Below are 57,362 nucleotides of genomic sequence, written 5' to 3' on the forward strand. Positions count from 1 at the left end.
CGGCCCAGGCGACGACCTCGTCGGCGGTCGCCTCCGGGCGCGTGGCGCCCTCGACGCCGGGCGTGCCCACGCCGTGCAGCACCTCGGCGCCGCGCCGCGCGATCTCGCGCAGCTCGTCGGTCGAGCGCTTCTCCCGGCCCTGCGCGGCCTGCCGCGCACGCTCCGCGTGGTGCGCGGCCTTCGCGCCCTCGCGCTGCTCCGTCCGGGCCCGCGCCGCGGCGCGCAGCGCCGCGAGCGGGTCGGTGCCCGCGGGTGCGGCGCTCCCGCCGGTCAGGTCCGCGGTCATCGGAGCGCCTCCTCGTCCGCGCGGTGCGCCCACTCGGCGAACGTCTCGGAGCCGTCCTTGTCGCTCTCGTAGCGCCGGACGACGCGCTCGACGTAGTCGGTGAGGTCGTCCGCGGTCACCTTGAGCCCGCGGACGGTCCGGCCCAGCCCCGCGAGCTCGCGGTCGTCGGAGGCCAGCCCACCGCCCAGGTGGACCTGGAAGCCCGGGACCTGCTGGCCGTCGTCGTCCATGACGAGCTGGCCCTTGAGGCCGATGTCCGCCGTCTGGATGCGCGCGCACGAGTTGGGGCAGCCGTTGACGTGCAGGGAGAGCGGCTTCATCTGGGACAGGTCCCCGAGCCGCTGCTCGAGCTCGTCGATCGTCGCGGTCGCGGTGTCCTTCGTGTCGACGATCGCGAGCTTGCAGTACTCGATGCCGGTGCACGCGATCGTGCTGCGCCGGAACGGGCTCGGCCGGGCGTCGAGGCCGTTCTCCTTGAGCGTCGACACGACGTGCTCGACGTGCTCGTCCGGCACGTCGAGCACCAGGAGCTTCTGGTGCGGGGTGAGGCGCACGCGGTGCGACCCGACCGACTCCGCGAGGTCGGCGACGTTCGCGAGGATCGTGCCGGACACGCGCCCGACGTACGGCGCCGCCCCGACGTAGTTGAGCCCGTCCTTCTGCTTGTGCACGCCCACGTGGTCGCCGGGGACGGACGGCTTGGGCGCCGGGGGGCCGTCGGGCAGCGCGTACCCGAGGTACTCGGTCTCGAGGACCTCGCGGAACCTCTCCGGCCCCCAGTCGGCGAGCAGGAACTTCAGGCGCGCCTTGTTGCGCAGCCGGCGGTAGCCGTAGTCGCGGAAGATCTGCACGACGCCGTGCCACACGTCGGGCACCTGCTCCTCGGTGACGAACGCCCCCAGGCGCTCCCCGAGACGCGGGTTCGCGGACAGCCCGCCGCCGACCCACAGGTCGAACCCGACACCCAGCTCGGGGTGGCGGTGCGCGACGAACGCGACGTCGTTGATCTCGTGGACGACGTCCTGGCTCGGGTGGCCGGTGAGCGCCGTCTTGAACTTGCGGGGCAGGTTCGCGAGCTCGGGGACGCCGATGTACTTCTCGGTGATCCCCGCGACCGCCGGGCCGATGTCGATGAGCTCGTCGGCGGCGATGCCCGCGACGGGGCTGCCGAGCACGACGCGCGGCACGTCGCCGCACGCCTCGGTCGTCTGCAGCCCGACGGACTCCAGGCGGCGCCAGATCTCGGGGACGTCCTCGACCTCGACCCAGTGGAGCTGGATGTTCTGGCGGTCGGTGATGTCCGCGCTGTCGCGGGCGAACTCCGTCGAGATGCCCGCGACGACGCGCAGCTGCTCGGTCGTGAGCGCCCCGCCGTCGATGCGGACCCGGAGCATGAAGTACCGGTCCTCGAGCTCGTGCGGCTCGAGCGTCGCGGTCCGGCCGCCGTCGATCCCGGGCTTGCGCTGCGTGTACAGGCCCCACCAGCGGAAGCGTCCGTGCAGGTCGTCGCCGGGGATGGAGTCGAAGCCGTCGCGCGCGTAGATCGTCTCGATGCGCTCGCGGACGGACAGGCCGCCGTCCTCCTGCTTCCACTTCTCGTTCGCGTTGAGCGGCTCGGTGCCGTCGACCTTCCACTGCCCGTTCGGTCGAGCGGCGCGCGCGGGGCGCTCGGCGGTCCGCGGCGGACGGGCGGGAGGAGTGCTGCCGTCCGTGGCCTCGGGCGCAGTCGGTGCCTGCGTCATCGGGGTTCCTCGTGTCCTCGTTGGGGGGCGGGGACGCGCGACGGCGAGCGCTCAGCGAGGATGCTGCGAGTGGCTGAGGACCGACGGCGCGCGCCGGTTCTCAGGGGTTCTCGGGAAGAGAGGCGAGCGACGGCTCGCGCTGAGTCGGGCGCGGTTCAGCGACAACAGCTCAGACACGTGTGCGCGCACGCCGGCGTCCCGTGACCGGAGGTCACGAGGAGGGTGCGGGCAGCCGTGGTCATGCCGAGAACAGTAGCCGCGGTCCGGGCGCGTGGACAGCCCCGGTCCGCATGGTGGGAAACCGGAAATAGTAGACCGTTTCGGTCTGCTTTGTCGAGCGCCGTAGATCACCGGGCGTATCTCACCTTGTGCAAAGTTTCACGACACGGTCGTCAGCAAATACCATGGGGTCATGGAGTTCCTCTACAACGTCTTCGTCGCGCTGCACTTCATCGGGTGGGCCATCGTGCTCGGTGGCTACCTCGCGTCCCTGCGCTCGCCGGGCCTGTACAAGGGCGTCTTCCACGGGGCGCTCACCGCGCTCGTCGCGGGGATCGCCATGGTCGGGATCGGCGAGGCCTCGGTCTGGGGCGATGGCGGCCCGGACATGGCCAAGATCGGCGTCAAGCTGGTCGTCGCCCTCGTCATCGCCGTCCTCGCGTTCGTCGCCAAGCGCCAGGGGGCCAAGTCCTCCGACGGCGCCGTGGCGCCGGGCCTCAAGCACGCCATCGGCGGCCTGACCCTCGTCAACATCCTCGTCGCCGTGTTCTGGAACTGACCGCACCACCGACCCCGGCCCGTCGACGCCCCGCGTCGGCGGGCCGTCGTCGTCTCCGAGGCGTTGACCCGCTGCTAGGTGCATGGTCCACTAGTCGCATGGTCCTTCGGTTCCTCGTGCTCGGGCTCCTCACGGTCCGGCCCATGACCGGCTACGACCTCAAGCGCGCGTTCGACACCTCCGTGCACCACTTCTGGGCCGCGGACCGCTCGCAGCTCTACCGCACGCTCGCGGCCCTCGTCGACGCGGGCCTCGCGGAGGTGGAGGTCGTGCCGCAGGAGAGCTACCCCGACCGCAAGGTCCACACGATCACCGCCGCGGGCCGCGCGGCGCTCCGCGACTGGCTCGCCGCGCCGCTCGAGCCGGAGGACGCGCGTGAGCCCTTCCTCGGGCGGCTGTTCTTCGCCGACCAGCTCGACGACACAGGCGTCGCGGAGCTCCTCGCGTCCCGCCGCGCGCAGGCGGAGGAGGCGGTCGCGGCGCTCACCGCCGAGCAGGAGCGCATCGCCGCCGTCCTCGCCGACGGCGGTCCTGACGCCGACCGCGTCCGCGGCACCCGCGGGCTCGCCCTGCGCCTCGCGACGCTCCGCCACGGCCTCGCGCACGCCCGGACCGAGCTCGCGTGGCTCGACGAGACCGAGCGGCAGGTGCTCCCGTGACCACGCCGGACGCCGTCGGGCGCCACCCTGCGACGCCGCCCGACGGGACGGGGCCGGGCGCCGCCACCGTCGTCCTCCTGCACGGCGGCAACGTCGCGTCGTGGATGTGGGAGCCGCAGGTCGAGCACCTCGCCGACCTCGACGTCCGGACGCCGGACCTGCCCGGCTTCGGGTCCCGGGCGGCCGAGGACGTCGTGTCGCTGGACGCCACCGCCGACGACGTGGCCGCCCTCGTCGCGGCTCTGCCCGCGGGCCGGGCCGTGCACCTCGTCGGGCTGTCGTACGGCGGGATCGTCGCCCTCCGGGTCGCGGCACGGCACCCCGGGCTCGTGCGCTCCGTCCTCGCGTCCGGCGCGGCGGTCGACGGCGTGCCCGGGCTCGCCGTCGCCGTCGGGCGCGCGCAGCTCCGGGTGTGGGACCGGCGCTGGTACTGGGAGGCGCAGGCGCGAGCCTTCCGCCTCCCCGCCGACGCGCGCGACCTCTTCGTCCGGTCCGGCCTCGCGATCCGCCGCGACAACATGGCCCGCACCCTGCGCGACGTCTACGGCGGCTGCTGGCCGACCGGCCTCGAGGCGTCGGGTACGCGCATCCTCGCCGTCGCGGGCTCGCGCGACCTGCGCGCCGCGCGCTCCGCGCTCGGGACGATCGCCCGCCGGGTGCCGGACGCCGCCGTCCGCCTGGCGCCCGGCATGCACCACCAGTGGAGCGCGGAGGACCCCGACCTGTTCAGCGCGATGATCCGCTCGTGGGTGGTCGACGGCGTCGCGCACCCCCGGCTGGTCCCGCCCGCGGGGCGTGCGTAGCGCGCCGGACGTGCGAGGGTTTCCCCCGTGAGCGTCGGTGGAGAGGTCCTCGTCGGGCTGGCGATCCTGGTCGGGCTGATCGGGATCGTCGTGCAGATCCTGCCCGGGAACGTGCTCGTGCTCGGGGCGATCCTCGTGTGGGCGATCGTCACGGGCGGCACGGCCGCCTGGGTCGTCTTCGCGGTCGCGGCCGTGCTCGTCGTCGCCGCCGAGGTGTCGCAGTACGTCCTCGCGGGCCGGCACATGCGCCGGGCGGACGTCCCGTGGTCGACCCTCGTGTGGGGCGGGATTGCTGGCGTCGTCGGGTTCTTCGTCATCCCGGTGGTCGGGCTCTTCATCGGGTTCGTGCTCGCCGTGTTCCTCGCCGAGCTCGTGCGCCGCCGCGACCGGCGCGCCGCCTGGCGCGCGACGGTCGCCGCGATGCAGGCGACCGGCATCACGATCCTCGTCCAGCTCCTCGGCGGGCTCCTCGCCGCCGCGACGTGGGGCGTCGGGCTCGCGATCACGTGACCCGGGGGTGTCCCCGGTCAGCCGGGGAGCCCCATCACGTAGAGGGTGTTGCCGTCGGCGTCGCGCAGCGCGAACATCGGCGGGACCCCCTCCCAGCGCAGGAGCTCGCCTGTGTCCGCGCCCGCCGCGGTGAGCGTCGCGTGGTCGCCCGCGGCGTCCGTCGTCGTGAGGCGGATGCCGGTGTCGACGCCCGCGCCGCGGCTGTCGTCGGCCGGGACGAGCGCGACGGACGTCCCGGCGCCCGGGGGCGCGACCTCGATCCAGCGGAAGCCCTCCTGGAGCTCGCCGTCCATGCGGAGCTCGAAGCCGAGCGTCCCGGTGTAGTAGGCGAGCGCGCGGTCCTGGTCGGTGACCGGGATCGCGACGGTGTGCACGCCCGTGAGGTGCGTCGTCGTCATGGGGACTCCTTCGTGGTGCGGGCCGTGCTGCGCGCACGTGCGGCGGACGAAGGAGAGACCGGGCCGGGCGGCAGGACTCATCGGCACGACCCGCCGGTGAGGACCGTCGGCGGACGCGTCGGTCGGGCGGTGCCGGGTGTGGGCGCGGGCGCCTAGGCTGGAGGGGCTATGGCTTCGCTCTTCGAGAACCTCCCGCTGCCCGGCCTCGACACGCTGTTCGACGGCCCGCGCGTCGACCACGGCGGCGAGTCCCGCCTCCCGCGGACCGCCCCGCGCTGGACCGACGACCCGGCCGTGCCCGACGGCGCGGGGTCGCCCGCCGGGGACGGCGCGCCGGGCACGACCGGCGGTGCGCCGTCGGGCGAGCGCCGCGGGCGGTACGCGCACCTCGACCCCGACGCTCTGCTCGACGGGCTCAACCCGCAGCAGCGCGAGGCCGTCGTCCACGCGGGCGGGCCGCTGCTCATCGTCGCGGGCGCCGGGTCGGGCAAGACGCGCGTGCTGACGCACCGCATCGCGCACCTGCTCGCCACGGGCCGGGCGCGCGCGGGCCAGATCCTCGCGATCACGTTCACCAACAAGGCCGCGGCCGAGATGCGCGAGCGCGTCGAGGCGCTCGTCGGGCCGTCGGCGCGGAACATGTGGGTCTCCACGTTCCACTCGGCGTGCGTGCGCATCCTGCGGCGCGAGGCGAAGACGCTCGGCCTGCGGTCGAGCTTCTCGATCTACGACGCCGCGGACTCCCAGCGGCTCATCACCCTCGTCACGCGCGAGCTCGACCTGGACCCGAAGAAGTACCCGGCCCGGTCGCTCGCCAACAAGATCTCGGACCTCAAGAACGAGCTCATCGACCCCGAGACTTACGCGCGCGACTCCGGCGCCCACGCGACGGACGACGGCCTCGCGGCGCGAGCCGGCCAGCACGGCGCGAACGTGCCCGAGTTCGACCAGGTGCTCGCCGACGTCTACACGCGCTACCAGGCCCGTCTCGTCGCGGCCAGCGCGCTCGACTTCGACGACATCATCATGACCACGGTGAACCTGCTGCAGGCGTTCCCCGCGGTCGCCGAGCACTACCGCCGCCGGTTCCGCCACGTGCTCGTCGACGAGTACCAGGACACCAACCACGCGCAGTACGTGCTCGTGCGCGAGCTCGCGGGCGTGGGGGAGGACTCCGCGGCGACCGACGCGGCGACGAGCGGCACGGGCGAGGCGCAGGTCCCGGCGCTCGACCCGGCCGAGCTCACGGTCGTCGGCGACGCCGACCAGTCGATCTACGCGTTCCGCGGCGCGACGATCCGCAACATCCTCGAGTTCGAGGCCGACTACCCGGACGCCCGGACCATCCTGCTCGAGCAGAACTACCGCTCGACCCAGAACATCCTCTCGGCCGCCAACGCCGTCATCTCGCGCAACCCCGACCGCAAGCCCAAGCGCCTGTGGACGGACTCGGGCGCGGGCGCGAAGGTCATCGGCTACGTCGCCGACAACGAGCACGAGGAGGCGCGGTTCGTCGCGGAGGAGATCGACCGCCTCGGCGACACCGAGGGCGTGCGCCCCGGCGACGTCGCGGTCTTCTACCGCACGAACGCGCAGTCCCGGGCGCTGGAGGAGGTGCTCATCCGCGTCGGCCTGCCGTACAAGGTCGTCGGCGGCACGCGCTTCTACGAGCGGCGCGAGGTCAAGGACGCCGTGGCGTACCTGCGCGCGATCGACAACCTCGACGACGACGTCAACCTGCGCCGCGTCCTCAACGTGCCCAAGCGCGGTCTCGGCGACCGCGCCGAGGGTGCCGTCGCGGCGCTCGCGGACCGCGAGCGCATCTCGTTCGGCGCGGCGCTCGCCCGCATCGACGAGATCCCCGGCCTGACGAACCGCACGCTCAACCCGCTGCGCGCCTTCGCGGAGCTCATGACGGGGCTGCGCGAGCTCGCGGACTCCGGCGCGAGCCCGTCCGAGATCCTCGGCGCCGTCCTCGACCGCACGGGCTACCTCGCCGAGCTGCGCGCGAGCGACGACCCGCAGGACGCGACGCGCGTCGAGAACCTCGCCGAGCTGCACGCCGTCGCGACGGAGTTCAGCGAGCTCGACCCCGAGGGCACGCTGTCCGACTTCCTCGAGCGCGTCTCGCTCGTCGCCGACGCGGACCAGATCCCCGGGGACGACGGCGACGACGAGGACGCCGAGGGGGAGGAAAAGGAGGACCCGGGCGTCGTCACGCTCATGACGCTGCACACCGCGAAGGGCCTCGAGTTCCCCGTCGTCTTCCTCACCGGCATGGAGGACGGCACGTTCCCGCACATGCGGTCCCTGCACGACGACGCCGAGCTCGCCGAGGAGCGCCGCCTCGCCTACGTGGGCATCACCCGCGCGCGCGAGCGGCTCTACGTGTCGCGGTCCGCGGTGCGCTCCGCGTGGGGCATGGCGAACGAGTTCCCGCCGAGCCGGTTCCTCGAGGAGATCCCCGAGGAGCTGTGGGACTGGCGGCGGCGCGAGTCGTCGATGGCGACGCTGCGCGCGGGCGGGTCCGTCTGGGGCCGCGGCTCGGGCTCGGGCTCGTGGTCCGGTTCGCGTTCCGGATTCGGGTCGGGGGCGCGGACAGGCGCCGACGACGACGGGTCTACCATCCGCGGCCCTCGTTCCTCGGGCCGCTCCCGCCAGACCCGCCACGACCCGTCGTCGTCGGCCCCTGCCCGCGCCGCGTTCGGCTCGCCGTCCGGCGGGGCGAAGTTCGGGTCGGCGACGCCGCGGGCCGACGGGGACGTGCCGAACCTCGCCGTCGGCGACAAGGTCACGCACGACGCGTACGGGCTCGGGACGGTCGTCTCGCTCGAGGGCGCGGGGCCGAACGCCGTCGCGAAGATCGACTTCGGCGCGGACGGGACCAAGCGGCTGCTGCTGCGGTACTCGCCCGTCACGAAGCTCTGACGCTCCACGCCCCGACGCGCCGCGCGCCGACACACAGGGCGCGCGACCGGCCGGTCGCGCGCCCTGTGCGCGTGGGACGTCTGCCGCGTCAGCCGATGGTGCCGAGCGCGCGGTAGGCGAGGACGAACGCCGTGGCGACGACGGCGGTGCCTCCCGCGGCGACGGCCACCGGGACGGGGCCGCGCAGGCGCCGGGCCAGCATCGCGGCGAGCAGGACGAGCGACGCGAGCCCGATCACGACCCAGTACGTGGCGCCCGTCGTCTCGACGACCGTGGTGAGCCCGTACACCGACTCGCCGAGGCCGATGCCCGCGAGCACCGCCGTGCCGAGAGCCGCGCGCACCCCTGCGCGCCACAGCCACGCCGCCGCGACCCCGACGAACGGGCCGACGACCAGACCGACCACCCCGAACAGCGTCGGGTCGTAGAAGAACCCACGCAGGTCGGCGGCGACCGTGTACCCGAGGGTGAGCAGCACGAAGCTCGCCGCGCCCAGCACGGCGGCGTGCCAGGTCCGGGTCCGCGCGTCGCGCGCGGCCCAGGCGACGAGGATCGCGGTGAGCAGGGTCCAGCCGCTCGCCGAGTTCGCGAAGGGGGCCGCCGCGTCGGGCAGGAAGCCCTGGGCGTAGGACGTGAGGCCGCCGAGCAGGAAGCTCGCGGCGAGCACGACGGCGCCCCGCACCCATGGCTGTCCACCGGGCGCCGGGGCGCCGGCGTGGCGGCTCGGCGCGGAGCGCGTGCGGAGGGCGGGGGCGTCGGAGCGGGCGTCCGAGCGGCGGGGGAGCGCAGTCTGGTCGGGCACACCCCGACGGTAGGTGCGCCGGGCGCCGCGGGGCGTCAGCCCGTCGTCGGGCACGAGCGCGCGCCCGGTCCTCCCGTGGCAGGACGACCGAGCCCGAGGAGCCTGCCGTGACGCTGCCGTCGGCCGCCCGTCCCGTCCCTGGCCCGACCGCGACGTGCGGCGCTGCGTGCCGGTCAGGACGCCGCGCGGTGGCGGGTCGCGAGCGCCGCGCGCAGCCCGGCGTCGTCGGACCCGGCGGCCTTGAGCGCGCCGGTGAGCGCCCGGTGCGCCGTCGAGCCCGTGCTGCGCGCGACGGCCGCGAGGACGTGGCCCGAGTCGATCACGCGCGACGCGTCGTGCACCGCCTCGCGGAGCGAGAGCTCGAGCACCTTCTTCGCCTCGGGAGTGAACGGGACGTGCGAGCGGCTTCGACGGCGCCCGCGGCCCCTCGCCTCGTTCCCTGCCCGGTCGAGCGCGCCGGGGCCGAACGCGGCGTCCGTGCGGGCCCGGACCTGGTCCAGGTCGATCCCGAGCGCCGCGAGCGCGGGGCCGTCGAGCGGGTCGAGCCCGCCGGCCGCGTCGACCTCGCGCTCGAGGTCGGCCGGACTCACGCCGACCGCACCGAGCGCGGCCGCCCCGGCGCCGCCCTCCTGCCGGGCGAGCGACAGGAGCAGGTGCACCCCGTCGATGGTGTCGTCGCCGCGCTCCCGCGCGACCTCCTGGGCGCCGACCACGGTCTCCCGGGCGTCTGCGGCGAAGCGTTCGAACATGTCACGACCTCCTCGTGGTGCGGGACGCGCCGTACTTCTTGTGCACGGCCTGACGTGTGACGCCGAGCCGGTCGGCGATCTCCTGCCAGGACCAGCCGAGCGACCGGGCGTGCTCGACCTGGAGCGCCTCGAGGCGCTCGGCCAGCACGCGCAGCGACCGCACGGCCCGCAGCCCGACGTCCGGGTCGGTGCTGCTCGCGGCGTCCATGTCGACGGGTTCCATGCGTGTCAATCTAGGTTGACGCTCGGCGTGATGTCAACGGTGGTTGACGCTCGTCGTGCGGGGTGACGAAAGGAACACCGGTCCGCGAGCCACCGCAGCGGCCCCGGATAGGCGCGCCCCGGAGCGGGGGCTACCCTGTACGGGGATGTCTTGATGTCGAGACATCGGTCATGCCGCACACGGCGCATCAGACGGAAGGACGCAGCAGGGTGGACCTGTTCGAATACCAGGCGCGTGACATCTTCGAGAAGCACGGCGTGCCCGTGCTGGGCGGGGTCGTCGCGACGACGCCCGAGGAGGCCCGCGCGGGAGCCGAGAAGCTCGGCGGGGGCACCGTGGTCGTCAAGGCCCAGGTGAAGACCGGCGGCCGCGGCAAGGCCGGCGGCGTCAAGCTCGCCCACTCGCCCGAGGAGGCCGCCGAGAAGGCGTCCGAGATCCTCGGCATGGACATCAAGGGCCACACCGTCCACCGCGTGATGGTGGCGCAGGGTGCCAAGATCGCCGAGGAGTTCTATTTCTCGGTGCTGCTGGACCGCTCGAACCGCAACTACCTCGCCATGTGCTCCGTCGAGGGCGGCATGGAGATCGAGCAGCTCGCCGTCGAGCGCCCCGAGGCGCTCGCCAAGGTCGCCGTCGACCCGATCGTGGGCATCGACGAGGCGAAGGCGCGCGAGATCGTCGACGCCGCGGGCTTCGCCGAGGAGCTCAAGGCGCCGGTCGCCGACGTCATCCGCTCGCTGTGGACCGTGTTCACGGCCGAGGACGCGACGCTCGTCGAGGTGAACCCGCTCGTCCGCACCGAGGACGGCTCGATCATCGCGCTCGACGGCAAGGTCACGCTGGACGACAACGCGTCGGAGGTCCGTCACCCGGACCACGAGGCGCTGGAGGACAAGGAGTCGACCGACCCGCTCGAGGCCAAGGCCAAGGAGAACGGCCTCAACTACGTCAAGCTCGACGGCGAGGTCGGCATCATCGGTAACGGCGCCGGGCTCGTCATGAGCACGCTCGACGTCGTCGCGTACGCGGGCGAGGAGCACGGCGGCGTCAAGCCGGCGAACTTCCTCGACATCGGCGGCGGCGCGAACGCGCAGGTCATGGCGAACGGTCTCGACGTCATCCTCAACGACCCGCAGGTCAAGTCGGTCTTCGTCAACGTCTTCGGTGGCATCACCGCGTGCGACGAGGTCGCGAAGGGCATCGTGGGCGCGCTCGAGATCCTCGGCGACGAGGCGACCAAGCCGCTCGTCGTGCGCCTCGACGGCAACAACGTGGAGCTCGGCCGCGCGATCCTGCGCGAGGCGAACCACCCGCTCGTGACCCTCGCCGAGACCATGGACGGCGGTGCCGCCAAGGCGGCCGAGCTGGCCAACGCCTGATCGCCCGTAGACGCGGAAAGCTGAGACAGAGAACACCATGTCGATCTACCTGAACTCCGACTCCAAGATCATCGTCCAGGGCATCACCGGCGGGATGGGTGCCAAGCACACCGCCCTCATGCTCGACTCGGGCGCGCAGATCGTCGGCGGCGTCAACGCCCGCAAGGCCGGCACGACCGTCACGCACAAGGACCACGAGGGCAACGACGTCACGCTGCCGGTGTTCGGCACCGTCGCCGAGGCGATGGCCGAGACGGGCGCGAACGTGTCCGTCCTGTTCGTCCCGCCGGCGTTCACCAAGGACGCCGCGATCGAGGCGATCGACGCCGAGATGCCGCTCATCGTCGTCATCACCGAGGGCGTGCCCGTCCAGGACACGGCCGAGGTCTGGGCCTACCTGCAGGGCAAGGGCACGCGCATGATCGGCCCGAACTGCCCCGGCATCATCACGCCGGGCGAGTCGCTCGCCGGCATCACCCCGCACACCATCACGGGCAAGGGCCCGGTCGGTCTCGTGTCGAAGTCGGGCACGCTGACCTACCAGATGATGTACGAGCTCAAGGACCTCGGCTTCTCGACCGCCATCGGCATCGGCGGCGACCCGATCGTCGGCACCACGCACATCGACGCGCTCGAGGCGTTCGAGAACGACCCCGAGACCAAGGCGATCGTCATGATCGGCGAGATCGGCGGGGACGCCGAGGAGCGCGCCGCGGCGTACATCAAGGAGCATGTCACGAAGCCGGTCGTCGGCTACGTCGCGGGCTTCACGGCTCCCGAGGGCAAGACGATGGGCCACGCCGGCGCCATCGTCTCCGGCTCCGCGGGCACCGCCCAGGCGAAGAAGGAGGCCCTGGAGGCCGTCGGCGTCAAGGTCGGCAAGACGCCGTCCGAGACCGCCGCGCTCCTGCGCGAGGTCCTCGCCTGACCCCTGGCTCCGTCGGGCCGCACGGCCCGCTGCCACGCCGTACGACGCCCCGCGACCGGTCCGCCGGTCGCGGGGCGTCGTCGTCCCCGGAGCCGGGGGCGCCGGTAGTCTGGCGCGCCGGGGCGAATGCCCTGAACCGACCTCTCGATCGACGACGATGGGCACCATGAGCACCACCAGCACGACTCGCGGTGCGCGCACGCGCACCGTGGAAGGCAGCCCGGCACCTGCACCCGTCGGGGTGCGTCGTGCACCGTCCGGCGTGCTCGCCGCGCTCCAGGCGCTCACCCTGTCGCTCGCCGTCGTCGTGCTCCCGGGCGTCGTCGCCTTCCTGGCGTCCTCGACCGGGGCGTCCGAGGGGACGGGCTGGGGGCAGTCGGTCACCGTCGCGGCGGGCTTCTGGCTCCTCGGCCACGGCGTCCCGCTCGTCGCGAGCGGCACGACGGTCACGCTCGTCCCGCTCGGTCTCACCGCCCTCGCGCTCTTCTGCTGCTTCGCGTCGGCACGCCGCTCGGCGCACACCGCGGTCTCCGCCTGGGTGGCCGGCACCGCCACGTACGCGCTCGCGACGCTCGGCGTCGCGCTGCTCGCCGGCTCGACGCCGCCCTGGGGGCTGGGCATCGCCGTCGTCGGGGGAGCGGTCGTCGGAGGGCTCGGGCTCGGCGGCGGGATCCTCGCGCGCCCGGACGCGCCGTTCGTCGCCGACCTCGCCGGGCGTCTCGACCGGGTCGTGCCACCGACGGTGCGCCTCGGGCTGCGGGGCGGTCTGCTCGGCACGAGCCTGCTCGCCGGGGCGTCCGCCGTGGTCGTCGGCGCGTGGCTCGTCGCGGGCCGCGCGACGTCGGGCGACATCGTCGCCGGGCTCGTGCCCGGGACCGTCGGGGGGATCGTCCTCGCACTCGGCCAGCTCGCCGTGCTGCCCAACCTCGTGGCGTGGGCCGGGGCGTGGCTCGTCGGCCCCGGGTTCGCCGTGGGCGAGGGGAGCACGTTCGCGCCCGGCGGGTCGGAGCCGGGCGCGCTGCCCGCGATCCCGCTCCTCGGGGCGCTGCCCGGCGACGACTGGACCAACGCCCTCACGCCCTGGGTGCCGGCCGGCGTCGTCGCGCTCGGCGTCGTCGCGGGCGTGTTCGTCTGGCGGCGCCTGCGCGACGTGACGGGCACCCACCCGGACGACGTCGTCCCCTGGTCCGCCGTCGTCCTCGCGCTCGCCGGCGTCGCGCTCGCGTCCGGCCTGCTCGTCGGGCTCGTGAGCTGGCTCGCCGGGGGAGCGGTGGGCCCCGGCCGGCTCGAGGTCGTGGGCGCGGACGCGCTCCTCGTCGGCGCGCTCGCCGCGGCCGAGATCGGCGGCGGCGCCGCGCTCGCCGTCCTGTGGTCCCGGCTCGAGGTCCTGGGCCGGCGCCACGGCGACGCCGGCTGACCCTCGCGCAGGCGGGTCGCCGGGGCGGACCGGGCAGGAGCTGCCGCGCGGCGTCGTCCGCGGCGGTCGGCCCCCCGGGGTCGCCGGCACCGTCACGCGCTCACCGTCGACGAGCTGCGTCGCGAACGGGTGAGGAGCCTCGACGCGTCAGGAGGACGCGGGGGCGGGGGTCGGGAACCAGCGGGCGAACTTCTCCTCGAGCGCGTGCGTGCGCTCGACGTCGCAGCGCTTCTCGGCCGAGACGGTGATCGCGCCGTCGAGGCACTGCTGGTGCGCGAGCGCGACGTCCCACGTGACGAGCGTCGAGACCATCTGGAGCGCGAGCATGGCCGAGAGCCCGACGCCGATCCCGAGGGCCGGGACGAGCGCGCCGCGCACGCGGGCGCGCCAGACGGCCAGCAGCGCCCGGATGCCCACGACGATCGCGCCGAGCGCGAGCGCGAGGCTCACGGCCTGCCACGGGAACGGCATGGTGCTCACGACGATGACGGCGAGCAGGAGCAGGCCGAAGTGCAGGGTGCGCCGCGTCGCCTGCCGGGCGAGCTCCGGGTCGGGCTCCGCGGGCTCGGGCGGCGCGGGGCGCCGGTGGCCCGGCCCGGCCTGCTGGTCCGGGCGCGCGGGGGCCGGGGGGATCGGCGCGGGGGCGGGGCCCGGTGCAGGCGCCGGCGCGTCCGGACGCGCTCCGTCCTCCGGCTGCGCGGGCTCGGGTCGAGGCTGCTGCGGCGCGTCGGGACGGGGCGGTGCGTACGGGTTGCCCACGGGCAGCTCCTCGGTCGGTCGGGCGGCTCGCGGTACATTCTCCCATCGGAGGCTGCGTGCCCCGACGGTCGTCCCACCGGCCCGCCGCCGCGGTCGCGCTCCGTGACCCGCGACCCCTCGAAACCCCGCAGGAGCACCGTGCAGACGCCGTCCGGCCACCCCGTCGAGTCCACCTCCGCCGCCCGCGTCGTCGTGCTGGTGTCGGGGGCGGGCAGCAACCTCGCGGCGCTCCTCGCCGCGCACGACGACGCTGCGTACGGCGCGCGCGTCGTGGGCGTCGTCTCCGACAAGGCGGACGCCGGCGGCCTGGACCTCGCCCGCGAGGCGGGCGTCGCCGCCGTGGTCGTGGCCCCCGGGGACTTCGCGGACCGGGCCGCGTGGAACGAGGCCGTCGCGCAGGCGGTGGACGTGTTCCGGCCCGACCTCGTGGTCCTCGCCGGGTTCATGCGCATCCTCGGCCCCGCGTTCGTGGGCCGCTTCGCGGGCCGCACGCTCAACACCCACCCCGCGCTCCTGCCGTCCTTCCCCGGCGCGCACGGCGTGCGCGACGCGCTCGCCTACGGCGTGCGCGTCACGGGCTGCACGGTCCACGTGGTCGACGACGGCGTGGACACCGGCCCGATCGTCGCCCAGGTCGCGGTGCCGGTCGAGGACGGCGACGACGAGTCGTCGCTGCACGAGCGCATCAAGGTGGCCGAGCGCGCGCTGCTCGTCGAGACCGTGGGGCGCGTGGCGCGCGAGGGCCTGCGCGTCGACGGACGCCGGGTCGTGCTGGGCTAGTCGGCGGGCGTCTCGGCCCGTCGGCCGGAGGCGTCCTCTCCCGGCGGGGGCGCGGGGTCGTCGTCGTCCGCCGGGGGCAGGTCGCGCGGGGCGAGCACCGCGAGCACCTGGTAGGTCTCGCGGCGCGCCTCGGGGTCCGCGCGCCCCTCCTCGAGCGCGCGCGTGTTCCAGCGCCCGACGAGCTCCTGGAGCTCGCGCGACATCGTCGTCGCCTGCTCGGGGCTGAGCACGAGCGTGCTCAGCGCGAGGATCCGGTCCTCGCGCGCACCCATCGCGCTCCCGCGGCGGAACGTCTCCTCGGCCCAGGCGAGCGCCGGGCGGACGACGTGGCGCACCGCGTCCGGCGTCCCGGGCTCCACCGCGTAGGTCTCCGCGACGTTCTTCCAGACGCGGTCCCGCCGGTCCCGGGCGTGCTCGGGCGCCTCGACGATCATGCCCGCCCGGGCGAGGACCCGGAGGTGGAAGCTCACGGAGTTGGCGGGCTCCCCGGTGGCCCGGGCGAGGTCGGCCGCGCGCGCGTGCCCGAGGACGGCGAGCTCCATGAGGATCCGCTGGCGCAGCGGGTGCGCGATCGCGCGCAGCGCCGCGGGGTCCTGGACGTGGAAGGTCTCGAGCACAGGCCGAGGCTAGCAACGCCCGAGTGTTCCGCACGGGGGAGTGCTCACCACAAAGTGCGCAACGACTATTGCGCAACTCTCGTTGCGCACGTAGGTTCTCCTCCATGTCGAACCCACCCCCCGCGCCCCCGGGACCCCGCACCGCTCCGTCGTCCGACCCCGGTGCCACGGTCGGCCTCGCGCCGGACGCGCCGCCGTCGCTCCTGCGCAACCGGTCCTACCTGCTGCTCATGACCGGGCTGACCGCGGAGTCGCTCGGTGCCGGGGTGGCGCTCTTCGCGGTGCCGCTCGTGGCGTACGGGCTCACCGGGTCCGTCGTGCAGGCGGGGGTGGTGGCCGCCGTCGGGCAGGTGGGGGCGCTCCTGGCGACGCTGCCCGCGGGCGTCGTCGCCGACCGCGTGGACCGCCGCCGCCTCGTCGTGGCCGCGGCGACCGTCGGGGCGCTGCTCTGGACGACCGTCGCGGTGGCCGCCGGCACCGGGTCGCTCTCCGCGTGGCACCTCGCCGCCGTCCTGTTCGGGGCCTCCGTCGTCGGTGCGCTCGTGGACCCGGCGACGAGCGGCGCCTTCCGCTCGGTCGTGCCGGTGCCGCAGCTCCCGACGGCGCTCGCGGCCGCCCAGGGCCGGGACGCCGTGGCGAGCCTGCTCGCCGGCCCGCTCGGCGGGGCGCTCTACGCCGTCGCGCACGCCGTGCCGCTCGCCGGGGCCGCGATCGGGCACGCGGCGACCGCGGTGTGCACGTGGCTCGTGCGCGAGCCGCTCAACGGCGACGTCGCGGCCGCGCGCGCCACCCGGCCCCTCGCGGCGCTGCGCGAGGGCCTGCGCTTCGTGTGGTCCGTGCCGCTGTTCCGCGCGCTGCTCGGCCTGTTCGTCGTCATCAACGTCGCGTTCGGCAGCCTCATGGTCGGCATCAACCTCGAGCTCGTGCGGACGGGCACCGCGCCGCTCCTCATCGGCCTGGTCGACCTCGCGGTCGGCGTGGGCGTGCTCGTCGGGGCAGTGCTCGCACCCCGGCTCGTCGCGCGGGTCCGCGCGGGGGCGCTCGTCGTCGCGGCGCTCGGGGTGCTCGCCGCGGGGTCCGTCGTCATGGCCGTGCTGGAGTCGTACGCGGCCTACCTCGCGGTGCTGCCGTTCGCCCTCCTGCTCGTCCCGGCCGTGAACGCGGGCCTGTCGGGGTACGCGGCGGCCGTCACCCCGCCGCAGCTCCAGGGCCGGCTCGCGTCCGTGCTCGGGCTCACCGGCCTCGCGGCGGGCCCGCTCGTCCCGCTCGTCGGCAGCGGGCTCCTCGACCGGTTCGGGCTCGGGACCGCGCTCGCGGTGCTCGCGGGGCTCCTCGTCGTCACGGTCGCGGTCCTCAGCGCGGTCCGCCCGCTCTGGCGGGTCGGCACGCCCGACACCTGGGCCGACGACGCGGCCGCCCTCGCGGCGTCGGGGGTCGTGCCGGGTGCGGTCCCGGCCGAGCCGGGGGCGCCGCCGTCGGGCCGCTAGACTGGACGACGGCCGCGACTGGCGAGGGTGGGAACGACCACCGGGGAGCGGCCGGATCTACCTGCTGGAGCGTCGACCGCCTGGGCGCCTGGGTTCTGCCACTCGCGTCGGCTCCGTCGGCGCGGCGACCGCGACCCAGAGGAGCCCCTCGTCATGTCCCACCCGGCCCCGCACGTGCCCTCCGCCCCCGACGTCCAGCTCACCGACGACTCGCGGCGCCCCGTGCGCCGCGCGCTCCTGAGCGTCTACGACAAGACGGGCCTCGTCGAGCTCGCGACGGCGCTGCACGCCGCGGGTGTCGAGCTCGTCTCCACCGGCTCGACGGCGTCGACCGTCGCGGCCGCGGGCGTCCCGGTGACGAAGGTCGAGGACCTCACCGGGTTCCCCGAGTGCCTCGAGGGGCGGGTCAAGACGCTCCACCCGCGCGTGCACGCCGGCATCCTCGCGGACTCGCGCAAGGCCGACCACCTCGCGCAGCTCGACGAGCTCGGCATCGCGCCGTTCGAGCTCGTCGTCGTCAACCTCTACCCGTTCGCCGCGACCGTGGCGTCGGGCGCGGGGCCGGACGAGGTCGTCGAGCAGATCGACATCGGTGGTCCGTCGATGGTCCGGGCGGCGGCGAAGAACCACCCGAGCGTCGCGGTCGTCGTGGACCCGGCCCGGTACGACGACGTCGTCGCGGCCGTGCAGGCGGGCGGCTTCACCTACGCGCAGCGCAAGGCGCTCGCCGCCGCGGCGTTCGTGCACACCGCGACCTACGACGTCGCCGTCGCGTCCTGGATGGGCAACGTCGTCGCGCCGACGGACGCGGTCCCGGTCGAGGGCGGCGCCGAGGGCGAGACGGTGAGCACGGGCTTCCCGGCGTGGATCGGCGCCACGTGGGACCGCGCCGACGTGCTGCGGTACGGCGAGAACCCGCACCAGCGCGCCGCGCTCTACACGGTCGGCCACGGCGCGACGGGGCTCGCCCAGGCGACGCAGCTCCACGGCAAGGCGATGAGCTACAACAACTACGTCGACGCCGACGCCGCGTGGCGCGCCGCGCACGACCACGACGAGCCGGCCGTGGCGATCATCAAGCACGCGAACCCGTGCGGCATCGCGGTCGGCACGGACGTCGCCGAGGCGCACGCGCGCGCCCACGCGACCGACCCCGTGTCGGCCTACGGCGGCGTCATCGCCGCGAACCGCGTGGTGACGAAGGCAGCCGCCGAGCAGATCGCGCCCGTCTTCACCGAGGTGGTCGTGGCGCCCGGGTTCGAGCCGGACGCGCTCGAGGTGCTGCGGGCGAAGAAGAACCTGCGTCTCCTCGTCGTCGACGCCCCGCCGACGACGACCGTCGAGACCCGCCCGGTCAGCGGCGGGCTGCTCGTGCAGAGCACGGACCGGGTCGACGCGGTCGTGACCGACGCCGAGGGGAACGTCACCGGCGGCGACGCGCCCGAGCACTGGACGCTCGTCACGGGCGAGGCCGCCGACGACGCGACGCTCGCCGACCTCGCGTTCGCGTGGCGCGCGATCCGCGCGGCGAAGTCGAACGCGATCCTCCTCGCGCGCGACGGGGCCGCCGTCGGGGTCGGGATGGGGCAGGTCAACCGCGTCGACTCGTGCCGCCTCGCGGTCGAGCGCGCCAACACGCTCGCGGACGGCGAGGAGCGGGCCCGGGGCGCCGTCGCGGCGTCCGACGCGTTCTTCCCGTTCGCGGACGGCCTGCAGATCCTGCTCGACGCCGGCGTGCGCGCCGTCGTCGCGCCGGGTGGGTCCATCCGCGACGCCGAGGTGATCGAGGCCGCCCGGGCCGCGGGCGTGACGATGTACTTCACGGGGACGCGTCACTTCGCGCACTGACCCGTCCCGCTCGACGGCCCGCCGGTCCTCGGACCGGCGGGCCGTCGCGCTCGCGGTCGCGGGCGAGGGGGCGAGGCGAGGGCGTCAGGCGAGGGCGTCGCGCAGGCGCCGGGCCGGGTCGAGCGCGACGTCGAGGTCGACGCGCAGGCGGCCCGTCCGGTTCATCGCCTTGCGCACGGGGCCGACGTCGCGCGGCGAGTCGACCAGGAGCACGGCCCGGACGTCGGTGCCCCGGGCGGTCGGGTCGTCGGCGGCGGGGCCGCCGGGCTCGGAGCGTGCCGCGGGCGCGAGGTAGAACGCGGCCCAGCCCTCGTGGCCGGTGGCGCCGCCCGCGGGGTCGCCGCGCAGCACGACCTCGTCGCCCTCGGCGGGCACGCCGAACAGCGCGAGGTCGTGCCCGAGCTGCTGGGAGAACACGTACGGCGCGTGCGCGGCCCGGTCGCCGCCGTCGCCGAGCAGCGCCGCGACGGTCGCGTCCGGGTCGTGGAGCGCCGCCGACCAGTGCCCGCCCGGGACAGGACCGAGCACGGGGTGGTCGCGGTTCGCGCAGTCGCCGACCGCCCAGAGGCCGGGCAGCCCCGGCACGGCGCCGTCCGCGTCCACGGTGACGCCGCCGCGCGCGTCGCGGGGCACGACGCCGTCGAGCCAGTCGGTGGCGGGGCGGGCGCCCACGGCGGCGAGCACGACGTCGGCCGGCAGCTCGCGGCCGTCGGCGAGCCGGACGCCGTCGGGCCGGACCTCCGCGACGGTGGCGCCGGTGACGAGCTCGGCACCCGCGGCCGCGTACCAGGGCGCGAGGTGCACCCCGACGTCCGGGCCGAGCTGGCGGTGCAGCGGCGCACCCGCGGCCTCGACGACGGTGACGTGCGCACCGGCGCCCGCCGCGACGCCGGCGAGCTCCGCGCCGATCCACCCGGCCCCGACGAGGACGAGGCGCAGGCCCGGCCGGAGCGCGGCGCGCAGGGCGTCGGCGTCGGCCGTGGTGTGGAGCACGCGCGCGTGCTCCCAGCCGCGCGGCCGCACGGGCACGGAGCCGACCGCGAGCACGACGGCGTCGGCGACGAGGCGGTCGCCCGACCGCGTCTCGACGGACCAGCCGGAAGCGTCGGCGGTCCCGACCCGCTCGAGGCGCACGGCCGGGTCGGCGAGGCGGACGTCGTCGGCGAGCGCGTCGACGTCCACCCCGAGGTCGTCGGCGAGCCACGCGGGGGAGGGCCGGCTGAGGAGCTCCTTCGACAGGGGCGGGCGGTCGTACGGCGGCACGCCCTCCGCGCCGAGCAGCGTGACGCGCCCGGTGTAGCCGCGGCGGCGGAGCGCGGCGAGGGTCTGGGCGCCCGCGAGCCCGGCGCCGACGACGACCACGGACGACGGCGGCCCGCCGTCGTGCCGGGTGGTCGCCGGGCCGGCCGCAGGGCCGGTCGCGGGATCGGTCGAGGTGGCGGGGGGAGCGGACGGGACCGGCGGCACGACGGACGGCATGCACGTCACGCTAGGGCACGACGGTAGGCTTCCGGGCGTGGAAGGTGCAGCAGCGTGAGCGACGTCACCGCGGACGGGGGGACGCGGCACCGGCCACGCGCGACGCTCGTGCCGGTGTGGCACCACGTCGACGACGAGACCGGCGACGGGACGGCTCCCGAGGGCGCCCCGGTGCCCGACGACGCGACCCCGCCCCCGGTGCCCGAGCCGCCCGCGAGCCTCGCGCCGTCCCGCCAGCCCGCGATGTGGCTGGTCCTCGCGGGCGTCGCCGTCGCCACGGTCGTGGCCGTCCTCGCCGGTGCGCGGGCGGGCTGCTTCGCGCTCTCCGGGCTGCTCGCCGTCGCGGGCGTGTGCCGCGCGGCGATCCCGGGCCCCGGCCCGGTCGGCATCACCGTCCGGTCGCGCGGGCTCGACGTCTTCTTCTTCCTCGCCCCCGCCGCGGTCATGGCGTTCCTCGCGCTGAGCCTGGACCAGGGCGAGCTCTGACCTCCCCGCGCGGAGCACGGCCGACGTGCGATCCGCGCGACGAGCGCCCCGCACGCCGAGCGACCGGCACGAGGTGCGACCTGCACGACGACGGGCCCGGACCGCGTGCGCGGTCCGGGCCCGTCGGGCGTGCGAGAAAGGGTCAGGCCCGCGGGGCCGTGCCCTCACCGGGGGCCGGGGCGTCGGGGTCGTCCGTCTCGACGACCTCCTCGACCGCGACCACGTCACCGTTCTCGTCCGTGACGACGACCGCCTCCTCGACGACGGTGCCCGCACCGGCGCCGACGACGGCCGCGCCCGCACCGGCGGCGGCGCCACCGGCGACCTCGGCCTCGGTCAGCGTGACGACGTGGTCCTCGCCGAGCAGGTCGTCCTGCTTCGGGGCGAACGCGAACGCCCGGTAGAAGAGGCCCGCGATCGCGGCGCCGAGGAGCGGCGCGACCCAGAAGACCCACTGCTGCTTCCACAGGTCCCCGTCGCCCGCGAAGACGGCCGACGCCATGGAGCGGGCCGGGTTGAGCGAGGCGTTCGTGACGGGCACCGCGACGAGGATCAGGGCGGTGAGGGTGAGGCCGATGACGACCGGCGCGTACTGCACGGTCGCGCGCTTGTCGGTCACGCCGAGGATCACGCCGACGAACACCGCGGTCGCGATGGTCTCGATGAGCAGCGCGGCGAGCAGCCCGAACTCGGTGCCGCCCTGCGACGCCGTGGAGAGGGACGAGAAGTCGCCGTAGCCGTTCGCGGTCGAGACGAACAGGCCGCCGCGGTCCTCCTGCCCGACGAGCGCGGGCAGAGAGTTCGGGACGGTGGCGAGCAGGACGAGGCCCGCGAGGAGCGCGCCGACGAGCTGCGCGACCCAGTAGGGCAGCACGTCGCGCCACGCGGTGCGGCCGCCGATGGCGGCGCCGAGCGTCACCGCCGGGTTGAAGTGGCCGCCGGAGACGTTGCCGACGGCGGCGGCGCCGGCGAGCAGCGCGAGGCCGCCCGCGAGAGCGACCGCGAGGGCGTTCTGCTGGCTGACGAAGGTGTACAGCGCCACACCGATGATCGCGAGGACGAGGAAGAACGTGCCGAAGACCTCGGCGCCGAGGCGCGCGAGGAGGCTGGGCTGGACGACAGCGACGGCCTCGGTCTGCGCGGGGCGCGCGTCGTCGACGTAGCCCTCCGGTGCGCCGGGAGCGGTGGTGTCCTGGGACATGATGATCCTGTCTGGTTCGGTGGGAACTTCGGGCAGTCCCGGCCCGGTGTGCCGCGGTGCGGCACCGGCGGGCCGTCGGGACGACGGCACGATGCCTGACCGAGTGCCCGGCCATTCCGGCATCTGGGGGCATCTTGCCACCACCACCCGGGAGATGCGTGGAAATCTGCGGTGCTGCACCTGAGAACGGACGCCGGGTCTCACGATCCGAACGGTCCGCCGGGCGTCGCCAAAGTATCTTGACGTCGAGAAGTCGAGTACCCTGGACCGCGGTCAGCAACGCCCTCGTGTGCGACGGACCGGGCCCACGGGCCGCACGGTCGCCGTCCGACACCCGGGGGCTCCAGTCCCCGACAGTTGGAGCGATCTGCGCATGGGCAAGATCAAGGTCGTCAACCCGGTCGTCGAGCTCGACGGCGACGAGATGACGCGCATCATCTGGCAGTTCATCAAGGACCGCCTCATCCACCCGTACCTCGACGTGGACCTCAAGTACTACGACCTGTCGATCCAGAACCGCGACGCGACCGACGACCAGGTCACGATCGACGCCGCGCACGCGATCAAGCAGTACAACGTCGGCGTCAAGTGCGCGACGATCACGCCCGACGAGGCGCGCGTCGAGGAGTTCGGCCTGAAGAAGATGTGGGTCTCGCCGAACGGCACGATCCGCAACATCCTCGGTGGCGTCGTCTTCCGCGAGCCGATCATCATCTCCAACATCCCGCGCCTCGTGCCGGGCTGGAACAAGCCGATCATCATCGGCCGCCACGCCCACGGCGACCAGTACAAGTCGACGAACTTCAAGGTCCCTGGTCCGGGCAAGATCACGATGACGTTCGAGCCGGCCGACGGCTCCGAGGCGCAGAAGTTCGAGGTCGTGACCATGCCCGAGGAGGGCGGCGTCGCGATGGGCATGTACAACTTCAACGAGTCGATCCGCGACTTCGCGCGCGCCTCGTTCGCGTACGGCCTCCAGCGCGAGTACCCCGTGTACCTCTCGACGAAGAACACGATCCTCAAGGCCTACGACGGCGCCTTCAAGGACATCTTCCAGGAGGTGTTCGACGCCGAGTTCGCCGAGGCGTTCGCCGCCAAGGGCCTCACCTACGAGCACCGCCTCATCGACGACATGGTCGCCTCGGCCATGAAGTGGGAGGGCGGCTACGTCTGGGCCTGCAAGAACTACGACGGCGACGTCCAGTCCGACACCGTCGCGCAGGGCTTCGGCTCGCTCGGCCTCATGACGTCGGTCCTCATGACCCCGGACGGCCAGACCGTCGAGGCCGAGGCCGCGCACGGCACGGTGACGCGCCACTACCGCCAGCACCAGCAGGGCAAGCCGACGTCGACGAACCCGATCGCGTCGATCTTCGCCTGGACGCGTGGCCTCATGCACCGCGGCAAGCTCGACGGCACGCCGGAGGTCACCGAGTTCGCGCAGACGCTCGAGGACGTCGTCATCAAGACGGTCGAGTCCGGCAAGATGACGAAGGACCTCGCGCTCCTCATCGGCCCGGACCAGGAGTGGCTGACGACGGAGGAGTTCCTCGCCGCGCTCGACGAGAACCTCAAGGCGCGCCTGGGCTGACCGGCCCGCACCGCACGACCGACGGCGGCGTCCCCTGCGCAGGGGGCGCCGCCGTCGTCGTGCCCGGGTGTGCTCGGGGAGCGAGAGTCGGCACCGGCGGGCGCGCCGCCCCGCGCGTCCGGGCGGGTCGCGTTGTGGGAGAGTGAGCGCATGACTTCCCCCGTGAACGTGACGGTGACCGGCGCGGCCGGTCAGATCGGTTACGCGCTGCTGTTCCGCATCGCGTCGGGCCAGATGCTCGGCCCCGACACCCCCGTGCGCCTGCGCCTCCTCGAGATCCCGCAGGGTGTGAAGGCCGCCGAGGGCACGGCCATGGAGCTGGACGACTGCGCGTTCCCGCTGCTCGCCGGCATCGACATCTTCGACGACCCGACGCCCGCGTTCGAGGGCACGAACGTCGCGCTGCTCGTCGGCGCCCGTCCGCGCGGCCCGGGCATGGAGCGCGGCGACCTGCTCGAGGCGAACGGCGGCATCTTCAAGCCGCAGGGCCAGGCGATCAACGCGGGTGCGGCGGACGACGTCCGCGTCCTCGTCGTCGGCAACCCCGCGAACACGAACGCGCTCATCGCGGCGTCGAACGCGCCCGACGTCCCGAAGGACCGGTTCACCGCGATGACGCGCCTGGACCACAACCGCGCGCTCACGCAGGTCGCGAAGCGTGCGGGCGTCCCGGTGTCCGAGGTGCGCAAGGTGACCATCTGGGGCAACCACTCGGCCACGCAGTACCCCGACCTCTTCCACGCGGACGTCGCGGGCACGCCGGGCGCGCGGCTCGCCGAGGACCGCGAGTGGCTGGAGAGCACGTTCATCCCGACCGTCGCGAAGCGCGGCGCGGCGATCATCGACGCGCGCGGCGCCTCGTCGGCGGCGTCGGCGGCGAACGCGGCGATCGACCACGTGCACGACTGGGTCCTCGGCACGCCCGAGGGCGACTGGACGAGCGCGGGCGTCGTGTCGGACGGGTCGTACGGCGTCCCGACCGGCCTCATCTCGTCGTTCCCGGTGGTCTCGCGCGGCGGGTCGTGGGAGATCGTCCAGGGCCTGGAGCTCTCGGAGTTCTCGCGCGGGCGCGTCGACGCGTCGGTCGCGGAGCTCCAGGAGGAGCGTCAGGCCGTCGAGGAGCTCGGCCTGGTCTGAGCCGTACCGCCGCGGCCCGGGTCCTTCGGGACCCGGGCCGCGCTGCGTCCGGGGCCGACCCGAGCCGACGCTGGCCGGCCCGGGTCGTCCCCGCGCCGACCGGGCCGGGCAGGGGCTGCGGGCGGCGAAAATCCCTGCGTCGGCGGGGGTGGGTCGCCGTAGGGTCGTGGGGCCATGATCGACGCCTCCCTGCCGACCGAGCAGCCCACGAACCCCCCGTCCGACCCGCACGCCGCGCCGTCGGCCGCCGCCCCGCGCTCGACCGACCCCGCCCGGCGCCTGGACTGGCGCCGCCTGCGCGGGCCGCAGGCCGTCCTCGCGCTGCTCGCGCTCACCGTCGGCGCGGTCGGCGCCGCGCTGGGCACCGTCATCGCCGGGTGGCTCGCCGAGGACCCGACGACGGCGACGCTCCAGCTCCTCGCCGCGTGCGTCGTCGGGGCGGCGCTGCTCGACACCGTCGGCCAGGTCGTGTGGGCGGGCGTCGTCGACCGCGCCGAGGGCCGCCTGCGCGGCGACCTCCTCACCGCGGCGCTGCACCAGCCGCTCGCCACGCTCACGGAGCAGGCGGTCGGCGAGGTGCTCGACCGCGTCGACGACGACACGCACGCCGTCGGCACGCTCGTGCGCCGTCAGCTCTGGGGCGCGGGCCGCACCGTCGTCGGCGTGCTGCCGATGTGGGTCGTCGCCGGCCTCACCTGGTGGCCGGCGTGGGTCCTCTTCCCGGTGCTGGGGGCGGTCGCGTGGTTCATCGTGCGCCCGATGCTGGGCGAGATCGCGCGCCGCAAGGTCATCGAGGAGATGGCGTGGACGGACCACGCCGCGGCGTTCGAGGAGTCCGTCGCCGCGCGGGACGACCTGCGCACGAGCCTCGGGCAGTCGTTCGCGATCCGGCGCCTCGCCGAGCGCTCTGCCCGGGTGCACCGGAAGTTCGAGGCCGTGCTCGTCGTCGAGGCGCGCATGCTCCGCCGTGCCGGCCTCGTGCTCGCCTCGCTGCTCGCGGGCGTTGCCGTGGCGGGCGCCGCGCTCGCCGCGGACGGCGACCTGGGCGTCGACCGGCTCGTCACCCTGTTCCTCGTGACCGCGCTCTTCGTCGGGCAGGTGGACAACCTGGTCCACCACCTCCCGGACATCCAGGAGGGCCTGGGCGCGCTCACGCGCATCCGGCAGATGCTCGCCGTCGAGCCCGAGCCGACGGGCGGGCGCACGCTGCCCGCCGGGCCGGTCGGGATCGAGGTGCGCGACCTGCACTTCTCCTACGCCGAGGGCACGTTCGCGCTCGACGGGGTGGACCTGCACGTGCCCGCGGGGGAGACGGTCGCGCTCGTCGGGCGCACCGGCTCGGGCAAGTCGACCCTCGCGTCGCTGCTCTCGCGCGCGGTCGAGCCGCCGCGCGGCGCCGTGCTCGTCGGCGGCGTGGACGTGCGCGACCTCGACCTCCAGGCGCTGCGCGCGGCGGTCGGCGTCGTCACGCAGCGCACCGAGATCCTCGCGGGCACGCTCGCGGAGAACGTCGCGCTGTTCGCGGACGTCCCGCGCTCCGACGTCGAGGCCGCCGTGCGCGAGCTGCGGCTCGACGACTGGGTCGCGGGCCTGCCCGACGGCCTGGACACCCTGCTCGGTCCCGGCGGGACGTCGCTCTCGGCGGGGGAGGAGCAGCTCGTCGCGTTCGCGCGCCTGCTGGTCCGCGACGTGCAGGTCGTCGTGCTCGACGAGGCGACGGCGCGCATGGACCCGCTCACGGAGGCGCGCGTCGTCGCCGCGTCGGAGCGGCTGCTCGCGGGGCGCACGGGCGTGCTCGTGGCGCACCGGCTCACGACGATCGAGCGGGCCGGGCTGCTGGCCGTCCTCGACCACGGCCGGGTCGTGCAGCAGGGCGAGCGCGCCGCGCTCGCCCACGCCCCCGGTCCCTACCGCGACCTGCTCGTCGCGAGCGTCGCGCAGGACGGCGGACCGCGCGGCGACGACGTCGACGACCTCGCGCCCGGCGACCCGGCGCCCGCCGCCGCGCCCGCGGCCGCGCAGGACCATGCGGGCGCCGAGGGCGACACGCCCGCGGCCCCCGCCTCCGACGCGGTCGGCGGACGCCGACGGCGCGGCGAGCCACCGGTCCTCGACGACCCGGGCGACGGGCCGAGCCTCGCGCGCGGCGTCGCGCACGCCCTGTTCGTCCGCCCCGCGTGGGGCGTGGTGGGCGCGGTCCTGTTCCTCGTCACGAGCCTCGTCTCGGCCCAGGGTGCCGTCACCGGCTTCCTCTGGGGCCAGGCGGTCCAGGACCTCGACTCCGGCTTCCCGGCGCGCCAGCTCGTGCCGCTCGCCGTGCTGCTCGTGGTCGCGCCGCTGTGCCTCGCGTGGGCGCTGTACGTCTACCCGCGCTGGTGGGTCGAGGTGCTGCTGCGCGTGCGCATGGCGGTCATGGCGGGCCAGACCCGCCAGCACCGGCTCACGGCCACGCCGCCCGGCGAGGTCGTCGCCCGCGCCATGGACGCCGACCGGTTCGTCCGGTACGCCGACCGCTGGGTCGACTTCGTCAACGGCCTCGTCATCGCGGGCGTCACCGCGCTGCTCAGCCGGTCGTGGCTCGCCGGCGCGGTGCTCCTCGCCGTCATGGTGGTGTCCGCGGCGGCGTCGGCGCTCGGGCGGCCGATCGCCGGGCGGTCGGCGACCCGCTCGTCGGCCGCGCGCGCCCGGTTCGGCCGCGCGCTCGTCTCGGCGCTCGACTCCGCGCGGACGGTGAAGCTCGCCGCCCGCACGCCGCAGGTGCACGCGCACCTGCGCGAGGTGGACGCCGGGCGCGTGCGCGCCGCCGTCTTCGAGCACCGCGTGCAGGCCGCGCTCGACGGTGTCCCCCTCGTCATGATCCAGCTCGGCGTCGTCGCGGCGTGGGCCGGGCTGCTCACCGGGACGTGGGACCTCGCGACGGCGCTCCTCGTCGCCAACGCCGTGACCGGCTTCGGCTGGTTCGGGGTCGTCGCGGGCGCCGTCGTGACCGAGGCGCCCGGCACGCGCTCGTGGCAGCGCGCGACGAGCCGGTTCGCCGCCGGGACGGACCTCATGGACCTGCCGCCCGGCGTCGACCTGCTCACGGGCGCCGCCCCCACGCCCGACCCGGGCCCCCGGCGGCCGCTCGAGCGGATCGACCTGGACGGCGTGACCGCGCTGCACGACGACGGCACGATCGGCGTCCAGGACGTGGACCTGTCCGTCGGCCGCGGCGAGCTCGTCCTGCTGCTCGGGCAGGTCGGCGCGGGCAAGTCGAGCCTGCTCTCGGCGCTCGCGGGCCTCATGGAGCACACGGGCCGCATCCGCTGGAACGGCACGGACGTCGTCGACGCCCAGACGTTCCTGCGGCCGGGCCAGGTCGCGCACGTCGCGCAGGTGCCGCGCGTGCTCTCCGGGACGTTCGCGGACAACGTGCGGCTCGGCCACGAGCGCGACGTCCACGGGCCCGTCGCGGCCGCGCGTCTCGAGCGGGACGTCGTCGAGGCGGGCGGGCACGAGGCGCTCGTCGGGCACCGCGGCGTCCGGCTCTCGGGCGGCCAGGTCCAGCGGCTCGCCCTGGCGCGGGCGCTCGCGACCGACGCCGAGCTGCTGCTGGCCGACGACGTCTCCAGCGCGCTCGACGCGGCGACGGAGATCGAGCTGTGGGAGTCGCTGCGCGAGCGGGGGACCACGGTCGTGGGCGCGACGTCCAAGCGCGCGGCGCTCGCCCGGGCGGACCGCGTGGTCGTGCTCGACGAGGGCCGGGTCGCCGCCGTCGGGCCGTGGTCCGAGCTCGCCCCGCGCTGGGGCCATCTCGCGGGCTGACCACCGCGACCTCCCGGACCCGGGGCCGCCCCCGTCAGGACCTCCTGAGCGGGGCGACCCCGGGTTCGTCGTGTCCGGGCAACGGCGTTGCACGGCGCGGGCGCGTCGTTTGCCGAACCTTGCTGCAACTTTCTGCAACCAGTACAGTTCGGCTCAGCCGTACGCTGAGAAAGCCGCGGTCGACGTCGCCCGCTGCTGGTCCCGTCGTCCGCGTCCTTGCCGGCACCTGCCTGCTCACGCCTGCGGTCCCGCACCAGCCACCGGACGAGGGAGTCCTCATGACCTCCACGCCGCGACGTCGCCGCGTCCCGCGCACACCGTCGCCCCACCCATCCGACACCACGCCCCGCCGCACGCGCGGGGCCCGCACGACGGCGTCGGTCACCGCCGTCGCGCTCGCCACCTCGGGCCTCGCGGGCGTCACGCTCGCCGCGTTCGCCGCCCCCGCCGCGGGGGCCGACGAGCGCACGCTCGCCCTCGTGGGCGACCTCCAGTCCGAGCTCGGCTGCCCCGCCGACTGGGACCCCGCGTGCGCGGCGACCGAGCTCGCGCCCACCGACGCCGCCGGCATCTGGTCCGCCGACTTCGAGGTGCCCGCGGGCACCTACGAGTACAAGGTCGCCTACGACGACGCGTGGGACGAGGCGTACGGGCGCGAGGGCGGCCAGGACAACGCGCCCCTCGTGCTCGGCGGCGACGCGACCGTGCGCGTCACGTTCGACGAGTCGACCCACCGCATCGCGCTCACGCCGCTCGGGCTCGCGGGCGGCTACGACGAGGCGCAGGACGCCGACCTCGTGGTGCCCCCCGTGCGCCAGCCCGGGTCGGACGAGCGCTTCTACTTCGTCATGACCGACCGGTTCGCGAACGGCGACCCGTCGAACGACACGGCGGGGCTCGGCGACGACCCGCTCGTCTCCGGGTTCGACCCGACGAACAAGGGCTTCTACCAGGGCGGCGACATCGCGGGCCTGCGGCAGAACCTCGACTACGTCGAGGGCCTCGGCACGACGGCGATCTGGCTCACGCCGTCGTTCAAGAACCAGCCGGTCCAGGGCACGGGCGCCGACGCGTCGGCGGGCTACCACGGCTACTGGATCACCGACTTCACGCAGATCGACCCGCACCTCGGCACCAACGCCGAGCTCGAGGCGCTCATCGACGAGGCGCACGACCGCGGGATCAAGGTCTACTTCGACATCATCACGAACCACACGGCCGACGTGATCGACTACGAGGAGAAGCAGTACTCGTACGTCGACCAGGCCACGTCGCCGTACCGCGACGCCGAGGGCACCGTGTTCGACCCGGCGGACCACGCGGGCACCGGCGACTTCCCGGCGCTGGACGCCGCGACGTCGTTCCCGTACACGCCGGTCGTCCCCGCGGGCAAGGAGGACCTCAAGGTCCCGGCCTGGCTCAACGACCCGACGCTGTACCACAACCGCGGCAACTCGACGTGGACCGGGGAGTCCGTGACGTACGGGGACTTCGACGGCCTCGACGACCTCATGACCGAGCACCCGACGGTCGTCGACGGGTTCGTCGACGTCTACCAGGACTGGATCGACCTCGGCATCGACGGCTTCCGCATCGACACCGTCAAGCACGTGAACTTCGAGTTCTGGGAGACGTGGACCACCGAGGTCCTCGACTACGCGCACGCGCAGGGCAAGGACGACTTCTTCATGTTCGGCGAGGTGTACGACGCCGACGCGGCGAAGCTCTCGCCCTACGTGCGCAAGACGGACATGAGCTCGACGCTGGACTTCACGTTCCAGTCCGCCGCGACGAGCTTCGCGAGCGGGAACAGCGCCAAGGGCCTCGCGTCGCTCTTCGCGAGCGACGACATGTACACGACGCCGACGACGAACGCGCAGGCGCTGCCGACGTTCCTCGGCAACCACGACATGGGCCGCGTCGGGTACATGCTCGCGAGCACCGACGACCCGCTCGCGCGCGACGAGCTCGCGCACGACCTCATGTACCTGACCCGCGGGCAGCCGGTCGTGTACTACGGCGACGAGCAGGGCTTCGCGGGGAAGGGCGGCGACAAGGACGCGCGCCAGACCCTGTTCGCGACCCAGGTCGACGAGTACGCCGACCAGCCGCTCGTCACCGGCGAGCAGGCGGGCAGCGTGGACCGCTTCGGCACCGACGCGCCGCTCTACGCGCACATCGCCGAGCTCGCCGCGCTGCGCGAGGCGCACCCGGCGCTGGGCGACGGCGCCCAGGTGGAGCGCTACGTCGAGAACGGCGCGGGCGTGTACGCGTTCAGCCGCGTCGACCGAGAGGAGAAGGTCGAGCACCTGGTCGCACTGAACAACGCGGCGCAGGAGCGGACGGCGACGTTCACGACCCTCACGCCCGGCGCCTCGTACGAGGTGCTCTACGGCGAGCAGGCCGCCCCCGTCACCGCCGACGCCGACGGCGTCGTCACGCTGACCGTCCCGGCGACGGGCACGGTCGTGCTGCGGGCCGACCGCGAGGTCGGCGCGGACTCGTCGGGCGACATCGCCCTCACCGTGCCGCAGGCCGGGGGAGCGGTCACGGGCGTCGCGCCGGTGACCGCCACCGTCGACCCGGACGCGTGGGCCGAGACGTCGTTCGCGTGGCGCGAGGTCGGGAGCGCCGAGTGGCACCCGCTCGGCACCGCGGAGGACACGGCACCGCGCGTCTTCCACGACGTCGCGGGGCTCGCCGACGGCACGCTCGTCGAGTACCGCGCGGTGACGACCGACGCCGACGGCGACCGCGCCGCCGCGTCCACGTTCGCGAGCGTCGGGGTCGACGTGAGCGGGGTCGTGGGCGAGGAGCCCGAGCCCGAGATCGACCTCGTGACCGTGCCCGGCAGCCACAACGCGGCCATGGGCTGCGCGGGCGACTGGGCACCCGGCTGCGAGGCCGCGAAGCTCACGAAGCGCGCGGACGGCGTCTACGCGGGCACGTTCGACGTCCCCGCCGGGACGTACGAGTACAAGGTCGCGATCAACGGTTCGTGGACCGTGAACTACGGCGTCGGCGGTGTGCAGGACGGCACCAACGCGACGTACACGACGGCCGGCGGCCCGGTGACGTTCTACTGGGACCCGGTGAGCAAGGACTTCTCGAGCACCGCGCAGGGGCCGATCGTCACGCTCGCGGGCTCGTTCCAGGACCAGGTCGGCTGCCCCGGCTCGTGGGCGCCCGACTGCCTGGCGTCCTGGCTCAAGGACCCGGACGGCGACGGTGTCTACACCTGGTCGACCGACCGCCTCGCGGCCGGCGCGTACGAGGGCAAGGTCGCGCACGGCCTGAGCTGGGCCGAGAACTACGGCGTCGGCGGCGCGCGCGACGGGGCGAACTACCAGTTCTCCGTCGGCGACGGCGAGCTGGTCACGTTCTCCTACGACCTCGCGTCCCACGTCCTGACGATCGACGTCGCGAACCCGCCGCTCCCGGGCACCGGCCAGCAGGCCGCGCACTGGGTGCGCGAGGGCGTCGTCGCCTGGCCGGGCGACCTCGGCACGGGCGACGAGTGGACCCTGTGGTCCGCCCCGGAGGGCGGGCTCTCGGTCACCCCGGGCGGCGCCGACGGCGAGGTGCAGGCCCCGGAGGGCACGGCGTCGTACACGCTCCAGGTCGACCCGTCGGGCCTGCCCGACGACGTCGCGGCCGAGTTCCCCGCGCTCGCCGGGCACACCGCGCTGCGCGTGCTCGACGACGGCGAGCCGCTCGACCGCGCGGAGGTCGAGGCGGCGCTCATGGGCCAGCTGCTCGTCACCCGGGCCGACGACGGCGCGCTCACGGCCGCGACCGGGGTCCAGGTGCCGGGCGTCGTCGACGACCTGTTCGCCGAGGACGCCGCCGAGCGCGAGCTCGGCGTCTCGTGGCACGCCAACGGCAAGTGGGCGTCGTTCGCGCTGTGGGCGCCGACGGCGAAGGCCGTCTCGGTGCTCGCGTGGCCCGCGGGGGCGTCGCTCGACGACGACCCGCGCCGGTTCGAGGCAGCCCGCCAGGCCGACGGCACGTGGACCCTCGACGGCAAGGCGGCCGACAAGAAGCTCGGCGGCGCGGCCGTCGGCTGGAAGGGCGCGCGCTACCTCTACGAGGTGCAGGTCTACGTCCCGAGCACGGGGAAGGTCGAGACGAACGTCGTCACCGACCCGTACTCGGTGGGCCTGACGCTCGACTCCACGCACTCGGTGGCCGTCGACCTCGACGACCCCGCGTTCCGCCCGAGCGCCTGGGAGGGCACGCCCGCCCCGGTCGTCGAGCGGTCGGTCGACCAGACGATCTACGAGCTCCACGTCCGGGACTTCTCGATCGCCGACGAGACGGTCCCGGCGGAGCGGCGCGGCACGTACCTCGCGTTCGCGGAGAAGGACTCGGCCGGCATGACGCACCTGCGCGAGCTCGCGGACGCGGGCGTCACCACGGTGCACCTGCTCCCGACGTTCGACATCGCGTCGATCCCCGAGGACCGCGCGGCCCAGGCCACGACCGGCGACCTCACCGGGTTCGCGCCCGACTCGCCCGAGCAGCAGGCCGCGGTCGCGGCGGTGCAGGCGCAGGACGGGTTCAACTGGGGCTACGACCCGTGGCACTTCAGCACGCCGGAGGGGTCGTACGCGGTCGACGCGGACGGCGGCGCGCGCGTGGCCGAGTTCCGCACCATGGTCGGCTCGCTCCACGGTGCCGGGCTGCAGGTCGTGCTCGACCAGGTGTTCAACCACACCGCCGCGAGCGGGCAGGACGCGAAGTCCGTCCTCGACAAGGTCGTGCCGGGCTACTACCACCGGCAGAACCCGACCACCGGCTCCGTCGAGACGAGCACGTGCTGCCAGAACGTCGCGACCGAGCACGCGATGGCGGGCAAGCTCATGGTCGACTCGGTCGTCACGTGGGCGAAGGACTACCGCGTCGACGGGTTCCGCTTCGACCTCATGGGCCACCACTCGAAGCAGAACATGCTCGACGTCCGGGCCGCGCTCGACGAGCTCACGCTCGCCGAGGACGGCGTCGACGGGAAGTCCGTCTACCTGTACGGCGAGGGCTGGGACTTCGGCGAGGTCGCGGGCAACGCGCTGTTCGAGCAGGCCACGCAGGGCCAGCTCGGCGGCACGGGCATCGGGACCTTCTCCGACCGGCTGCGCGACGCGGTGCACGGCGGCTCGCCCGTCGACGGCGCCACGACGTTCACGCAGGGCTTCGGCACGGGCCTGGCGACCGACCCGAACGGGCAGCCCGCCCGGGCGGGGGAGCCGGGGACCGTGAACGACGGGTCCGCAGACGAGCTCGCCGACCTCGGTCACCAGACCGACCTCGTGCGTCTCGGCCTCGCGGGCAACCTGCGCGACTACACGCTCGTCACGTCGACGGGCGAGGAGAAGCGCGGCGACGAGATCGACTACCGCGGGGCGCCGGCCGGCTACGCCGACTCGCCCGAGGAGGTCGTGACCTACGTCGACGCGCACGACAACGAGACGCTGTTCGACCTGCTCGCGCTCAAGCTCCCGGCCGACACGCCGATGGACGAGCGCGTGCGCATGAACACGGTCTCGCTCGCGACCGCGGCGCTCTCCCAGACGCCGTCGTTCTGGCACGCGGGCACCGACCTGTTGCGGTCGAAGTCGCTCGACCGCAACAGCTACGACTCGGGCGACTGGTTCAACGCGATCGACTGGACCGGTCAGGACAACGGGTTCGGCAAGGGCCTGCCGATGGCGGCCGACAACGAGGACAAGTGGCCGCTCATGGCCCCGCTCCTCGCGGACCCGGCGCTCAAGCCGTCGCCCGACGACATCGCCACCGCGTCTGCGCAGGCGCAGGACCTCCTGCGGCTGCGGCACTCGACCGAGCTGTTCCGGCTCGGCGACCCGGAGCTCATCCGGGAGAAGGTCACCTTCCCGGGTGCCGGGCCGGACCAGGTTCCGGGCGTCGTGGCGATGGCGGTGGACGACACCGTCGGCACCGACGTCGACCCCGCGCTCGACGGTCTGCTCGCCGTCTTCAACGCCTCCCCGGACGAGGTCACCGTCCCGCTGTCCGCGCTCGCGGGCCGCGAGTACGTGCTCTCGCCCGTGCAGCAGGAGGGGAGCGACGACGTCGTGCGCGGCACCGCCTGGGACGTGGCCACCGGCACGGTGACCGTCCCCGGGCGGTCCGTCGCCGTCCTCGTGGAGCCGCAGGCCGGGGCGGAGCTGCCCGTGTCCGTCGACGTGCAGACGCGCTGCCTCGCGGGCAAGGCGTACGTCGCGGTCCGGGCGACGAACGACGGCGCCGTGCCGGTCGACGTCCGGCTCGCCACGCCGTTCGGGCAGAAGGCGGTCGCGGACGTCGCGCCCGGCAAGAACGCCTACCAGTCGTTCGCGACGCGCCAGAAGGCGGTCGCGGCCGGCGAGGCCACGGTGACCGCCACCGCGGTGGTCGACGGCGAGGAGGTCACCTCGACCTTCACCGTCGAGCACGAGGCGGTCACCTGCTCCTGAGCCGAACGCCGAGGTAGAGCCCTGGTCCTCACCAGGGCTCTACCTCGGCGGACCGTGGCTCTCCCTCGGGGGACCTCGGCTCTCCCTCGGGAGCTCCCTGTGCTCTGTTCGCGGGGCGGGTGCTACGGTCGCGAGCCGTGACCACCTCGCCCCGGCCCGCCGTCCGCCCGACGGCGGGACTCGCCTTCCGCCCGGCCGTCGCCGCCGACCTGCCCCGCGTGGTCGGGCTCATCGCCGACGACGCGATCGCCCGCGACCGCACCGGCGACGTCGGCCCGGAGCACGAGGCGGCGTTCGCCGCGATCGACGCGGACCCGAACAACGCCCTGGTCGTCGTGGAGCGTGACGGCGAGGTCGTGGGCACCATGCAGCTCACCGTGGTCCCGGGCATCTCCCGCCGCGGAGCCTCCCGGCTGCTGGTCGAGGCGGTCCGCGTGGACCGCCGGCTGCGGGGCCGGGGCGTCGGCCGGGCCATGATGGCGTGGGCCCACGCGTGGGGGCGGGACCGCGGCTGCACCCTCGCGCAGCTCACGTCCGACAAGCGGCGCGACGACGCCCACCGCTTCTACCGGTCGCTCGGCTACGAGCAGTCCCACGAGGGGTTCAAGCTGCCGCTCTGACGGCGGCCGCGCGCGGCCGCCGTCCGGGCCTCAGCGGAAGACGACCGTGCGATGCCCGTCGAGCAGCACCCGGTGCTCGGCGTGCCACCGCACGGCGCGCGCGAGCGTCTGGCGCTCGACGTCCTCGCCGATCGCGACCAGGTCCTCGACGCGGCGGGAGTGGTCCACGCGCTCGACGTCCTGCTCGATGATCGGGCCCTCGTCGAGGTCGCCGGTCACGTAGTGCGACGTCGCGCCGATGAGCTTGACGCCGCGGTCGTGCGCCTGGGCGTAGGGCCGCGCGCCCTTGAAGCTCGGCAGGAACGAGTGGTGGATGTTGATGATGCGGCCGGGCATCTCGCGGCACAGGTCGTCGGAGAGGATCTGCATGTAGCGCGCGAGGACGACCAGCTCGACGTCGAGCTCGTCGACGAGCGTGCGCAGCCGGGCCTCCGCCTCGGCCTTGGTGTCGCGGGTCACGGGCACGTGGTGGAACGGCTTGCCGTAGAAGGTCGCGATGTCCTCGAGGTCCCGGTGGTTGCCGACGACGCCGACGACGTCGATCGGCATGCCCTGCGAGCGCTCGCGGTAGAGCAGGTCGACGAGGCAGTGCGGCGCCTTCGAGACCATGAGCAGGGTGCGCACCCGGCGCCCCACGACGTCGAGCTGCCACGTCATCGCGAAGCGCGCCGCGACCTCGCCGACGGCGTGCTCGATCGCGTCGCGCGACGCGGCCGCCGTGACCTGGACGCGCATGAAGAACAGGCCCGAGAGCGGGTCGCCGAACTGCTGCGACTCGGTGATGTTGCCGCCGAGGCGCGCGAGGGCCCCCGCGACCGCGTGCACGATCCCCGGACCGTCGGGGCACGAGAGCGTGAGGACCCAGTGCGTGGGGTCGTCGGTCGGGGGCTGCGCGGCGGGGGCGTCGGTCGCGCGGGGCGCGACGCCGGGGTCAGTCGTGGACACCCCTCAGAGGGTAGTCGCGCACCCCGGCGGGTGCGGCCGTCGTCCCGCCCGCGGACGGGGGCGCCCGACATCACCCGGGACGCCGCGGTACCGCGCGCGGATGTCTGACACCATGAGCCCATGAGCGACGCGCAGATCACGACCCGCCTCGTCACCGACGCCGAGGCAGGTGAGCTCCTGACCCTGCGCCGGGCGGCGTTCGTCACCGAGGCGCAGCTGTACCAGGACCCGAACATCCCCCCGCTGACCCAGACCCTCCACGAGCTGCGCGAGGACCTCGCGCGCGAGGACGTCGTGACGATCGGCGCCTGGCTCGGCCCGCGCCTCGTCGGCTCCGTGCGCGTCGAGATCGAGGAGACCAAGGCGACGCTCGGACGGCTCGCCGTGGCACCCGACATGCAGGGACGCGGCATCGGCACGCAGATGCTCTTCGAGGTGCTGCCGTACCTGCCGGAGCAGACCACCGAGATCTGGGTCTTCACGGGCAAGGACTCCAAGCAGAACCTCGCCATGTACACCAAGCACGGCTACGAGGAGCAGTACGACAAGGCGGCCGGCGACCTCACCTACACCTACCTGCGCCGCATCCTCGGCGCCGCCGAGGTGGGCGACGAGCCCCGCGCCTGACGGGCGTCGCGGGGGCCCTCAGCCCCGCGGGCCGAAGGGTCCGGCGTTCACCCGGTCGCGCGAGCCGCCGACGCCGGTCGTCGCCCCGGTGATCGCGGCGATGATCTCCTCGTAGCTCGCGCCGGGACCGGAGAAGCTGCCGTTGTTGCGTCCGTGGCGCAGCACCTCGACGCGGTCGGCGACGGCGCGCACGTCGGTCATGTTGTGGCTGATGAGGATGACCGCGTGCCCCATGTCGCGCAGCCGCTGGATGTGCGTGAGGACCTCCGCGGACTGCGCGACAGAGAGCGCCGCGGTCGGCTCGTCGAGCACGACGATCCGGGGCTCGCCGAGCAGCGTGCGCGCGATCGCGACGCTCTGGCGCTGCCCGCCGGAGAGCGTCGAGACCGGCACCCGCACCGACGGCACGCGGGCGTTGAGGTCGGCGAGCACGCGGCGCGCGGTCTCCTCCATGGTGACCTCGTCGAGCCCGCGACCGCGGCGCAGCTCGCGCCCCAGGTAGAGGTTCGAGACGACGTCGAGGTTGTCGCACAGCGCGAGGTCCTGGAAGACGGTGGCGATCCCGAGGGCGTGCGCGGCCACGGGGCTCGGGATGGTGACGGGCACGCCGTCGGACTCGATCATGCCGGCGTCCGGGGTGAGCACGCCCGCGACGATCTTCGCGAGGGTCGACTTCCCGGCGCCGTTGTCGCCGACGAGCGCCACGACCTCGTGGCGGTGGATCTCGAGCTCGACGCCGGTGAGCGCCTGGACGGCGCCGAAGGACTTGTCGATGCCGTGCAGCGCGAGCGCCGGCGGGGCGGGGGTGGAGGTCACGACGGGTCACCTTCGGTGGAGGGGGAGGGCGCGACCGCGAGGCCGTCGTTGGCCAGGTCGGTCGCGGCGAGCGCGAGGGCGAGCGCGCCGAGGATCTCGGCGCGGGCGCCCAGGTCGGAGGCGAGGACCTCGACCGGGGCGATGGTGTTGGGCACGAGGTGGCGGCGCATCGACTCGCGCAGCGGGCCGAGGAGCACGTCACCGGTCGCGGCGAGCTCGCCGCCCACGACGACGGCCCGGGGGTTGAGCGCGGTCGCGAGAGCGGCGACCACGGCGCCGATGCGGTCGCCGGCGTCGGCGACGACGCGCCGGCAGCCGGGGTCGCCGTCGAGCGCCTCCTGGACGAGGTCGTTCAGGGTGAGCTCCCCGTGGCTCGTGCGGACGAGCGCGAGCAGGGCGTCGGAGCCGACGACGGTCTCCAGGCACCCGCGGTTGCCGCACCGGCAGATGGGCCCGGACGGGTCCACCTGGACGTGGCCGATCTCGCCCGCGGTGCCGGCGTAGCCGCGGTGGAGCCGACCCCCGAGCACGATGCCGGCGCCCGTGCCGTACGACGCGCGCACGAAGATCGAGTCGCGGTACCCCCGGGTCGCGCCGAGCTGGTGCTCGGCGAGCGCCGCGAGGTTGGCGTCGTTGTCGACCAGCACGGGCCGGGCCAGGCGCTTGGCGAGCACCTGGCCCACGTGGACGTCGTCCCAGCCCCGCAGGACGCCGCGCACCGAGATCATCCCGGTGTCCTCGTCGACGGGGGCGGGCAGGGCGACGCCGACGGTCAGCAGCTCGTCCATGGAGGCCCCGACGCGCTCGAGCAGCTCGACGACGAGCAGCGCCGCACGGTCGAGGCCCGTGTCGAGGCGGTGGTCGACGGGCAGCGGCATGTGCTGCTCGGCGAGGATCTCGCGGTTCGGGTCCCCGAGGGCCACGGTGAGGCGACGCCGCCCGAACTGGACGGCGGCCACCACGCCGAGCCGCCGGGCCAGCGTGACCATCTGCGCGCGGCGCCCGGAGCGAGACGTGGGGCGTGTGTCGACGACCCCGGCGCCCGTGAGCTCCTTGACGATCGTCGACACGGTCGCCGTCGAGAGCCCCGTCGCCTCCGCGAGCTCGACCTGGGTCAGCCCTCCGTAGCGACGGATCGCGTCGACGATCCGGAGTCGGTTCGCTTCTCGGAGGGAGGTCTGCGATCCGGGGGTGGACCGGTCGCTGTTCACAGGCCGCAGATTACACGTTCGGCCCGTTCTCGGACGGGTCGGAGCGCGGCTCACCCGATGAGTTAGAGCCTCGAACACAATTCGGTAAAGGTGGCCACCTAGCGCTTGACTGTCGAACTCAACCCTGGCTACGTTCCCTGCCGTGCCCGTGGAAGCGGTCCCGTCCGACGTCGGACGCCCGCACGAGAGCCACGGCCCGTCGTGCCGCCCGGGAACGGGGGCACGGCCTTCGACGACGAGAGGGAACGACGATGACGTCCTTGCGCAGAAGGGTCGCCGCGCTCGCGGGGACCGCACTCCTGGTCGGTTCGCTCGCCGCGTGCAGCGCGGAGCGGGCGAGCGAGTCGGGTGACGGCGAGACGACCGCCGACGCGGGGGAGACCCTCGTCGGCATCGCGATGCCGACCCGTAGCCTCGAGCGCTGGAACAACGACGGCGAGCACCTCGAGGGCCTGCTCCAGGAGGCCGGGTTCGAGACGACGCTGCAGTACGCCGACAACAAGGTCGACCAGCAGATCACGCAGCTCCAGAACATGATCAACCAGGGCGCCGACGTGCTCGTCATCGCCTCGATCGACGGCACCGCGCTCGGCCCGGTGCTCGACCAGGCGGCCGAGAACGACGTCCCGGTCATCGCGTACGACCGCCTCATCAACGGCTCCGAGCACGTCGACTACTACGCGACGTTCGACAACGAGCTCGTCGGGACGCTCCAGGGCCAGTTCATCGTCGACCAGCTGGGCCTCGAGGGCGGCGCCGGGCCGTTCAACCTCGAGCCGTTCTCCGGCTCGCCCGACGACAACAACGCGAAGTTCTTCTTCAAGGGCGCGTGGGACGTGCTGAGCCCCTACATCGAGTCGGGGCAGCTCGTCGTGCCGTCCGGCAAGGCGCCCGCGACGGCCGACGACTGGGCGTCGATCGGCATCCAGGGCTGGGAGTCCGCGAAGGCCCAGTCGGAGATGGAGAACCGGCTCAACTCCTTCTACACGGACAAGAAGGTCGACGTCGTCCTGTCGCCGAACGACTCGCTCGCGCTCGGCATCGAGCAGGCGCTCGAGGGCGCGGCCTACACGCCGGAGGACTGGCCGATCGTCACGGGGCAGGACGCCGACGAGGCGAACGTGAAGAACATGCTCGCGGGCAAGCAGTCCATGACGGTGTGGAAGGACACGCGCACGCTCGGCGACCAGGTCGCCACGATGGTCCAGCAGATCGTCGAGGGCGGCGAGGTCGAGGTCAACGACACCGAGACGTACGACAACGGCGCCAAGGTCGTGCCCTCGTACCTGCTCCCGCCGGAGGTCGTCACGGCCGACACGGTCGAGGACCGGCTCGTCGGGTCGGGCTTCTACACCGCCGAGCAGCTCGGTCTGTGACCGGGGCGGGGCTGCCGCGCGCCGCCCCGCCCGCCCGCCCGGCCCCACGACCACTCGTGGGGCCGGGCGGGACCACCCGAACGCCGGGCGGCGTCGTCGACCCGCCCGTGGACCAGACAGGAGCTGGGATGGTTCTCGAGAACGTGCTCGAGACGGGGAACATCCTCGAGATGCACGCCATCAGCAAGGAGTTCCCCGGCGTCAAGGCGCTGCAGGACGTGACGCTCGAGGTGCGTCGCGGCGAGGTGCACGCGATCTGCGGGGAGAACGGGGCCGGCAAGTCGACCCTCATGAAGATCCTGTCCGGGGTGTACCCGCACGGCTCGTACACGGGCGACGTCCTCCTGGACGGCCGGCCCTGCGAGTTCCGGGGGATCCGCGACAGCGAGGCGCGCGGCGTCGTCATCATCCACCAGGAGCTCGCGCTCGTCCCGTTCCTCTCGATCGCCGAGAACATCTTCCTCGGCAACGAGAAGGCGAGCGGCGGCGTCGTCGACTGGAACCGGACGGCCGCTGAGGCGGCCCTCCTGCTCGAGCGGGTGGGGCTCGCCGAGAGCCCCGCGACGCTCGCGGCGGACATCGGGGTCGGCAAGCAGCAGCTCGTCGAGATCGCCAAGGCGCTGTCCAAGCGCGTCGACCTGCTCATCCTCGACGAGCCGACGGCGGCGCTCAACGACGAGGACAGCGCGCACCTGCTCGGCCTCATCGACCAGTTCCGCGAGGCCGGCATCACCTCGATCATCATCTCCCACAAGCTCAACGAGATCGCCGCGATCGCGGACCGCGTGACGATCCTGCGCGACGGGCGCACGATCGAGACGCTCGACCTGCACGGCGACGAGCCCGTGAGCGAGGACCGGATCATCCGCGGGATGGTCGGGCGCGCGCTCGAGAGCCGGTTCCCGGCGCGCGAGCCGTCGGTCGGGGCCGAGGTCCTGCGGATCGAGGACTGGACGGCGCACCACCCCGTCGACACCGAGCGCGTCGTCGTGGACCACGCGAACCTCACGGTGCACGCGGGCGAGATCGTCGGGCTCGCCGGCCTCATGGGCGCGGGCCGCACCGAGCTCGCCATGAGCGTGTTCGGGCACGCGTACGGCACGCGCATCTCGGGGACCGTCTACAAGGACGGCGTCCCCGTGCGCACCCGCACGGTCGCGGAGGCGATCTCGCACGGGCTCGCGTACGCGACCGAGGACCGCAAGCGCTACGGCCTCAACCTCATCCAGACGATCCGCGAGAACATCTCCGCGTCCGCGCTCGGCAAGGTCGCGCGCTGGGGCGTCGTGCAGCGCGAGGAGGAGGTCACGGTCGCGGAGCGCTACCGCCGCGACTTCGGCATCAAGTCGCCCACGGTGGAGTCCCTCGTGGGCAAGCTCTCCGGCGGGAACCAGCAGAAGGTCGTGCTCGGCAAGTGGGTCTTCTCCGACCCCGACGTCCTCATCCTCGACGAGCCCACGCGCGGGATCGACGTCGGCGCCAAGTACGAGATCTACTCGATCGTCAACGCGCTCGCCGACGCGGGCAAGGCCGTCCTCGTGATCTCCTCCGAGCTGCCCGAGCTCCTCGGCATCTGCGACCGCATCTACGCGATGAGCCAGGGGCGGATCACGGGCGAGGTCGCCCGCGCCGAGGCGACGCAGGAGACCCTCATGCACTACATGACCATGGACAAGGGAGTCACCGTCCGATGAACGCCGTCAGGGAGTACCTCGGCCGCAACGTCCGCCAGTACGGCATCGTCGCGGCTCTGCTCGTCATCGTCCTGCTCTTCCAGGTGCTCACCGACGGGCGCCTGCTCTACCCCAACAACGTCGCGAGCCTCGTGCAGCAGAACGCCTACGTCATGGTGCTCGCGATCGGCATGGTCATGGTGATCGTGGCCGGGCACATCGACCTGTCCGTCGGGTCCGTCGTGGCCTTCGTCGGCGGGCTGTGCGCCATCATGATGACGCAGTGGGAGCTGCCCTGGCTCGTCGCCGTGCTGCTCTCGCTCGTCGTGGGGGCGCTCGTCGGCGTCTGGCAGGGCTTCTGGGTCGCCTACGTCGGCATCCCCGCGTTCATCGTGACGCTCGCCGGGATGCTCGTCTTCCGCGGGCTCGCGATCGTCCTCGTCGGCACGACCGTCGCGGGGCTGCCCGGCGGCTTCAAGGCGATCAGCAACGGTTCCCTGCCCAACTGGTTCGGGTTCGTCGGGGACCTCGACGTCGTCACGCTGTGCGTCGGGGCGATCGGGATCGTCGCGTTCGCCGTCGCGCAGTGGCGCTCGCGGACCGCGCTGCGCAAGCACGGGCTCTCGGTCGAGCCGATGTCGGCCTACGTCGTCAAGGTCGTCGTCGCGGCCCTGCTCATCGGGGTCGTCACGTACTGGCTCGCGCTGAGCGCAGGCGGCACGCCGATCGTGCTCCTCATCGTCGGCGCGCTGATCATCGCGTACTCGTTCGTCCTCAACCGCAGCGTGTTCGGCCGTCACGTCTACGCGATCGGCGGCAACCGGCACGCCGCCGTCCTGTCGGGGGTCAGCGCCAAGCGCGTCGACTTCGGCATCTTCGTCAACATGGGCGTGCTCGCCGCGGTCGCCGCGGTCATCACGACGTCGCGCGCCGGAGCCGGCGTCGCGGGCGCGGGCGTCAACTACGAGCTCGACGCGATCGCCGCGTGCTTCATCGGCGGGACCGCGGTCACGGGCGGCGTCGGTCGCATCTCGGGCGCCATGATCGGTGCGCTCATCATGGGCGTGCTCAACATGGGCCTGTCGATCATGGCCGTCGACGCCGCGTGGCAGCAGGCGATCAAGGGCCTGGTCCTGCTCGCCGCGGTCGCGTTCGACATCGTCAGCAAGCGCCGCGCGGCCCTGCGCTGACCGCCCGCGCGGGCGGCGCGCCGTCGGGCACCTCCGCACGGGGGTGCCCGACGGCGCGCGTCCGGGAGGGCTCCCGCGGCCCGGGGGCGTGGGTTAGGATCGATCGCGTCGCGACTGGCGCAACCCGCCCCGACGCCTCGTGCCCCGCACGAGCCGTGGGCCGGGGGATGGTGGATCACCACCGGGGAGCGGCACGCTGTGCAGACGACGGGTCGTTCGCCTGGGCCCCGGGTCACCCCCTGGTGGGGCGTACCCGGCGAGCCGGGAACGTGACCACCGACGACGACTGCCAGACACCCGCGGAGGAGACGCCATGAGCGCCCAGCCAGCCGACAACGTCCTCGACACCCCGCTCGCCGAGCTCGACCCCGAGATCGCGGCCGTCCTCGACGGGGAGCTCGCGCGCCAGCGCGACACCCTCGAGATGATCGCGTCCGAGAACTTCGTCCCGCGCGCCGTCCTGCAGGCGCAGGGCTCCGTGCTCACCAACAAGTACGCCGAGGGCTACCCGGGCCGCCGCTACTACGGCGGCTGCGAGCAGGTCGACATCGCGGAGAACCTCGCGATCGCCCGTGCCAAGTCGCTGTTCGGCGCGGAGCACGTCAACGTCCAGCCGCACTCGGGCGCCCAGGCGAACGCCGCCGTCCTGCACGCGCTCATCAACAAGGGCGACCGGATCCTCGGCCTCGAGCTGGCGCACGGCGGCCACCTCACGCACGGCATGAAGATCAACTTCTCCGGCAAGCTCTACGACGTCTCCGCCTACGGGGTGGACCCGCAGTCGTACCGCGTCGAGATGGACGAGGTCCGCAAGCAGGCCCTCGAGACCCGCCCCGACGTCATCATCGCCGGCTGGTCCGCGTACCCGCGCCACCTCGACTTCGCGGCGTTCCGCGAGATCGCGGACGAGGCCGGCGCGAAGCTGTGGGTGGACATGGCGCACTTCGCGGGCCTCGTGGCCGCGGGCCTGCACCCGTCCCCGGTGCCGTACGCGGACGTCGTGTCCTCCACGGTCCACAAGACGATCGGCGGCCCCCGCTCCGGCTTCATCCTCAGCAAGGAGGAGTACGCCAAGAAGATCGACTCGGCCGTGTTCCCGGGCCAGCAGGGCGGCCCGCTCATGCATGTCGTCGCGGCCAAAGCCGTGTCGTTCAAGGTCGCGGCCACGGACGGCTTCCGCGACCGCCAGGAGCGCACCCTGCGCGGCGCGAGCATCATCGCGGACCGCCTGACCCAGGCCGACGTCGCCGAGGCCGGCGTCTCGGTCCTCACGGGCGGCACCGACGTGCACCTCGTCCTCGTCGACCTGCGCCACTCGGCGCTCGACGGCCAGCAGGCCGAGGACCTCCTGCACGAGGTCGGCATCACCGTGAACCGCAACGCCGTGCCGTTCGACCCGCGCCCGCCGCGCGTCACGTCCGGCCTGCGCATCGGCACGCCGGCGCTCGCGACCCGCGGCTTCGGCGACGCCGAGTTCACCGAGGTCGCCGAGATCATCGCGACCGCGCTGCGCGAGGGTGCCGCGACCGACACCGACGCGCTGCGCGCCCGCGTGCAGAAGCTCACGGCCGACTTCCCGCTGTACCCGGGCCTCCAGCAGTGACCGCGCGGATCCTCGACGGCAAGGCCACCGCCGCCGCGATCAAGGCGGAGCTCAAGGACCGCCTCGCGGTCCTCGCGGAGAAGGGCGTCGTGCCCGGCCTGGGGACGCTCCTCGTCGGCGACGACCCGGGGTCGCAGTGGTACGTCGCGGGCAAGCACCGCGACTGCGCGGAGGTCGGGCTCGCGTCGATCCGGGAGGACCTGCCGGGCGACGCGACGCAGGAGGACATCGAGGCCGCCGTCCGACGCCTCAACGAGGACCCGGCCTGCACGGGGTACATCGTGCAGCTCCCGCTCCCGCGGGGCATCGACACGAACCGCGTGCTCGAGCTCATCGACCCGGCCAAGGACGCGGACGGGCTGCACCCGACCAACCTCGGCCGGCTCGTGCTGCGCGTCAACGAGGAGGTCACGTCGCCGCTCCCGTGCACGCCGCGCGGGATCATCGAGCTCGTCGAGCGGCACGGCATCTCCCTCGCGGGCAAGGAGGTCGTGGTCGTGGGGCGCGGCGTCACCGTCGGCCGCTCGATCGGCCTGCTGCTCACGCGGCGCGCGGTCAACGCGACCGTGACGCTGACGCACACCGGCACGACGGACCTCCCCGCGCTCGTGCGCCGCGCCGACGTCGTCGTCGCGGCCGCGGGCGTCCGTGGGATCGTCACGCGCGACATGGTGAAGCCCGGCGCCGTCGTCATCGACGTCGGCGTCTCGCGCGAGGTCGACCCCGAGACGGGCAAGAGCCGCGTCGTGGGGGACGCCGCGCCCGACGTCGCCGAGGTCGCCGGCTGGATCTCGCCGAACCCCGGCGGGGTCGGCCCGATGACGCGCGCGATGCTCCTCGCGAACGTCGTCGACGCGGCGGAGCGCGCCTCCGCCTGACGTCCCGAGCGGTCCGGCCCGGCGCCCCGTGCGCCGGGCCGGGCTCCGGACGCGGTGCGGCGAGGACCGTCGGACGTGGCGGCGACCGTCCGGCCTCAGGTCCCCCCACGGGCCAGGACGAGCATGCGCTCCTCGATCGTCGCGGGCACGGGCTCGACGCGCGCTTCGGTCCCCGTGCCCGCGAGAGCGGTGCGGACGCTCTCGACGCTCGAGTCCGCGACACGCACTGACCGGCCGTCGAGGGTCACCGGGAGCCCCGCGCGGTCGAGCGCGGAGAACGCGGTCGCCCAGTCGTCGGTCCGCACGGCGAGCGCGCGCGTGTCACCGATGATGTCGCGCTCGCTGCCCTGCGCGACGAGCCGTCCCTGCGACATCAGCAGGAGCCGGTCGCACTGCTGCGCCTCCTGCATGTAGTGCGTGGTGACGAGCACACCCACGCCGTGGTCGGACTGCTCCCGGATCGTGTCCCACAGGCGGGCGCGGGCGAGCGCGTCGACCCCGGACGTCGGCTCGTCGAGCAGGACGGCCTCCGGGCCGTGGGACAGGGCCGCCACGAACGCCGCCCGGCGTTGCGTGCCGAGGGGCAGAGCGCCGACGAGGACGTCGGAGTCGCCCGCGAGATCGTCCGGGATCCGCGCGGCACCGGTGCCGTACGTGGCGCCGACGAAGTCGAGGTTCTCCCGCAGCGTCATGTCCGTGTACAGGCCGAGGTTCTGCGGCAGGTAGCCGATGCGACGACGACGGCCGCGGTTCGGCGGACCGCCGAGCATCTGCACGCTCCCCGCCGTCACCGGCAGGAGCCCGAGCAGCATCCGCATGAGGGTCGTCTTGCCGGCACCGTTCGCCCCGAGCAGTCCCACGACCTCGCCCGCCCCGACCCGCATCGAGACGTCGTCGACGGCGGGGAACGACCCGAACCGGCGCGTCACGCGCCGGGCCACGAGGACGGGGTCGGTCATCCGAGGACCTCCTGGGGTGAGCGCCGCGCGAGGGAGAGCGCGATGACGATGTCCTCCAGGTCGGGCTCCACGACCGGCAGGTCCGGCGGGGCGGCCGCGCCGGGCCAGTACTCGTGCCGCTCCCTGCCGCGACGCCACGACCAGGCCGGGCGCCGCGCGACGCGCCCCCGGGTGACGGTGCCGCGGAAGCCGGCACGGACGTCGTCGTACGAGCCCTGGACGAGCACCCGGCCCTCGTCGAGGACGACGAGGTGCCCCGCCCGCTCCGCCTCGTCGAGGTACGTCGTGGACAGGACGACGGCCGCCCCTGAGGCCGCGGCCTGCGAGACGAGCCGCCACAGGTCGACGCGGCTGACGGGGTCGACGCCCGTGCTCGGCTCGTCGAGGACGACGAGCCTCGGCTCGTGCACGACGGCCAGGCAGAACCCGAGCTTGCGGCGCATCCCTCCCGAGAGCCGGGAGGCGAGCCGGTCGGACGCCCCGGTCAGGCCGGCGCCGGCCAGCAGGGTGGCGCGCCGGGACTCCAGCGCCGCCCCGGTGAGCCCGTAGACCCCGCCCACGAAGTCGATGTTCTGCGCCACTGTGAGGGCCGCCCAGCTCCCGGACGAGGCAGGGAGGAACCCCAGCTGCGCCTTCTCCGGGGAGCTGACCTGCCCGGAGTCGGGGACGACCTGCCGCACGAGGGTCCGCAGCAGCGTCGTCTTGCCGGCGCCGTCGCCGCCGACGACCGCGACGACCTGGCCGGCGGGCACCTCCACCGTGACGTCCTGGAGCGCGCGCCGCTCGCCGAAGGACACGCTGACGGACGTGACGCCGTAGCTCATGCCGCGCCCCGCGCGGGCTCGGCTGCCCTGCCGGGGGCGTCCCGGACGCGCCGCTCGGGGGCGAGGTCCCGACGGAACCGCAGGGTCGCTGCCGAGAAGATGACGACAGCCATGACGGCGAGCACGGCGAACGCCCACCACAGGGACCCGAACGTGGCGCCGCGCAGCATGACCCCCTGGGAGATGATCGTGAAGTAGGTGAGGGGCAGGAGATAGCCGATCCACCGCACGCCGGCGGCCATCGCGTCCAGGGGGAAGATCATGCCCGACAGCAGGATCTGCGGCATGAGGACGAAGAACGCGCTCTGGATCGCCTGCCCGGCGGTCTGCGAGATCGTGGAGATGAACACCCCGATGCCCAGGACGACGAAGAGGAAGATCGCGGCCCCGAGGGCGAACGTGAGGACGTTGCCGTTGAACGGCACGTCGAACAACAGCACCCCGAGCACGGTCACGACGATCATGTCCGCGGCGGCGAGGAGGAAGTACGGCGCGATCTTGCCGAGGATCACGGTGCTCGGCGCGATGGGCATCACGGCGAGCTGTTCCAAGGTGCCCGCCTCGCGCTCGCGCACCAGGCCGATGCTCGTGATGATCGTGCCGATGAAGGTGAGGATCAAGCCGATGATCGCGGGCACCATGACCCACGACGTCTCCAGGTCGGGGTTGTAGAGGACCTCGGTCGGGACGGGCGTCCCGGAGCCGGCGCCCACGCGCGCGAGCTCCGCGAGCGCGGACTGCGCGGCGAACAGGTTGGAGCCGTCCACCAGCGCCTTCGGCGTGCCGGCGCCGGTGACGATCGCGACGTCCACGGCGTTGTCCCGGAGCATGTCGCGCGCGTCGGCCTCGTCGTCGGCCGGCGCGGTCGTCGTGACGTCGAAGAAGTCCGGGAGGGTGCCGGCCACCTGCTCGGCCTGCGGGCCGACCACCGCGGTCTCGACCGTCGAGACGTAGAAGTTCGCGGCGTACCCGAAGATCACGAGCAGGAGCAGGGGCAGCGCGATCAGCAGACCCAGGGTGCGCCGGTCACGGACGAGCTCCCGGAGCTCCTTGACGATCATCGCCCTCATACCGCCGACGGTACGGCGCGAGCGGTGCACGCTCCAGCGCGCCGTCGAGACGCTACTCTGCGCGGGTGACGGAGCGCATCGCGACGACGGCGGCGTACGCCGTGCAGGGCTTCGGGTTCGCGGTGGTGCTCACGAGCATCCCCGGATACAAGGACCGGCTCGGCATGGGCGACGACGTCGTCACGCTCGTCGTGCTGGGCGTGTGCGTCCTCGCCGGCCTGGGCAGCGCGCTGTCGGGCGTCGTGGCGGCCGTCCGCGGCGCGCGTGCCGCGGTCGTCGGCGGCCTGCTGCTCGCCGCGGCGGCGGTGGCGGGGATCGGTCTCGCGCCGTCGTGGCCCCTCTTCTTCGGGTCGATCGGCCTCTACGGGCTCGCGCTCGGCGCCGTCGACGCCGCGATGAACATGCTCGGGATCGACGTCGAGCGCGCGCACGGCCGCAGCCTGCTCGCGTCGTTCTACGCCGCGAACGCGGCCGGGGGAGTGCTCGGCGCGCTCGCGGTCTCGGGCGGCGCGCTGGCCGGTCTCGGCCAGCCGCTCGCGCTCCCGCTCGCGGCGCTGCTCGTCGCCGCGGGCGCGGCCTGGCTCGCGCTGCACCTGCCCGACGGCGGCCGTGCCGTCCCAGGTGCCGTCGCCCCGGACGCCGTGGTCCGGGATGCCGTGGTCAGCGATGCCGTGGTCCGAGACGCCGTCGTGCGGGACGCCTCGGCCGGCCCGGGCGCCGTGGCGACGTCCGGACCGGTGACGTGGGTCGCGGCGGGCACGATCGCGCTGCTCGGCGCGGGGATGCTCGCGTTCCCCGTCGCCGACTCCGCGGTGTCGAGCTGGAGCGCGACGTTCCTGCGCGACGTCCTCGCGGCGAGCGCGGCCGCCGCCCCGCTGGGGTACGCGGCGTACCAGGCGGCGCTCATCGTGTCGCGGCTCGTCGGGGACGGTCTCGTCGAGCGCCTCGGCCGGGTCCGGGTCGTGCGGCTGGGCGGCACGCTCGGCGCCCTGGGGTTCGTCGCGGTGGCGGCCGCCCCGGCCTGGCCCGTCGCCGTGCTCGGCCTCGCGGTGACCGGCCTCGGGCTCGGCGTCGTCGCGCCGCTCGCGTTCTCGGCGGTCGGGGACCGGGCCCGGGAGGCGGTCGCGTCGGGCCGGGCGGGAGCGGCGGGGGAGCCCGCCGCCGGGGTCGTGGCGACGGTCACCGACCGTGCGGTCGCGCGGCTCAACGTCTTCACCTACGCGGGCGCCGTGCTCGGCGGCGTGCTCACCGGCGTCTTCGCGACCGCCCACCACCTCCGTGTCGGCTTCGTCGTGCTGGCCGTCCTCGCCGCCGTCTCGGCGGTCCTCGCGAGCGCGTTCCGGCCCGCCCGCGTCGTCGCGGCGCCCGTGAGCGAGGCCACGCCGCCCGCGTGACGCCGGGGCCCGTCGTTGTCGGTGGCGTGTGATGGGATGGCCCGCGTGCTGACCCTCGCCACCGCCAACGTCAACGGAATCCGCGCCGCCTACCGCCGGGGGATGGACGCCTGGATCGCGTCCCGGACGCCCGACGTCCTGCTGCTCCAGGAGGTGCGCGCGCCCGACTCGGTCGTCAACGACCTGCTGGAGGGCTGGCACGTCGCCCACCAGGCGTGCGACATCAAGGGCCGCGCCGGGGTCGCGGTCGCGTCGCGCCTGCCGGTGTCCGCGGTCCGCGTCGGCCTCGGGGCCGGCGAGCCCGAGCCGCCGGTCGACACCGGCCGCTGGGTCGAGGCCGACCTGGAGCTGCCCGACGGCGGCCGTCTCACCGTGGTCTCGGCGTACATCCACTCGGGCACCGTGAGCCAGCCGGAGACGATGGTCGCGAAGTACGCCTACCTGGAGAAGGTCACGGCACGCCTGCGGGAGCTCGCGGCCACGGGCGAGAAGGTCGTCCTGGCGGGCGACCTCAACATCGCGCACCGCAACGTCGACATCAAGAACTGGAAGGGCAACCTCAAGAGCGCGGGGTTCCTCCCCGAGGAGCGCGCCTACGTCGACGTGTGGCTGGACCAGGTCGGGCTCGTGGACCTGGGCCGCGTCCACGGCGGCGAGGGCCCGGGCCCGTTCACCTGGTGGTCCTGGCGCGGGCGCGCGTTCGACAACGACTCGGGCTGGCGCATCGACTACCAGCTCGCGACGCCCTCCCTCGCGGAGCGCGCGGTCAAGGTCGAGGTCGACCGCGCGCCGTCGCACGAGGAGCGCTGGAGCGACCACGCGCCCCTCGTCGTCACCTACGACGTCTGAGCGGGACCGCTCAGGCGACCCGCTCGGCGGGCGCGGACGGCGTCGCGAGCAGGAAGCCCGGGGCGCCGAGCCCTTCGCGCTCGAACGCGGCGCGCACGGCGTCGGCGACGGCCTCGACCCGGTCCCCGCGCACGAGCGCGATCGCTGAGCCGCCGAACCCGCCGCCGGTCATCCGCGCACCGAGAGCGCCCGCGACGCGCGCCGCGTCGACCGCGACGTCGAGCTCGACGCTCGACACCTCGTAGTCGTCGCGCAACGACGCGTGCGACGCGTTCATCAGCGGCCCGACGGCGTCCGGCCGGCCCTCGCGCAGGAGCGCCACGAACGCGCGGACGCGGCCGATCTCGGTGACGACGTGGCGCACGCGGCGCCGCGCGACGTCGTCGGGCAGCGCGTCGAGCGCCCGGGCGAGCGCGGCCGCCGGGTCGTCGCTCGCGTCCACCGCGTCGGCGAGCTCGCGCAGCGAGCCGATCCCGAGCGTGCGGGCGGCGTCCTCGCACGTGGCGCGGCGCTGCGCGTACTGGCCGTCGACGAGCCGGTGCTCCGCCCGGGTGTCCACGACGAGCAGGGCGAGACCCGCGGCGTCGAGGTCGAACGGCACCTGCGTGGCGGACTCGACCGGGTCGAGCCCGGGACGGCAGTCGAGGAGGAGCGCGTGACCGGCCTGCGCGCGCAGCGCCGCCGACTGGTCCATGCCGCCCGTGGGCGCGCCCGCGATCTCGTTCTCGGCGCGGACGCTCGCCGTGGCGAGGACGGCGCGGCCCGCGTCGGTCGCCGCGAGGCCGAGCCCGGCGACGTCGTCGAGCGCGACGGCGACCGCGCACTCGAGGGCCGCGGACGACGAGAGCCCGGCGCCGAACGGGACGCTCGAGTCGACGGCCGCGTCGAACCCGGGGACGGCGGCGGGGTCTGCGCCCTGGGCGACGAGGTGTTCGCGCAGCGCCCAGGCCACGCCCGCGACGTACGAGCCCCAGCCGGCGACCTCGCCCGGGCCGACGTCCTCGAGGCGGGCCGTCCACGTCTCGCCGGGCGCCTGCGCGGACGCGAGGCGGACGAGCGAGTCGGTGCGCGGCCGCAGCGCGACGTAGGTGCGGTGGGGCAGCGCGACCGGCAGGCACAGGCCCGCGTTGTAGTCGGTGTGCTCCCCGATGAGGTTGACGCGCCCGGGCGCGGCCCACACGCGGACCTCCTCGCCGGGCTCGTCCGCGCCGAACGCCTCGGCGAGCACGGCACGGGCGCGCGCGGCGCCGTCGTCGTCCGACAGCGCGGGCACCCAGCCCCGGGCGGCGCTCGTCGGGGCGAGCTCCTGGAGCCGTGCGGCGATGCGCTCGGGCGTCGTGTCGCTGATCCACGCGCCCATGCCGGACTCCGAGCCCGCGAGGTACTTGAGCTTGCCGGGCGCGCGGAGCACGGAGAACACCTGCAGGTGCAGCCGCGCGAGGGTGACGTCGTCGGTGCCGCCGTCGGCGACCGAGCGGCCCTCGCGGGCCGGGGCCTGGTGCCACGCGGCGATGTACGGCAGGGCGATGGGCTCGCCGTCGGCCGTCTCGAAGAACCGGTCCAGGCGGCGCAGCAGCTCGAGGTAGGCGGTGGCCAGGTCGTCGCGCTCGGCGTCCGTGAGCGCGGGCAGGTCGGGGACGTCGCGCCGCGGCGCGAGGTGGACCTCGACGGGCCAGCGCGCCGCGTAGGGCACGTACGCGACCCAGTGCTCCGTCTCGAGGACCACGCGGCGGCCGTCCGCGAGCTCGGACTCGAGCACGTCGCGCAGCAGGCTGCGGCCGGTGCGGCGGTGGTGCTCGCGCGCCTGGTCGAGCAGCGTGCGCGTGCGCGGCGTCACGTACGGGTAGCCGTAGATCTGGCCGTGCGGGTGGTGCAGGGTGACGCCGATCTCCTGGCCGCGGTTCTCGAAGCAGAAGACCTGCTCGACCCCGGGCTGGGCGCCGAGAGCGGCGGTGCGGTCCGCCCACGCGTCGATGATCGTGCGCACCCGCTGCGGCGGGAGCGCGCCGAAGGAGGTGCGGTGGTCGCTCGAGAAGCACACGACCTCGCACCGGCCCGCCGCCGGGGCGTGGTGCTGGAGCGGCGCGTCCTCGACCACGGCGTCCGGGGCGCCCGGCACGCGCTGGAGCGACGGGAAGCGGTTCTCGAAGACGACGACGTCGTAGTCCGTGTCGGGCACCTCGCCGTCCGAGTACGCGCTGCCGGGCCGCGCGGGGCACAGCGGGCACGAGTCCGCGGCGGGCAGGAACGTGCGGTTCATCCGGTGCGCGGCGAGCGGGACCCAGTCGCCGGTGAGCGGGTCCCGGCGCATCTCCGGGCCGACGTACGGGTGCGGGGTCCCGTCCGGGCCCGGCACCGGGGCGAAGCGGTCCGGCAGCGGGCGCGGGTCGTCGAGCCGTCGCGTGCGCTCGCCCGAGACGTACGCGGGGGAGTCGTCGAAGTAGACGAGCTCGCGGCCGTCGGCGAGCCGGGTCGAGGTGCGGCGCAGGTGCGGGTTCATGCGTGGGGTGTTCCGATCGCGGTGCGTGGGGAGTGCGGGGAGCGGGGGACGAGGTCGCCGGTCAGGCGACGACGAGCTGCTCGACGAGGTCCTGGACGCGGGCGCGCTCGTCCTCGGCGAGCCCGGCGTCGGTGACGAGGACGTCCACGTCGGCGAACGTCGCGAAGACGCGCAGCCCCGTGGTGTGCCACTTCGTGTGGTCGGCGAGGACGACGGTGCGCCCGGCGGACTCGATGAGCGCGCGGTTCGTGGCGGCCTCGTCGAGGTTCGGCGTCGTGAGCCCGATCTCCGGGTCGACGCCGTGCGCCCCGACGAACGCGAGGTCGACGCGCAGCCCGGACAGCGCAGCCTCGGCGAGCGGACCGACGAGCGCGTCGGACGGCGTGCGGCTGCCGCCGGTGAGGATCGTCTCCAGGCGCGGGTCGTTCGCCCGGTGCAAGATCTCGGCGACCGGAAGGGAGTTCGTCACGACCGTCAGGGGGCGCAGCGCGGGATCCGCGGCGATGCGGGCGGCGAGCAGGTGGGTCGTCGTGCCGGCGCTCAGCGCGACCGACGCGTTCGCGGTGATGAGGCGGGCGGCGGCCGTCGCGATGGCCTCCTTCTCCGCGGCCTCGCGCGAGCTCTTCGCGGCGAACCCCGGCTCGTGCGCGGTCGTGTGCGGCGCGACGGCGCCGCCGTGCACCTTGCGAACCAGGCCCTGGTCGGCGAGCTCGACGAGGTCGCGCCGGATCGTCATGTCCGACACCCCGAGCTCCCGGGTCAGGTCGCCGATGCGGACCGCGCCGTGGTCCCGGATCTCCGCGAGGATGCGCTCCTGGCGCTGTGAGGCGAGCATGCGGACAGTATTGTCCACATCGTCGAGAAATCCAACACGATCGAACACGACCGAACATCGCTCGACCCGGCGACGAGGCCGGGCCGGCGGGTCAGTAGCGGATCGCGTCGATCACCTTCACGCGCACGGCGACGAGCGCCGGGAGGAGCCCGGCGAGCGCGCCGACCCCGACGGCCGCGAGCATCCCGGTCACGGCGGCCGAGAACGGGAAGCCGGGCGCGTCCTGGACGGCCGAGCCCATGAGCACGTCGAGCGGGACGTTGTGCAGCACGACGACCGCGACCGTCACGCCCAGCACGCCCGCGACGGTCGTCGCGACGACGCTCTCCATCATCACGGAGAAGAAGACGCGCCCCGAGCTCGCGCCGAAGCTGCGGCGGATCCCGATCTCGCGGATCCGGTACCGCACCGTGACGAGCGCGATGTTCACGAGCCCGAGCCCGCCGAGCAGCAGCGCGATCGCGCTCACGCCGAGCACGACCCACCGGATCGCGCCGTCGACGACCGTCGCCGACGGCGAGTCGGACCGGTAGACGTCGGCCTGGACGCCCTCGAGCGCTCCCGCCACGTCGCGGCGCACCGTCTCGACGAGCGCGTCGGACATGTCGTCGGGCACCCACAGCTCGAGCCGGGGCGGCCCCATCATCTCCAGCGACTCGGGCGTGACCCACGTCGACTGGGCGTCGACCAGCGCGTACGCGACCGGGTCCATGTCCGGCCAGTCGTCGGGGAAGGCCCCGACCACGGTCGCGACGACCGGGTTGTCCCCGCCGATCGTCACCGTCGGGTGCTCGGCCACGGTCACGCCGCCGAGCGCGTCGAGGAACGCCTGGTTGACGACGAGCGCGGGCGCGAGACGGTCCGCGTCCGCCTCGGTGAACCAGCGACCCGACGTCACCTGGAAGCGGTGCATCGTGGCCCAGTCGGGCTCCACCCCCGTCGTGGTGATCTCGCGCGTGCCGCCGGGGAACCGCACCGGTGCGGGCGCGTCGCGCAGCATCGAGGAGTAGCCGATGCCGTAGCGGTCGACGATCTCGTCGAACACCTGCTCGTACTCCTCCGCCGCGGGCATGACGCTCCCGCCGTCGCCCGTGGGCCATGCCGAGACCTGGAGCGTCGCGGGGCGACCGCCCCAGCGTTCGTTCTGCTCGGCCGAGACCTGGCGCAGCATCTCCCCGGCGGCCGAGATCGTGGTGATCGCGCAGACCGCGACGGCGACGCCGACGAGCGCGAGCAGCACCCGGACCTTGTGGACGCGCAGCTCGTCCCACGCCTCGAGGAGGGCGCCGACGACGCCGGTCATGCCGTCTCTCCCGCGTCGTGCCCGGTGCCGGCCGAGACGCTGGTCGAGCTGCCCGCCGGACCGCCGACCGAGGCTCCTGCCGGGGTGCGGGCGGCGAGCACCGGGCCGGTCCCGACGAGCGGGCGGGCCACGTGCTCGGCCTGGTGGTCGTGGCTCGTCCCGGGGTCGGTCCCGGGATCGTGGTCGGTGCTCGGCGCGGTGCCGAGCGCCCCGAGGGACCCGGCGCTGCGCGCGCTGATGGAGATCGGGGTGAGCACGCCGTCCGCGAGCCGGAACTGGCGGGCGGCGCGCGACGCGACGGCGAGGTCGTGCGTGATCGCGATGAGCGCGGACCCGTTCTCGCCGGCGATGGCGTCGAGCAGGTCCATGACCTCGCTCCCCGTGTCGACGTCGAGCGCTCCCGTGGGCTCGTCCGCGAGGATGACGCGCGGGACCCGCACGAGCGCACGCGCGATGGCGACGCGCTGCTGCTCGCCGCCGGAGAGCTTCTCCGGGGTCGTGTCGAGCCGGTCGCCGAGGCCGACCCGCTCGAGCATCTGGGCGGCCAGCGTGCGCCGCTGCCAGAACTGCCGTCCGCGCGCGTAGAGCAGCGGGGCGACGACGTTCTCGAGCGCGGTACGGCCCTGCAGCAGGTTGAACTGCTGGAACACGAACCCGAAGTCCGTGCCGCGGCGCCGCGCCCGGGCGCGGCCCGAGAGCCGGCCGATCGGGACGCCGTCGAGCAGGTAGTCCCCGCTCGTCGGGCTGTCGAGGAGGCCGAGGATGTTGAGCAGGGTCGACTTGCCCGTCCCCGAGCGCCCCACGATCGAGACGTGCTCGCCCGCGCCGACCGTGAGGTCGATGCCGCGCAGGATCTCGAGCTCGCGGTCGTCGGGGAGCAGCACCGAGCGGGTGACCCCGCTGAGCTCCAGGAGGCCCATCAGTACGAGGCCTCGCTGTCGTCCGTCATCATCATGTCGTCCATGACCGGCATGACGTCCTGGCCGGGCACGAACTCGAGGACCTCGTCGCCCTCGGCGAGTCCCTCGGTCACCTGGACGACCGCGCCGTCGGTGAGTCCGAGCGTCACGGTGCGCTCCTCGGGCTCGCCCTCCGCGCCGACGACCCACACCTTGCCCTGCTCGACGCGACCGAGGACCGCCGTCACGGGCACCACGAGGGCTCCCTCGACGGATCCCGCGGTGATCTCGAGCTCGGCGGCGAGCCCGGCGAAGACGGTGACGTCGCCCGGGACGGCGCACGTCACGCTCGCGGACGACGCACCGCCGGCCGGGTCGGGTGCGCCCTCCTCGTGCGCGTTCTCGGGGGCGGCGGCGGCGCCCATGCGGAGGTTCGTGCACACGAACGGCGCGGGGCCGCCGGTGACCGTGACGGTCGCCTCGCCGGGGATCTGGAGGAGCCGGAACTGCTGCTCGGCGACCATGCTGG

General features: G+C 74.3%; 46 protein-coding genes, 1 pseudogene and 2 riboswitches (2 of these 49 cut by a window edge). Of the genes and pseudogenes, 25 read left to right on the forward strand and 22 right to left on the reverse strand.

The annotated features are described in order from the left end of the window. Positions 1-286, reverse strand: the beginning of a protein-coding gene (locus GWJ10_RS00810) for a phosphoadenylyl-sulfate reductase (RefSeq protein WP_163184493.1). The gene continues 602 nt to the left of window position 1, outside the view; the window shows 286 of its 888 coding nt (coding positions 1-286); it begins with the start codon at positions 284-286; its stop codon lies off the left edge, out of view. Then, on the reverse strand, positions 283-2,028 hold the full coding sequence (locus tag GWJ10_RS00815; RefSeq protein WP_163184494.1) for a nitrite/sulfite reductase: 1,746 nt from the start codon (positions 2,026-2,028) through the stop codon (positions 283-285). Before GWJ10_RS00815 ends, GWJ10_RS00810 begins: the two co-directional genes overlap by 4 nt. 412 nt (positions 2,029-2,440) lie before the next feature. On the opposite strand from GWJ10_RS00815, the gene GWJ10_RS00820 reads away from it, so the two are divergent. The 4 genes from GWJ10_RS00820 to GWJ10_RS00835 all read left to right on the forward strand — a co-directional run bounded on the left by GWJ10_RS00820 (position 2,441) and on the right by GWJ10_RS00835 (position 4,778). After that, the gene (locus tag GWJ10_RS00820) at positions 2,441-2,806 is read left to right on the forward strand and encodes a hypothetical protein (RefSeq protein ID WP_021482514.1); all 366 of its coding nucleotides are present in this window, start codon (positions 2,441-2,443) and stop codon (positions 2,804-2,806) included. A 98-nt stretch (positions 2,807-2,904) separates the two neighbouring features. Continuing rightward, entirely contained in the window at positions 2,905-3,465 is a 561-nt protein-coding gene (locus GWJ10_RS00825; RefSeq protein ID WP_163184495.1) for a PadR family transcriptional regulator, read from the forward strand. Beyond that, positions 3,462-4,268 carry an alpha/beta hydrolase gene (locus GWJ10_RS00830; protein ID WP_206158299.1) on the forward strand — a complete coding sequence of 269 codons (807 nt, stop codon included), beginning with the start codon at positions 3,462-3,464 and terminating at the stop codon, positions 4,266-4,268. Before GWJ10_RS00825 ends, GWJ10_RS00830 begins: the two co-directional genes overlap by 4 nt. Before the next feature lie 27 nt (positions 4,269-4,295). Then, entirely contained in the window at positions 4,296-4,778 is a 483-nt protein-coding gene (locus tag GWJ10_RS00835; RefSeq protein WP_076405117.1) for a DUF456 domain-containing protein, read from the forward strand. Between the two features lie 17 nt (positions 4,779-4,795). On the opposite strand, the gene GWJ10_RS00840 is transcribed toward GWJ10_RS00835, so the two are convergent. Further along, positions 4,796-5,176: a VOC family protein gene (locus GWJ10_RS00840; protein ID WP_076405118.1), complete on the reverse strand. Its 381-nt coding sequence runs from the start codon at positions 5,174-5,176 to the stop codon at positions 4,796-4,798. A 168-nt stretch (positions 5,177-5,344) separates the two neighbouring features. Here GWJ10_RS00840 and pcrA point away from each other — a divergent pair, with 168 nt between their 5' ends. Beyond that, on the forward strand, positions 5,345-8,104 hold the full coding sequence (gene pcrA, locus GWJ10_RS00845) for a DNA helicase PcrA (protein ID WP_163184496.1): 2,760 nt from the start codon (positions 5,345-5,347) through the stop codon (positions 8,102-8,104). Between the two features lie 88 nt (positions 8,105-8,192). Here the strand turns inward: pcrA and GWJ10_RS00850 are convergent, their stop codons facing one another. From GWJ10_RS00850 to GWJ10_RS00860, 3 genes are all read right to left on the reverse strand, one after another. Further along, a complete protein-coding gene (locus tag GWJ10_RS00850) occupies positions 8,193-8,906 on the reverse strand; it encodes a DUF6518 family protein (protein ID WP_241005611.1) in 714 nt (237 codons plus the stop codon). Between the two features lie 173 nt (positions 8,907-9,079). Beyond that, complete coding sequence (locus tag GWJ10_RS00855; RefSeq protein WP_163184497.1) at positions 9,080-9,655, reverse strand: Clp protease N-terminal domain-containing protein; 576 nt, start codon at positions 9,653-9,655, stop codon at positions 9,080-9,082. Position 9,656: 1 nt separating this feature from the next. Beyond that, complete coding sequence (locus tag GWJ10_RS00860; RefSeq protein WP_031316040.1) at positions 9,657-9,878, reverse strand: helix-turn-helix domain-containing protein; 222 nt, start codon at positions 9,876-9,878, stop codon at positions 9,657-9,659. Between the two features lie 209 nt (positions 9,879-10,087). Here GWJ10_RS00860 and sucC point away from each other — a divergent pair, with 209 nt between their 5' ends. The 3 genes from sucC (at position 10,088) to GWJ10_RS00875 (ending at position 13,602) form a co-directional block, all read left to right on the forward strand. Next, positions 10,088-11,257, forward strand: coding sequence for an ADP-forming succinate--CoA ligase subunit beta (gene sucC / locus GWJ10_RS00865; protein WP_021482339.1), 1,170 nt, complete (start codon positions 10,088-10,090; stop codon positions 11,255-11,257). 37 nt (positions 11,258-11,294) lie between these two features. After that, positions 11,295-12,185: a succinate--CoA ligase subunit alpha gene (gene sucD, locus GWJ10_RS00870; RefSeq protein WP_021482340.1), complete on the forward strand. Its 891-nt coding sequence runs from the start codon at positions 11,295-11,297 to the stop codon at positions 12,183-12,185. A gap of 166 nt (positions 12,186-12,351) precedes the next feature. Further along, on the forward strand, positions 12,352-13,602 hold the full coding sequence (locus tag GWJ10_RS00875) for a DUF6350 family protein (protein ID WP_163184498.1): 1,251 nt from the start codon (positions 12,352-12,354) through the stop codon (positions 13,600-13,602). 147 nt (positions 13,603-13,749) lie between these two features. Here GWJ10_RS00875 and GWJ10_RS19965 read toward each other — a convergent pair whose 3' ends face one another. Beyond that, positions 13,750-14,361, reverse strand: coding sequence for a hypothetical protein (locus GWJ10_RS19965; RefSeq protein ID WP_061266880.1), 612 nt, complete (start codon positions 14,359-14,361; stop codon positions 13,750-13,752). 138 nt (positions 14,362-14,499) lie between these two features. Here GWJ10_RS19965 and purN point away from each other — a divergent pair, with 138 nt between their 5' ends. Next, positions 14,500-15,141, forward strand: coding sequence for a phosphoribosylglycinamide formyltransferase (gene purN / locus GWJ10_RS00885; protein WP_061266881.1), 642 nt, complete (start codon positions 14,500-14,502; stop codon positions 15,139-15,141). On the opposite strand, the gene GWJ10_RS00890 is transcribed toward purN, so the two are convergent. Then, positions 15,138-15,758, reverse strand: coding sequence for a helix-turn-helix domain-containing protein (locus tag GWJ10_RS00890; protein WP_241005612.1), 621 nt, complete (start codon positions 15,756-15,758; stop codon positions 15,138-15,140). The genes purN and GWJ10_RS00890 overlap by 4 nt on opposite strands. 104 nt (positions 15,759-15,862) lie before the next feature. On the opposite strand from GWJ10_RS00890, the gene GWJ10_RS00895 reads away from it, so the two are divergent. After that, on the forward strand, positions 15,863-17,245 hold the full coding sequence (locus tag GWJ10_RS00895) for an MFS transporter (protein WP_163184499.1): 1,383 nt from the start codon (positions 15,863-15,865) through the stop codon (positions 17,243-17,245). A 4-nt stretch (positions 17,246-17,249) separates the two neighbouring features. After that, positions 17,250-17,338: riboswitch (ZMP/ZTP riboswitch) on the forward strand. A 60-nt stretch (positions 17,339-17,398) separates the two neighbouring features. Further along, positions 17,399-19,093, forward strand: a complete 1,695-nt coding sequence (gene purH, locus GWJ10_RS00900) for a bifunctional phosphoribosylaminoimidazolecarboxamide formyltransferase/IMP cyclohydrolase (protein WP_163184500.1) — start codon at positions 17,399-17,401, stop codon at positions 19,091-19,093. An 84-nt stretch (positions 19,094-19,177) separates the two neighbouring features. On the opposite strand, the gene GWJ10_RS00905 is transcribed toward purH, so the two are convergent. Next, a complete protein-coding gene (locus GWJ10_RS00905; RefSeq protein WP_163184501.1) occupies positions 19,178-20,572 on the reverse strand; it encodes an FAD-dependent oxidoreductase in 1,395 nt (464 codons plus the stop codon). Positions 20,573-20,626: 54 nt separating this feature from the next. On the opposite strand from GWJ10_RS00905, the gene GWJ10_RS00910 reads away from it, so the two are divergent. Then, entirely contained in the window at positions 20,627-21,058 is a 432-nt protein-coding gene (locus tag GWJ10_RS00910) for a DUF3017 domain-containing protein (RefSeq protein ID WP_061266885.1), read from the forward strand. 142 nt (positions 21,059-21,200) lie between these two features. Here the strand turns inward: GWJ10_RS00910 and GWJ10_RS00915 are convergent, their stop codons facing one another. Then, positions 21,201-22,259, reverse strand: coding sequence for an aquaporin (locus tag GWJ10_RS00915; protein WP_081600272.1), 1,059 nt, complete (start codon positions 22,257-22,259; stop codon positions 21,201-21,203). 373 nt (positions 22,260-22,632) lie between these two features. On the opposite strand from GWJ10_RS00915, the gene GWJ10_RS00920 reads away from it, so the two are divergent. From GWJ10_RS00920 to GWJ10_RS00940, 5 genes are all read left to right on the forward strand, one after another. Beyond that, positions 22,633-23,850 (forward strand): NADP-dependent isocitrate dehydrogenase, encoded by a 1,218-nt coding sequence (locus tag GWJ10_RS00920; protein WP_021482263.1) that lies wholly within the window; start codon positions 22,633-22,635, stop codon positions 23,848-23,850. A gap of 150 nt (positions 23,851-24,000) precedes the next feature. Further along, the gene (locus GWJ10_RS00925; protein ID WP_076405127.1) at positions 24,001-24,987 is read left to right on the forward strand and encodes a malate dehydrogenase; all 987 of its coding nucleotides are present in this window, start codon (positions 24,001-24,003) and stop codon (positions 24,985-24,987) included. A gap of 174 nt (positions 24,988-25,161) precedes the next feature. After that, positions 25,162-28,791: an ABC transporter ATP-binding protein gene (locus GWJ10_RS00930; RefSeq protein WP_163184503.1), complete on the forward strand. Its 3,630-nt coding sequence runs from the start codon at positions 25,162-25,164 to the stop codon at positions 28,789-28,791. A gap of 278 nt (positions 28,792-29,069) precedes the next feature. Next, positions 29,070-35,261 carry a pullulanase-type alpha-1,6-glucosidase gene (pulA, locus tag GWJ10_RS00935; protein WP_206158300.1) on the forward strand — a complete coding sequence of 2,064 codons (6,192 nt, stop codon included), beginning with the start codon at positions 29,070-29,072 and terminating at the stop codon, positions 35,259-35,261. Between the two features lie 137 nt (positions 35,262-35,398). Next, positions 35,399-35,881 carry a GNAT family N-acetyltransferase gene (locus GWJ10_RS00940; protein ID WP_163184504.1) on the forward strand — a complete coding sequence of 161 codons (483 nt, stop codon included), beginning with the start codon at positions 35,399-35,401 and terminating at the stop codon, positions 35,879-35,881. 30 nt (positions 35,882-35,911) lie between these two features. Here GWJ10_RS00940 and purU read toward each other — a convergent pair whose 3' ends face one another. Further along, positions 35,912-36,826, reverse strand: coding sequence for a formyltetrahydrofolate deformylase (gene purU / locus GWJ10_RS00945; RefSeq protein WP_163184505.1), 915 nt, complete (start codon positions 36,824-36,826; stop codon positions 35,912-35,914). Positions 36,827-36,946: 120 nt separating this feature from the next. On the opposite strand from purU, the gene GWJ10_RS00950 reads away from it, so the two are divergent. After that, positions 36,947-37,453, forward strand: coding sequence for a GNAT family N-acetyltransferase (locus GWJ10_RS00950; protein WP_021481782.1), 507 nt, complete (start codon positions 36,947-36,949; stop codon positions 37,451-37,453). Positions 37,454-37,471: 18 nt separating this feature from the next. Here the strand turns inward: GWJ10_RS00950 and GWJ10_RS00955 are convergent, their stop codons facing one another. Beyond that, positions 37,472-38,269 carry an ATP-binding cassette domain-containing protein gene (locus GWJ10_RS00955; protein ID WP_163184506.1) on the reverse strand — a complete coding sequence of 266 codons (798 nt, stop codon included), beginning with the start codon at positions 38,267-38,269 and terminating at the stop codon, positions 37,472-37,474. Then, positions 38,266-39,480 carry an ROK family transcriptional regulator gene (locus GWJ10_RS00960; protein WP_076405132.1) on the reverse strand — a complete coding sequence of 405 codons (1,215 nt, stop codon included), beginning with the start codon at positions 39,478-39,480 and terminating at the stop codon, positions 38,266-38,268. Before GWJ10_RS00960 ends, GWJ10_RS00955 begins: the two co-directional genes overlap by 4 nt. A 251-nt stretch (positions 39,481-39,731) precedes the next feature. Here GWJ10_RS00960 and chvE point away from each other — a divergent pair, with 251 nt between their 5' ends. The 5 genes from chvE (at position 39,732) to GWJ10_RS00985 (ending at position 46,200) form a co-directional block, all read left to right on the forward strand. After that, positions 39,732-40,856, forward strand: coding sequence for a multiple monosaccharide ABC transporter substrate-binding protein (chvE, locus tag GWJ10_RS00965; protein WP_076405133.1), 1,125 nt, complete (start codon positions 39,732-39,734; stop codon positions 40,854-40,856). A 128-nt stretch (positions 40,857-40,984) separates the two neighbouring features. Further along, the gene (gene mmsA, locus GWJ10_RS00970) at positions 40,985-42,550 is read left to right on the forward strand and encodes a multiple monosaccharide ABC transporter ATP-binding protein (protein ID WP_021482571.1); all 1,566 of its coding nucleotides are present in this window, start codon (positions 40,985-40,987) and stop codon (positions 42,548-42,550) included. Beyond that, positions 42,547-43,719 carry a multiple monosaccharide ABC transporter permease gene (gene mmsB, locus GWJ10_RS00975; RefSeq protein ID WP_021482570.1) on the forward strand — a complete coding sequence of 391 codons (1,173 nt, stop codon included), beginning with the start codon at positions 42,547-42,549 and terminating at the stop codon, positions 43,717-43,719. The genes mmsA and mmsB overlap by 4 nt, the downstream gene beginning before the upstream one ends. 100 nt (positions 43,720-43,819) lie before the next feature. Further along, a riboswitch (ZMP/ZTP riboswitch) is annotated at positions 43,820-43,952 on the forward strand. A gap of 80 nt (positions 43,953-44,032) precedes the next feature. Next, positions 44,033-45,322 carry a serine hydroxymethyltransferase gene (glyA, locus tag GWJ10_RS00980; RefSeq protein WP_163184508.1) on the forward strand — a complete coding sequence of 430 codons (1,290 nt, stop codon included), beginning with the start codon at positions 44,033-44,035 and terminating at the stop codon, positions 45,320-45,322. Continuing rightward, positions 45,319-46,200, forward strand: coding sequence for a bifunctional methylenetetrahydrofolate dehydrogenase/methenyltetrahydrofolate cyclohydrolase (locus tag GWJ10_RS00985; protein WP_076405135.1), 882 nt, complete (start codon positions 45,319-45,321; stop codon positions 46,198-46,200). Before glyA ends, GWJ10_RS00985 begins: the two co-directional genes overlap by 4 nt. Before the next feature lie 95 nt (positions 46,201-46,295). Here GWJ10_RS00985 and GWJ10_RS00990 read toward each other — a convergent pair whose 3' ends face one another. The 3 genes from GWJ10_RS00990 to GWJ10_RS01000 are packed head-to-tail and all read right to left on the reverse strand — an operon-like array spanning position 46,296 to position 49,053. Continuing rightward, entirely contained in the window at positions 46,296-47,159 is an 864-nt protein-coding gene (locus tag GWJ10_RS00990; RefSeq protein WP_163184510.1) for an ABC transporter ATP-binding protein, read from the reverse strand. Continuing rightward, complete coding sequence (locus GWJ10_RS00995) at positions 47,156-47,983, reverse strand: ABC transporter ATP-binding protein (RefSeq protein WP_076405137.1); 828 nt, start codon at positions 47,981-47,983, stop codon at positions 47,156-47,158. The genes GWJ10_RS00990 and GWJ10_RS00995 overlap by 4 nt, the downstream gene beginning before the upstream one ends. After that, on the reverse strand, positions 47,980-49,053 hold the full coding sequence (locus GWJ10_RS01000; protein ID WP_163184511.1) for an ABC transporter permease: 1,074 nt from the start codon (positions 49,051-49,053) through the stop codon (positions 47,980-47,982). Before GWJ10_RS01000 ends, GWJ10_RS00995 begins: the two co-directional genes overlap by 4 nt. Before the next feature lie 65 nt (positions 49,054-49,118). On the opposite strand from GWJ10_RS01000, the gene GWJ10_RS01005 reads away from it, so the two are divergent. Together GWJ10_RS01005 and GWJ10_RS01010 are read left to right on the forward strand one after the other, a co-directional pair. Then, positions 49,119-50,447 carry an MFS transporter gene (locus GWJ10_RS01005; protein WP_163184513.1) on the forward strand — a complete coding sequence of 443 codons (1,329 nt, stop codon included), beginning with the start codon at positions 49,119-49,121 and terminating at the stop codon, positions 50,445-50,447. Between the two features lie 45 nt (positions 50,448-50,492). Next, on the forward strand, positions 50,493-51,296 hold the full coding sequence (locus GWJ10_RS01010; protein ID WP_083385320.1) for an exodeoxyribonuclease III: 804 nt from the start codon (positions 50,493-50,495) through the stop codon (positions 51,294-51,296). A gap of 10 nt (positions 51,297-51,306) precedes the next feature. Here GWJ10_RS01010 and galK read toward each other — a convergent pair whose 3' ends face one another. The 6 genes and pseudogenes from galK to GWJ10_RS01035 all read right to left on the reverse strand — a co-directional run. Then, entirely contained in the window at positions 51,307-52,524 is a 1,218-nt protein-coding gene (gene galK, locus GWJ10_RS19545) for a galactokinase (protein ID WP_241005634.1), read from the reverse strand. A gap of 69 nt (positions 52,525-52,593) precedes the next feature. After that, positions 52,594-53,796: pseudogene (galT, locus tag GWJ10_RS19690) on the reverse strand (galactose-1-phosphate uridylyltransferase); the annotation flags it as partial. A 61-nt stretch (positions 53,797-53,857) separates the two neighbouring features. Beyond that, the gene (locus GWJ10_RS01020) at positions 53,858-54,631 is read right to left on the reverse strand and encodes a DeoR/GlpR family DNA-binding transcription regulator (RefSeq protein ID WP_031315539.1); all 774 of its coding nucleotides are present in this window, start codon (positions 54,629-54,631) and stop codon (positions 53,858-53,860) included. 91 nt (positions 54,632-54,722) lie between these two features. After that, positions 54,723-55,934, reverse strand: a complete 1,212-nt coding sequence (locus tag GWJ10_RS01025; protein ID WP_061266896.1) for an ABC transporter permease — start codon at positions 55,932-55,934, stop codon at positions 54,723-54,725. Then, positions 55,931-56,854 (reverse strand): ABC transporter ATP-binding protein, encoded by a 924-nt coding sequence (locus GWJ10_RS01030; protein ID WP_083711838.1) that lies wholly within the window; start codon positions 56,852-56,854, stop codon positions 55,931-55,933. The genes GWJ10_RS01025 and GWJ10_RS01030 overlap by 4 nt, the downstream gene beginning before the upstream one ends. Then, positions 56,854-57,362, reverse strand: the final stretch of a protein-coding gene (locus GWJ10_RS01035; RefSeq protein ID WP_163184516.1) for a secretion protein HlyD. Its footprint extends 520 nt past the window's final position; 509 of the gene's 1,029 nt are visible here — the last part of the coding sequence; its start codon lies beyond the right edge, outside the window; its stop codon occupies positions 56,854-56,856. Before GWJ10_RS01035 ends, GWJ10_RS01030 begins: the two co-directional genes overlap by 1 nt.

This window comes from Cellulosimicrobium sp. SL-1 (assembly GCF_011033075.1).
In the GTDB taxonomy this organism is placed as follows: domain Bacteria; phylum Actinomycetota; class Actinomycetes; order Actinomycetales; family Cellulomonadaceae; genus Cellulosimicrobium; species Cellulosimicrobium funkei.

Coding starts and splice junctions, on each gene's coding strand:
- GWJ10_RS00815 (WP_163184494.1), bottom strand. CDS start 2,028: ATGACGCAGGCACCGACTGCGCCCGAGGCCACGGACGGCAGCACTCCT.
- GWJ10_RS00820 (WP_021482514.1), top strand. CDS start 2,441: ATGGAGTTCCTCTACAACGTCTTCGTCGCGCTGCACTTCATCGGGTGG.
- GWJ10_RS00825 (WP_163184495.1), top strand. CDS start 2,905: ATGGTCCTTCGGTTCCTCGTGCTCGGGCTCCTCACGGTCCGGCCCATG.
- GWJ10_RS00840 (WP_076405118.1), bottom strand. CDS start 5,176: ATGACGACGACGCACCTCACGGGCGTGCACACCGTCGCGATCCCGGTC.
- pcrA (WP_163184496.1), top strand. CDS start 5,345: ATGGCTTCGCTCTTCGAGAACCTCCCGCTGCCCGGCCTCGACACGCTG.
- GWJ10_RS00855 (WP_163184497.1), bottom strand. CDS start 9,655: ATGTTCGAACGCTTCGCCGCAGACGCCCGGGAGACCGTGGTCGGCGCC.
- GWJ10_RS00860 (WP_031316040.1), bottom strand. CDS start 9,878: ATGGAACCCGTCGACATGGACGCCGCGAGCAGCACCGACCCGGACGTC.
- sucD (WP_021482340.1), top strand. CDS start 11,295: ATGTCGATCTACCTGAACTCCGACTCCAAGATCATCGTCCAGGGCATC.
- GWJ10_RS00875 (WP_163184498.1), top strand. CDS start 12,352: ATGAGCACCACCAGCACGACTCGCGGTGCGCGCACGCGCACCGTGGAA.
- GWJ10_RS00895 (WP_163184499.1), top strand. CDS start 15,863: ATGTCGAACCCACCCCCCGCGCCCCCGGGACCCCGCACCGCTCCGTCG.
- purH (WP_163184500.1), top strand. CDS start 17,399: ATGTCCCACCCGGCCCCGCACGTGCCCTCCGCCCCCGACGTCCAGCTC.
- GWJ10_RS00905 (WP_163184501.1), bottom strand. CDS start 20,572: ATGCCGTCCGTCGTGCCGCCGGTCCCGTCCGCTCCCCCCGCCACCTCG.
- GWJ10_RS00915 (WP_081600272.1), bottom strand. CDS start 22,259: ATGTCCCAGGACACCACCGCTCCCGGCGCACCGGAGGGCTACGTCGAC.
- GWJ10_RS00920 (WP_021482263.1), top strand. CDS start 22,633: ATGGGCAAGATCAAGGTCGTCAACCCGGTCGTCGAGCTCGACGGCGAC.
- GWJ10_RS00925 (WP_076405127.1), top strand. CDS start 24,001: ATGACTTCCCCCGTGAACGTGACGGTGACCGGCGCGGCCGGTCAGATC.
- GWJ10_RS00930 (WP_163184503.1), top strand. CDS start 25,162: ATGATCGACGCCTCCCTGCCGACCGAGCAGCCCACGAACCCCCCGTCC.
- pulA (WP_206158300.1), top strand. CDS start 29,070: ATGACCTCCACGCCGCGACGTCGCCGCGTCCCGCGCACACCGTCGCCC.
- GWJ10_RS00950 (WP_021481782.1), top strand. CDS start 36,947: ATGAGCGACGCGCAGATCACGACCCGCCTCGTCACCGACGCCGAGGCA.
- chvE (WP_076405133.1), top strand. CDS start 39,732: ATGACGTCCTTGCGCAGAAGGGTCGCCGCGCTCGCGGGGACCGCACTC.
- mmsA (WP_021482571.1), top strand. CDS start 40,985: ATGGTTCTCGAGAACGTGCTCGAGACGGGGAACATCCTCGAGATGCAC.
- mmsB (WP_021482570.1), top strand. CDS start 42,547: ATGAACGCCGTCAGGGAGTACCTCGGCCGCAACGTCCGCCAGTACGGC.
- glyA (WP_163184508.1), top strand. CDS start 44,033: ATGAGCGCCCAGCCAGCCGACAACGTCCTCGACACCCCGCTCGCCGAG.
- GWJ10_RS00990 (WP_163184510.1), bottom strand. CDS start 47,159: ATGACCGACCCCGTCCTCGTGGCCCGGCGCGTGACGCGCCGGTTCGGG.
- GWJ10_RS00995 (WP_076405137.1), bottom strand. CDS start 47,983: ATGAGCTACGGCGTCACGTCCGTCAGCGTGTCCTTCGGCGAGCGGCGC.
- GWJ10_RS01000 (WP_163184511.1), bottom strand. CDS start 49,053: ATGAGGGCGATGATCGTCAAGGAGCTCCGGGAGCTCGTCCGTGACCGG.
- GWJ10_RS01020 (WP_031315539.1), bottom strand. CDS start 54,631: ATGCTCGCCTCACAGCGCCAGGAGCGCATCCTCGCGGAGATCCGGGAC.
- GWJ10_RS01025 (WP_061266896.1), bottom strand. CDS start 55,934: ATGACCGGCGTCGTCGGCGCCCTCCTCGAGGCGTGGGACGAGCTGCGC.
- GWJ10_RS01030 (WP_083711838.1), bottom strand. CDS start 56,854: ATGGGCCTCCTGGAGCTCAGCGGGGTCACCCGCTCGGTGCTGCTCCCC.